Annotated in this window: 54 protein-coding genes, 1 pseudogene and 1 riboswitch (2 of these 56 running past the window's edge); of the genes and pseudogenes, 28 read left to right on the top strand and 27 right to left on the bottom strand. The window is 68.7% G+C overall.

The genetic code is table 11. The features are described from left to right. The 4 genes from xdhB to E0H45_RS12735 all read right to left on the bottom strand — a co-directional run. Positions 1-420: the 5' end (the start) of a xanthine dehydrogenase molybdopterin binding subunit gene (gene xdhB, locus E0H45_RS12720; protein WP_131337273.1), read on the bottom strand. Its footprint begins 1,920 nt before the window's first position; only the first 420 of its 2,340 coding nucleotides appear in the window; its start codon is at positions 418-420; its stop codon lies beyond the left edge, outside the window. After that, positions 417-1,853, bottom strand: a complete 1,437-nt coding sequence (locus tag E0H45_RS12725) for a xanthine dehydrogenase small subunit (protein WP_131337275.1) — start codon at positions 1,851-1,853, stop codon at positions 417-419. The genes xdhB and E0H45_RS12725 overlap by 4 nt, the downstream gene beginning before the upstream one ends. Then, positions 1,850-3,775 carry a 2-oxo-4-hydroxy-4-carboxy-5-ureidoimidazoline decarboxylase gene (gene uraD / locus E0H45_RS12730; protein ID WP_131337276.1) on the bottom strand — a complete coding sequence of 642 codons (1,926 nt, stop codon included), beginning with the start codon at positions 3,773-3,775 and terminating at the stop codon, positions 1,850-1,852. The genes E0H45_RS12725 and uraD overlap by 4 nt, the downstream gene beginning before the upstream one ends. 139 nt (positions 3,776-3,914) lie before the next feature. Further along, positions 3,915-5,459, bottom strand: a complete 1,545-nt coding sequence (locus E0H45_RS12735) for a PucR family transcriptional regulator (protein ID WP_131337277.1) — start codon at positions 5,457-5,459, stop codon at positions 3,915-3,917. A gap of 162 nt (positions 5,460-5,621) precedes the next feature. On the opposite strand from E0H45_RS12735, the gene E0H45_RS12740 reads away from it, so the two are divergent. From E0H45_RS12740 to E0H45_RS12765, 6 genes are read left to right on the top strand one after another with little or no spacing between them, the layout of a single operon-like run. Then, the gene (locus E0H45_RS12740; protein ID WP_131337278.1) at positions 5,622-6,434 is read left to right on the top strand and encodes a hydroxypyruvate isomerase family protein; all 813 of its coding nucleotides are present in this window, start codon (positions 5,622-5,624) and stop codon (positions 6,432-6,434) included. 19 nt (positions 6,435-6,453) lie between these two features. Further along, entirely contained in the window at positions 6,454-7,338 is an 885-nt protein-coding gene (locus E0H45_RS12745; RefSeq protein WP_131337279.1) for a 2-hydroxy-3-oxopropionate reductase, read from the top strand. After that, entirely contained in the window at positions 7,338-9,113 is a 1,776-nt protein-coding gene (gene gcl, locus E0H45_RS12750; protein ID WP_131337281.1) for a glyoxylate carboligase, read from the top strand. The genes E0H45_RS12745 and gcl overlap by 1 nt, the downstream gene beginning before the upstream one ends. Further along, a complete protein-coding gene (locus E0H45_RS12755; protein ID WP_131337283.1) occupies positions 9,113-10,264 on the top strand; it encodes a glycerate kinase in 1,152 nt (383 codons plus the stop codon). The genes gcl and E0H45_RS12755 overlap by 1 nt, the downstream gene beginning before the upstream one ends. Continuing rightward, positions 10,261-11,601, top strand: a complete 1,341-nt coding sequence (gene allB / locus E0H45_RS12760) for an allantoinase AllB (RefSeq protein WP_131337285.1) — start codon at positions 10,261-10,263, stop codon at positions 11,599-11,601. The genes E0H45_RS12755 and allB overlap by 4 nt, the downstream gene beginning before the upstream one ends. Next, positions 11,598-12,413, top strand: a complete 816-nt coding sequence (locus E0H45_RS12765) for a bifunctional allantoicase/(S)-ureidoglycine aminohydrolase (protein ID WP_131337287.1) — start codon at positions 11,598-11,600, stop codon at positions 12,411-12,413. The genes allB and E0H45_RS12765 overlap by 4 nt, the downstream gene beginning before the upstream one ends. Here E0H45_RS12765 and E0H45_RS12770 read toward each other — a convergent pair. Both E0H45_RS12770 and E0H45_RS12775 read right to left on the bottom strand, forming a co-directional pair. Next, a complete protein-coding gene (locus E0H45_RS12770) occupies positions 12,403-12,828 on the bottom strand; it encodes a GNAT family N-acetyltransferase (RefSeq protein ID WP_131337289.1) in 426 nt (141 codons plus the stop codon). The genes E0H45_RS12765 and E0H45_RS12770 overlap by 11 nt on opposite strands. Before the next feature lie 143 nt (positions 12,829-12,971). Continuing rightward, the gene (locus tag E0H45_RS12775) at positions 12,972-13,511 is read right to left on the bottom strand and encodes a GNAT family N-acetyltransferase (RefSeq protein WP_131337291.1); all 540 of its coding nucleotides are present in this window, start codon (positions 13,509-13,511) and stop codon (positions 12,972-12,974) included. Between the two features lie 80 nt (positions 13,512-13,591). On the opposite strand from E0H45_RS12775, the gene E0H45_RS12780 reads away from it, so the two are divergent. Further along, positions 13,592-14,359 (top strand): SDR family NAD(P)-dependent oxidoreductase, encoded by a 768-nt coding sequence (locus E0H45_RS12780; RefSeq protein ID WP_131337293.1) that lies wholly within the window; start codon positions 13,592-13,594, stop codon positions 14,357-14,359. Here E0H45_RS12780 and E0H45_RS12785 read toward each other — a convergent pair. The 3 genes from E0H45_RS12785 to E0H45_RS12795 all read right to left on the bottom strand — a co-directional run bounded on the left by E0H45_RS12785 (position 14,349) and on the right by E0H45_RS12795 (position 17,053). Further along, positions 14,349-15,131: an FkbM family methyltransferase gene (locus E0H45_RS12785; RefSeq protein ID WP_238154937.1), complete on the bottom strand. Its 783-nt coding sequence runs from the start codon at positions 15,129-15,131 to the stop codon at positions 14,349-14,351. The genes E0H45_RS12780 and E0H45_RS12785 overlap by 11 nt on opposite strands. A gap of 183 nt (positions 15,132-15,314) precedes the next feature. Further along, entirely contained in the window at positions 15,315-16,109 is a 795-nt protein-coding gene (locus E0H45_RS12790; RefSeq protein WP_131337295.1) for an ABC transporter permease, read from the bottom strand. Continuing rightward, entirely contained in the window at positions 16,106-17,053 is a 948-nt protein-coding gene (locus tag E0H45_RS12795; RefSeq protein WP_202872270.1) for an ATP-binding cassette domain-containing protein, read from the bottom strand. Before E0H45_RS12795 ends, E0H45_RS12790 begins: the two co-directional genes overlap by 4 nt. Before the next feature lie 95 nt (positions 17,054-17,148). Between E0H45_RS12795 and E0H45_RS12800 the strand changes: the two genes are divergently transcribed. Further along, positions 17,149-17,922 (top strand): TetR/AcrR family transcriptional regulator, encoded by a 774-nt coding sequence (locus tag E0H45_RS12800; RefSeq protein ID WP_131337297.1) that lies wholly within the window; start codon positions 17,149-17,151, stop codon positions 17,920-17,922. Here the strand turns inward: E0H45_RS12800 and E0H45_RS12805 are convergent. The 3 genes from E0H45_RS12805 to E0H45_RS12815 all read right to left on the bottom strand — a co-directional run bounded on the left by E0H45_RS12805 (position 17,908) and on the right by E0H45_RS12815 (position 20,732). Further along, positions 17,908-18,510: an FMN reductase gene (locus E0H45_RS12805; protein ID WP_131337299.1), complete on the bottom strand. Its 603-nt coding sequence runs from the start codon at positions 18,508-18,510 to the stop codon at positions 17,908-17,910. The genes E0H45_RS12800 and E0H45_RS12805 overlap by 15 nt on opposite strands. Then, positions 18,507-19,646 carry an LLM class flavin-dependent oxidoreductase gene (locus tag E0H45_RS12810; RefSeq protein WP_131337301.1) on the bottom strand — a complete coding sequence of 380 codons (1,140 nt, stop codon included), beginning with the start codon at positions 19,644-19,646 and terminating at the stop codon, positions 18,507-18,509. The genes E0H45_RS12805 and E0H45_RS12810 overlap by 4 nt, the downstream gene beginning before the upstream one ends. Before the next feature lie 210 nt (positions 19,647-19,856). After that, the gene (locus tag E0H45_RS12815) at positions 19,857-20,732 is read right to left on the bottom strand and encodes an aldo/keto reductase (protein WP_131337303.1); all 876 of its coding nucleotides are present in this window, start codon (positions 20,730-20,732) and stop codon (positions 19,857-19,859) included. 118 nt (positions 20,733-20,850) lie between these two features. On the opposite strand from E0H45_RS12815, the gene E0H45_RS12820 reads away from it, so the two are divergent. Together E0H45_RS12820 and E0H45_RS12825 are read left to right on the top strand one after the other, a co-directional pair. After that, a complete protein-coding gene (locus E0H45_RS12820) occupies positions 20,851-22,407 on the top strand; it encodes an alkaline phosphatase D family protein (protein WP_131337305.1) in 1,557 nt (518 codons plus the stop codon). Then, positions 22,407-23,216 carry a polysaccharide lyase family protein gene (locus tag E0H45_RS12825; protein ID WP_131337307.1) on the top strand — a complete coding sequence of 270 codons (810 nt, stop codon included), beginning with the start codon at positions 22,407-22,409 and terminating at the stop codon, positions 23,214-23,216. Before E0H45_RS12820 ends, E0H45_RS12825 begins: the two co-directional genes overlap by 1 nt. Positions 23,217-23,218: 2 nt before the next feature. Here the strand turns inward: E0H45_RS12825 and E0H45_RS12830 are convergent, their stop codons facing one another. Continuing rightward, entirely contained in the window at positions 23,219-24,061 is an 843-nt protein-coding gene (locus E0H45_RS12830) for a helix-turn-helix transcriptional regulator (protein ID WP_131337309.1), read from the bottom strand. A gap of 86 nt (positions 24,062-24,147) precedes the next feature. Here E0H45_RS12830 and E0H45_RS12835 point away from each other — a divergent pair, with 86 nt between their 5' ends. Then, entirely contained in the window at positions 24,148-24,894 is a 747-nt protein-coding gene (locus E0H45_RS12835) for an SDR family NAD(P)-dependent oxidoreductase (protein WP_131337311.1), read from the top strand. A gap of 9 nt (positions 24,895-24,903) precedes the next feature. Here the strand turns inward: E0H45_RS12835 and E0H45_RS12840 are convergent, their stop codons facing one another. Beyond that, positions 24,904-26,484 (bottom strand): alkaline phosphatase D family protein, encoded by a 1,581-nt coding sequence (locus E0H45_RS12840; RefSeq protein WP_131337313.1) that lies wholly within the window; start codon positions 26,482-26,484, stop codon positions 24,904-24,906. A gap of 172 nt (positions 26,485-26,656) precedes the next feature. On the opposite strand from E0H45_RS12840, the gene E0H45_RS12845 reads away from it, so the two are divergent. Genes E0H45_RS12845 through E0H45_RS12855 form a run of 3 tightly spaced genes read left to right on the top strand, consistent with a single transcriptional unit; the run spans position 26,657 to position 28,204 of the window. Beyond that, on the top strand, positions 26,657-26,887 hold the full coding sequence (locus tag E0H45_RS12845) for an antitoxin VbhA family protein (protein WP_131295164.1): 231 nt from the start codon (positions 26,657-26,659) through the stop codon (positions 26,885-26,887). Then, positions 26,884-27,702, top strand: coding sequence for a Fic/DOC family protein (locus E0H45_RS12850; protein ID WP_131337315.1), 819 nt, complete (start codon positions 26,884-26,886; stop codon positions 27,700-27,702). The genes E0H45_RS12845 and E0H45_RS12850 overlap by 4 nt, the downstream gene beginning before the upstream one ends. A 19-nt stretch (positions 27,703-27,721) precedes the next feature. Further along, the gene (locus E0H45_RS12855) at positions 27,722-28,204 is read left to right on the top strand and encodes a GNAT family N-acetyltransferase (RefSeq protein WP_131337317.1); all 483 of its coding nucleotides are present in this window, start codon (positions 27,722-27,724) and stop codon (positions 28,202-28,204) included. Here E0H45_RS12855 and E0H45_RS42850 read toward each other — a convergent pair. From E0H45_RS42850 to E0H45_RS12890, 7 genes are all read right to left on the bottom strand, one after another. After that, the gene (locus tag E0H45_RS42850) at positions 28,185-29,255 is read right to left on the bottom strand and encodes a hypothetical protein (RefSeq protein ID WP_202872271.1); all 1,071 of its coding nucleotides are present in this window, start codon (positions 29,253-29,255) and stop codon (positions 28,185-28,187) included. The genes E0H45_RS12855 and E0H45_RS42850 overlap by 20 nt on opposite strands. 68 nt (positions 29,256-29,323) lie before the next feature. Next, positions 29,324-30,763, bottom strand: a complete 1,440-nt coding sequence (locus tag E0H45_RS12865; RefSeq protein ID WP_131337319.1) for a diguanylate cyclase domain-containing protein — start codon at positions 30,761-30,763, stop codon at positions 29,324-29,326. An 81-nt stretch (positions 30,764-30,844) separates the two neighbouring features. Then, positions 30,845-31,600 (bottom strand): sugar phosphate isomerase/epimerase family protein, encoded by a 756-nt coding sequence (locus E0H45_RS12870; RefSeq protein WP_131337321.1) that lies wholly within the window; start codon positions 31,598-31,600, stop codon positions 30,845-30,847. A gap of 15 nt (positions 31,601-31,615) precedes the next feature. Then, positions 31,616-32,431, bottom strand: a complete 816-nt coding sequence (locus E0H45_RS12875; protein ID WP_131337323.1) for a sugar phosphate isomerase/epimerase family protein — start codon at positions 32,429-32,431, stop codon at positions 31,616-31,618. Next, positions 32,428-33,597, bottom strand: coding sequence for a dihydrodipicolinate synthase family protein (locus tag E0H45_RS12880; RefSeq protein WP_202872272.1), 1,170 nt, complete (start codon positions 33,595-33,597; stop codon positions 32,428-32,430). The genes E0H45_RS12875 and E0H45_RS12880 overlap by 4 nt, the downstream gene beginning before the upstream one ends. Next, positions 33,597-34,757 carry a Gfo/Idh/MocA family protein gene (locus E0H45_RS12885; RefSeq protein WP_131337325.1) on the bottom strand — a complete coding sequence of 387 codons (1,161 nt, stop codon included), beginning with the start codon at positions 34,755-34,757 and terminating at the stop codon, positions 33,597-33,599. Before E0H45_RS12885 ends, E0H45_RS12880 begins: the two co-directional genes overlap by 1 nt. Beyond that, the gene (locus E0H45_RS12890; protein WP_131337327.1) at positions 34,754-35,503 is read right to left on the bottom strand and encodes a cupin domain-containing protein; all 750 of its coding nucleotides are present in this window, start codon (positions 35,501-35,503) and stop codon (positions 34,754-34,756) included. Before E0H45_RS12890 ends, E0H45_RS12885 begins: the two co-directional genes overlap by 4 nt. A gap of 200 nt (positions 35,504-35,703) precedes the next feature. Between E0H45_RS12890 and E0H45_RS12895 the strand changes: the two genes are divergently transcribed. Continuing rightward, a complete protein-coding gene (locus tag E0H45_RS12895; protein WP_131337329.1) occupies positions 35,704-36,558 on the top strand; it encodes a hypothetical protein in 855 nt (284 codons plus the stop codon). On the opposite strand, the gene E0H45_RS12900 is transcribed toward E0H45_RS12895, so the two are convergent. Further along, the gene (locus tag E0H45_RS12900) at positions 36,545-37,948 is read right to left on the bottom strand and encodes an FGGY family carbohydrate kinase (RefSeq protein WP_131337331.1); all 1,404 of its coding nucleotides are present in this window, start codon (positions 37,946-37,948) and stop codon (positions 36,545-36,547) included. The two genes, E0H45_RS12895 and E0H45_RS12900, sit on opposite strands and share 14 nt — an antisense overlap. 116 nt (positions 37,949-38,064) lie before the next feature. Here E0H45_RS12900 and E0H45_RS12905 point away from each other — a divergent pair, with 116 nt between their 5' ends. The 7 genes from E0H45_RS12905 to E0H45_RS12935 are packed head-to-tail and all read left to right on the top strand — an operon-like array spanning position 38,065 to position 44,905. Then, on the top strand, positions 38,065-38,958 hold the full coding sequence (locus E0H45_RS12905) for a nucleoside hydrolase (protein WP_131337333.1): 894 nt from the start codon (positions 38,065-38,067) through the stop codon (positions 38,956-38,958). After that, on the top strand, positions 38,955-40,247 hold the full coding sequence (locus E0H45_RS12910) for an ABC transporter substrate-binding protein (protein WP_131337335.1): 1,293 nt from the start codon (positions 38,955-38,957) through the stop codon (positions 40,245-40,247). Before E0H45_RS12905 ends, E0H45_RS12910 begins: the two co-directional genes overlap by 4 nt. 2 nt (positions 40,248-40,249) lie before the next feature. Next, positions 40,250-41,149, top strand: a complete 900-nt coding sequence (locus tag E0H45_RS12915) for a carbohydrate ABC transporter permease (protein ID WP_131337337.1) — start codon at positions 40,250-40,252, stop codon at positions 41,147-41,149. Then, positions 41,146-42,033: a carbohydrate ABC transporter permease gene (locus tag E0H45_RS12920; protein ID WP_131337339.1), complete on the top strand. Its 888-nt coding sequence runs from the start codon at positions 41,146-41,148 to the stop codon at positions 42,031-42,033. Before E0H45_RS12915 ends, E0H45_RS12920 begins: the two co-directional genes overlap by 4 nt. Positions 42,034-42,051: 18 nt before the next feature. Next, positions 42,052-43,047, top strand: a complete 996-nt coding sequence (locus tag E0H45_RS12925; protein ID WP_131337341.1) for a sugar phosphate isomerase/epimerase family protein — start codon at positions 42,052-42,054, stop codon at positions 43,045-43,047. Continuing rightward, positions 43,044-43,943, top strand: a complete 900-nt coding sequence (locus E0H45_RS12930; RefSeq protein WP_131337343.1) for a transketolase — start codon at positions 43,044-43,046, stop codon at positions 43,941-43,943. The genes E0H45_RS12925 and E0H45_RS12930 overlap by 4 nt, the downstream gene beginning before the upstream one ends. A gap of 2 nt (positions 43,944-43,945) precedes the next feature. Next, positions 43,946-44,905 carry a transketolase family protein gene (locus E0H45_RS12935; RefSeq protein WP_131337784.1) on the top strand — a complete coding sequence of 320 codons (960 nt, stop codon included), beginning with the start codon at positions 43,946-43,948 and terminating at the stop codon, positions 44,903-44,905. Here E0H45_RS12935 and ribB read toward each other — a convergent pair. Further along, a pseudogene (ribB, locus tag E0H45_RS12940) lies at positions 44,898-45,494 on the bottom strand (3,4-dihydroxy-2-butanone-4-phosphate synthase); the annotation flags it as partial. The gene E0H45_RS12935 and the pseudogene ribB sit on opposite strands and share 8 nt — an antisense overlap. A gap of 96 nt (positions 45,495-45,590) precedes the next feature. Continuing rightward, a riboswitch (FMN riboswitch) is annotated at positions 45,591-45,724 on the bottom strand. 47 nt (positions 45,725-45,771) lie between these two features. On the opposite strand from ribB, the gene E0H45_RS12945 reads away from it, so the two are divergent. From E0H45_RS12945 to E0H45_RS12955, 3 genes are read left to right on the top strand one after another with little or no spacing between them, the layout of a single operon-like run. Further along, positions 45,772-47,265, top strand: coding sequence for a glycoside hydrolase family 140 protein (locus E0H45_RS12945; protein WP_131337347.1), 1,494 nt, complete (start codon positions 45,772-45,774; stop codon positions 47,263-47,265). A 33-nt stretch (positions 47,266-47,298) separates the two neighbouring features. Next, complete coding sequence (locus tag E0H45_RS12950; RefSeq protein WP_202871043.1) at positions 47,299-48,276, top strand: sugar-binding transcriptional regulator; 978 nt, start codon at positions 47,299-47,301, stop codon at positions 48,274-48,276. Beyond that, positions 48,266-49,612, top strand: coding sequence for a threonine/serine exporter family protein (locus tag E0H45_RS12955; protein WP_131337349.1), 1,347 nt, complete (start codon positions 48,266-48,268; stop codon positions 49,610-49,612). Before E0H45_RS12950 ends, E0H45_RS12955 begins: the two co-directional genes overlap by 11 nt. Here the strand turns inward: E0H45_RS12955 and E0H45_RS12960 are convergent. After that, positions 49,609-51,135, bottom strand: a complete 1,527-nt coding sequence (locus E0H45_RS12960; protein WP_131337351.1) for a DUF4185 domain-containing protein — start codon at positions 51,133-51,135, stop codon at positions 49,609-49,611. The genes E0H45_RS12955 and E0H45_RS12960 overlap by 4 nt on opposite strands. A 469-nt stretch (positions 51,136-51,604) precedes the next feature. On the opposite strand from E0H45_RS12960, the gene E0H45_RS12965 reads away from it, so the two are divergent. From E0H45_RS12965 to E0H45_RS12975, 3 genes are read left to right on the top strand one after another with little or no spacing between them, the layout of a single operon-like run. Further along, the gene (locus E0H45_RS12965) at positions 51,605-52,003 is read left to right on the top strand and encodes a cyclic nucleotide-binding domain-containing protein (RefSeq protein ID WP_131337353.1); all 399 of its coding nucleotides are present in this window, start codon (positions 51,605-51,607) and stop codon (positions 52,001-52,003) included. Continuing rightward, entirely contained in the window at positions 51,993-52,970 is a 978-nt protein-coding gene (locus E0H45_RS12970) for an adenylate/guanylate cyclase domain-containing protein (protein ID WP_131337355.1), read from the top strand. Before E0H45_RS12965 ends, E0H45_RS12970 begins: the two co-directional genes overlap by 11 nt. A gap of 15 nt (positions 52,971-52,985) precedes the next feature. After that, positions 52,986-53,708: a GNAT family N-acetyltransferase gene (locus E0H45_RS12975; protein ID WP_238154938.1), complete on the top strand. Its 723-nt coding sequence runs from the start codon at positions 52,986-52,988 to the stop codon at positions 53,706-53,708. Here E0H45_RS12975 and E0H45_RS12980 read toward each other — a convergent pair. From E0H45_RS12980 to E0H45_RS12990, 3 genes are all read right to left on the bottom strand, one after another. After that, positions 53,694-54,449, bottom strand: a complete 756-nt coding sequence (locus E0H45_RS12980; RefSeq protein ID WP_131337357.1) for a hypothetical protein — start codon at positions 54,447-54,449, stop codon at positions 53,694-53,696. The two genes, E0H45_RS12975 and E0H45_RS12980, sit on opposite strands and share 15 nt — an antisense overlap. 64 nt (positions 54,450-54,513) lie before the next feature. Continuing rightward, positions 54,514-55,716, bottom strand: coding sequence for an HAAS signaling domain-containing protein (locus E0H45_RS12985; RefSeq protein WP_131337359.1), 1,203 nt, complete (start codon positions 55,714-55,716; stop codon positions 54,514-54,516). Next, positions 55,713-55,998: the 3' portion of a PadR family transcriptional regulator gene (locus tag E0H45_RS12990; protein WP_131295191.1), read on the bottom strand. It continues 41 nt past the right edge of the window; the window shows 286 of its 327 coding nt (coding positions 42-327); its start codon lies off the right edge, out of view; the stop codon is at positions 55,713-55,715. Before E0H45_RS12990 ends, E0H45_RS12985 begins: the two co-directional genes overlap by 4 nt.

Raw genomic sequence — 55,998 nt, forward strand, 5'->3', positions numbered from 1 at the left:
CTCGCGCACACTCACCAACGACGGCAGCGGCTCGTACTCGACCTCCACCGCCAACGACCCGAGCCGCGCGGCTTCCAACGTCTCCCCGAGCACCCAGCACACCGCATGCCCGTTGAACATGACCTCACCCGGGAACAGCGGCTCGTCGTGCTTCACGCCGGCGTCGTTCACCCCCGGTACGTCGTCCGCCGTCAACACGCGCACCACACCGGGCACGTCGTACGCCGGCTTCACCCGGAGCGCGGTCACGCGCGCGTGGGCGTGCGGCGACTGCACCGGCCAAGCGTGCAGTACGTCGCGGGTGCGCATCACCAGATCGTCCGTGTACAAGGCGGCCCCGGTCACGTGCAGCGCGGCGCTCTCGTGCGGCATCGGTACGCCGACGACCGCAGCAGCAGGCCGTTCCGACAACGAGCTCATGCGCCGACCCCCTGAAAATAGAAACGCAGCAACGATTGGCCGAGCATCGCCGAGCGGTACGACGAGCTGGCGCGGTGATCGTCCATCGGCGTACCCTCCGCGGCCATCACCCCCGCCGCGATCCGCACGGTCTCCTCGGTCCATGGACGCCGGACCAACGCGGCCTCGGTCTCCCGGGCGCGCAACGGGGTCGCCGCGACGCCGCCGAGCCCGATGCGGGCCTCGCGGACCACGCCGTCCGTCACGTCGACGGCGTACCCGATCGCGACGCTGGAGATGTCGTCGAAGCGCCGCTTGGCGATCTTGTGGAACGCGGTCATCGGTGCCAACGGCAACGGGATCACGATCGTCCGGATCAGTTCGTCCGGATCTTTGACAGTCTGTCGGTAACCGGTGAAGTACTCCGCCAGCGGTACGACGCGCTCGCCCCGCCGGGACGCGAGGACGAGCGATGCGTCGAGCGCGAGCAGAGCCGGCGGAGCGTCGCCGATCGGTGAGCCGGTGCCGAGGTTCCCGCCGATCGTCGCGCCGTTGCGGATCAACCGCGAGGCGAACTGGGGCATCAGCTGAGCGAGCAACGGGACGCGACCCGCGAGTCGCCGCTCGATCTCGGTCAGGGTCAGCGCCGCACCCAACCGGACCTCGTCAACGCCGAAGGAGAACTCGCGGAGCTCCTCCAGTCGGTCGATCGCAATCGTCAGCGACGGGCGGGAGCCGAAGATGTTCACCTGCACACCGAGGTCGGTCGACCCGGCCACGAGCTGCGCGTCCGGCTGCTCCGCGATCAACTCCAACACTCCGTCAAGCGAAGCGGGCCGGACGAACTCGCCCTCGGTGGACACCATTCCCGTCGCCACGGGGGCGGGCGGGGCCGCGTCCTGGCGGGCGGCAAATGTGTCGTTCTCGGCGGGGGCATCGAGCGCGTACGCCGCGTCCCGGATCGGCCGGTAGCCCGTGCACCGGCACAGGTTCCCGCTCAACGAGTGCAAGTCGAATCCGTTCGGCCCGTGCTCGTGATCGCCCTCGCCACATGCACGGCCTGGCCGGTAGTACTCCGCCGCCATGCTGCAGATGAAGCCCGGCGTGCAGTACCCGCACTGGGAGCCACCGCGGACCGCCATCTCCTGCTGGACCGGGTGCAGCTCGGCCGGAGAACCCAGGCCCTCCGACGTGACCAGCTCCTGGCCGTCCAGCGACGCGACCGGCAGCAGGCACGCATTCACCGCGGTCCACTCGGTCTGCGAGTCGGTGCCGGGGCGGGCGACCATCACCGAGCAGGCGCCACACTCGCCTTCCGCACAACCCTCCTTGGCGCCGGTCAGGCCGCGGTCCCGCAGCCAGTCGAGCACGGTGGTGTGGACAGAGATGTCGCCAAGAGCGGTGAGCTCACCGTTCACGGTCAAAGCAGGGGCGCGGAGGGCTTGCGTAGTCATCGGTTCGTGCTCCATCGGGTGCGTGCACTGTGGATCGGGTTGGCGTCGGAGACGAAGTCGTCGAACCGGTAGCCGGCGATCTTCGCGATCTCGAGCAGCGCGGCCGCGTGCTCCTGGTTCTCGCAGTTGCCCAGTCGCTCACGACCCTGCTCGACGATCCGCTCGTACGACTCAGCGTCGCGCACCGAGATCACCAGCGGGAAGCCGAAACGCTCCTCGTACGCCGAAGTGATCGCGGTCAGCTCGTCCCGCTCCGGGTCGCCGAGGAACGTCAGGCCCTTGTCCGACTGGTCCCGAAGCGACGCCTCTCCGCTGAGACCGTCGGCGACGAACTGCGATCCGAGCTGCGGGTACGCCTGGATCAGTTCCACCTGCTCGTCGCGCGAACCGGAGAACAGCGCCTCCTGGAACGAGCGCCGGAGCGCGTGGGTGTCGGCGTACGGCCGCATCTCCCAGGCCCGCTCGACGGCCCAGCGCGGACCCTGGAACAGGGCGCCGAACGTCTCGACGAACTCCTCGCGGGTCATCTCGTTCACCTGGTCCAGCCGCACCGTGTCACCGGGCTGACCCGCCACCGCCGGGCCGAAGCTCTTGCCGACGTGGTGGAACAGGATGTTCAGGCCGATCGCGGTCAGGCTGCCGAGCGTGATGCCGCTGCCGAAGATGATCTCGGCCCAGTCCGGCACCGCCTGCGCGACCTGCGGCTGCGCGGTCACGTACATCGCCAGACCGACGCTGGTCGCCACGATCACGACGTTGCGGTGGTCGTGGAAGTCGACCTTCGCGAGCGTCTGGAACCCGACCACGGCCACGGTCGCGAACATCGCCAGCGCCGCGCCGCCGAGCACCGGGTGCGGTACGCCGGCCACGATCGCACCGGCCTTCGGCACCAGCCCGATCAGGATCATGATCGCGCCCGCGGTCGCGACCACCCACCGGCTGCGGATCCGGGTCAGCCGGACCAGGCCGACGTTCTCGGCGAAGCAGGTGTAGGGGAACGAGTTGAAGACGCCGCCGATCGTGGTCGCCAGGCCGTCGGCCCGCAGCGCCCGGGCGATGTCGTCGCGGCCGATCCGCTTCTCGACGATCTCACCGGTCGCGAACACGTCGCCGGTGGTCTCCACCGCGGTGATCAGCATGACCACGACCATCGAGATGATCGCCGCGACCGAGAACTTGGGCCAGCCGAAGTAGAACGGTGTCGTCACGCCGGCCCAGGCCGCGTCGCCGACCGCGCCGAAGTGCGCGTCGCCCAACGCCCAGGCCACCACGGTCCCGACGACCAGACCGACCAGGACCGCGATGGTCGCCATGAAGCCCTTGAAGACGCGCTGGATCAGGACGATCAGCGCGAGCGTGCCGAGCGCGTACGCCATGTTCTTGCCGCTGGTCGGCGCCGCCGTCGGGCCGGCGCCGCCGACCGCGTCCCCGGCCGCGACCGGCAGCAGCGCCAAACCGATGATCGTGATCACCGAGCCGGTCACCACTGGCGGGAAGAACCGGATCAGCTTGCTGAAGAACGGTGCGATGAAGAACGTGGCCAGCCCGGCGACCAGAACGGCGCCGTAGATCACCAGCAAACCGTCGGTCCCGCCACCGGCCGCGAGGCCGATCGCGATCATCGGCGAGACCGCGGTGAACGTCACGCCCTGCAGCAGCGGCAGCCGTACGCCGACCTTCCAGAACCCGACCGACTGGATGATCGAGGCGATGCCGCAGGTGAAGAGGTCGGCGTTGATCAGGTGGATGAGCTGCTCGGTGGTGAGTCCGATCGCACTGGCGAGCAGGATCGGTACGATCACCGCCCCGGCGTAGAACGCCAGTACGTGCTGAGCGCCGTACACCGCCAGCTTCACAGGTGGCAGCACCTGGTCGACAGGATGGCGGTTGGTATGGCGGCTCGGTCGCAGGACTGCCTTCATCGGGACACGCTCCTCGGCTGCGTGGGGCGGCGGGGATTTGACCTGCACCCGAGCATCGACTCAGTGAGCTGTGGATTGCACCCCGTGAACCTCCGAAGATGAACGGCCGGAGAACGCTCCGTTTTGTGTGATCACACAACTAGAGCGATTTGCAGGCGAGGAACACGTCCACCCGGTCCTCGAGGGTCGACAGATCGCGTCCAGTTAGTTGCTCAACGCGTTCGATCCGGTAGCGAACGGTGTTCACGTGCAGATGCAGGTACTCCGCCGTACGCGTCCAGGAGCACGAGCAGGCGAGGAACGCCTGCAGCGTCATGAGCAGGTCGGCATGGGTACGGCGGTCGTGGTCGAGGACCGCTCCGAGGACGCGGTTGCTGTAGGTGCGCCGTACGTCGTCGGGGAGCGTGCCGAGGAGGAGGACGTGCGAGGCGACCTCGTCCGACGTCACCACCGAGACCGGCGCCCGCGCCGCCCTGGCCGCCCGCTGCGCGAACCGGGCCTCCTCGAGCGCGCCGGCGAGCGCGTCGATCGACGTCTCCCCGCTGATCCCGACCGTCAGGCGGGACCGATTGAGGCCCGGAGCGAGACGTCCGAAAGCCCGTCGCAGGTGCTCGGGAAGCTCGGGGGTGAAGGGCAGGAACGCGACGAGCAGATCGTCTCGGCCAGGGGCGACAACGGCCGGCCCGACCGTGAGGGCGACGTCCTCGAGCAGGCTCAGCGCGACCTCGCCGGGGCCGTCCTCCCGCAGTTCGGCGACCGCGACGACCATCGGCCGCTCCGAGTGCGCGCCCGCCTGCCGGAGCCGCGCGGCGACCTCGGCCTGTGGCGCGCCCGACTCGACCAGGGCGAGGGCGTCGGCGACCAACGGGCGCAAGGCGCGGCGGCCCTCGTCGCGGCGGGCGCGGTCCAGAGCGGCGATCGCGCTCAGCTCGTGCACCGCCTCGACGTGATCGCGGGACCAGGTCGCGTGGTCGCCGTCGATGACCAGCACCCACGCGGTCAGCCGGTTGCCGAACCCCGATCCGACCGGGAACAGGCTGTACGGCGAGCCTCCCGCCTCCTTCGGCGCAACCGCCACGGCCGGCATCCGATCAGCGGTGAGGAATCGTCGCGTCACAGCGTCGACGGTCTCGGCGTCGAGCTCGCTCGGACCCGGTACGACGTGGCGCCCGGTCGGGGTCAGCACGCGGCAGTCGTGCCCGATCTCGGCGGAGATCCGCGCCGCGAGTTCGTCGAGACTGCGCCCGGCCGCGATCGACGACAGCAGCTGCCGCTGACGCACCAGGCTCGCAGACAACCGCGCGCCCGTTTCGGCCGATCCCGCCGCCGCGACGTACTCCGTCACATCCGCGAACGCGACCTCGATCGGCACCTCGACCAGCGTCACGTCATGCCGCCGGCACGCCTCCAGGAGATCAGCCGGTACGTCGCCGAGCTGCGCCTTCCCCGCCAGGATCGTGGTCGCTCCGCGGCCGGCCATCGAGGCCACGAACATCTCGCTGTCGGCGGCCTGCCGCCGCCAGACCAGCCCGGTCAGCACCACTTCGCCGCCGCTCAGGTACCGCCCCGGCTCCAGCAGGTCGGTGGTCACGAGCCGCCCGATCGGCCGGTCGAGCGTCCCGCCCGCCGAGTGCATCAACCGCAACCCGAGCTCCGGCGCATCCAGCAACTCAGCCAGCAACACGACGTACCTCCGGCCCGAATCCCTTTAGAGGAACGTACAACGCGCGCGTACGCGGAGGACAGCCCTTCATCTCCGCCGGCGCCTTGACGACCATCGGCTCCGAGTTTATGGTCATTTCACAGAGCAGAAGTTAAATTCCACAATGCGGAAGATGGAGTCGGGATGAGTCACCAGCTGAAGTACACGGTGAACTGTTCTTTGCTCTTCACCGAGTTGCCTCTGCTCGAGCGGCCGGCGGCTGCTCGGCGGGCGGGGTTCAGCGCGGTGGAGTTCTGGTGGCCGTTCGTCGAGGCCGTCCCGCCGGAGCGGCAGGTCGACGCGTTCGTGAACGCGATCACCGACGCCGGTGTGCAGCTCACCGGCCTGAACTTCTTCGCCGGTGACATGCCGGGCGGCGACCGCGGCCTGGTGTCCTGGCCGAAGCGGTCGAGCGAGTTCCGCGACAACGTCGACGTCACCGTCGGCATCGGTGAGCGGCTCGGTACCCAGGGTTTCAACGCCCTGTACGGGAACCGTGTCGACGGCAGCAGCGAGCAGGAGCAGGACGACCTCGCCGTCGAGAACCTCGCCCTCGCCGCCCAGGCCGCCGCGCGGATCGGCGCCACCGTCCTCGTCGAGCCGGTCAGCGGCGCCGAGCGCTACCCGCTCAAGGTCGCGTCCGACGCGCTCGCGGTGATCGATCGCGTCCAGGCGGCGTACGACGTACCGAATGTCGGGCTGCTCGCGGACCTGTACCACCTCGCGGTCAACGGCGACGACGTCGACCGGGTGATCGCCGAGCACGCCGACCGGGTCGCCCACGTGCAGATCGCCGACAACCCGGGCCGCAACGAGCCCGGCACCGGCACGCTCCCGCTCGACCAGCAGCTCACCGCCCTCGAGGGATGCGGTTACGCCGGCTGGGTCGGACTCGAGTACAAGCCGTCCACCACCTCAGAAGCAAGCTTCGGCTGGCTGCCGTACGAGCGCCGCTGACTTCCCCTAGGAGACGAACATGACGAATATCGCCTTCATCGGCCTCGGCATCATGGGCAACCCGATGGCCGTCCACCTCGCCAACGCCGGCCACACAGTCGCCGGCCTCGACCGTACGCCGGAGCGCGCGGAAGCCCTGATCGCCGCCGGCGGCCGGGCCGCGACCTCGATCGGTGACGCGGTCAAGGGCGTCGACGTGATCTGCGTGATGGTGCCGGACTCGCCCGACGTCCAGGACGTCCTCGAAGGTGAGAACGGGGTCTTCCAGAACGCCGAGACCGGCGCGCTGATCATCGACTTCTCCAGCATCCGGCCGGACGTCACGCAGCAGCTCGCCGAGCAGGCCCGCGCCCTCGGCTTCCGGCTGCTCGACGCCCCGGTCTCCGGTGGCGAGGCCGGTGCCAAGAACGCCGCGCTGTCCATCATGGTCGGCGGCTCGGGGGACGACTTCGCCGAGGCCAAGCCACTCTTCGACGTGGTCGGCAAGACCGTTGTGCACGTCGGCCCGAGTGGCTCCGGCCAGACGGTCAAGGCCGCCAACCAGCTGATCGTCGCCGCGAACATCCAGGCCGTCTCCGAGGCGGTCGTCTTCCTGGAGGCGTACGGCGTCGACACGAAGGCCGCTCTCGAGGTCCTGGGCGGCGGCCTGGCCGGATCCACCGTGCTGAACCAGAAGAAGGAGAACATGCTGTCGCGCTCCTTCGAGCCCGGGTTCCGGATCGACCTGCACCACAAGGACATGGGGATCGTCACCGCGGCCGCGCGCGAGGCGGGCGTCGTCGTACCGCTGGGTGCCCTGGTGGCGCAGCTGGTCGCCTCGGCCCGTGCGAACGGCGACGGCGGCCTCGACCACTCCGCGCTGCTCCGCGGCGTTGAGCGCTTGTCCGGCAAGGCGGTCAGCTGATGGCCCGCATGCGCGCGGTCGATGCCGCCGTACTGATCCTGGAGAAGGAAGGGTCGACGCAGGCGTTCGGGCTGCCCGGCGCCGCGATCAACCCGTTCTACAGCGCGATCCGCGCCCACGGCGGCATCAAGCATGTGCTCGCCCGGCACGTCGAGGCCGCGTCGCACATGGCCGAGGGGTACACCCGGGCCAAGGCCGGCAACATCGGCGTCTGCATCGGTACGTCGGGACCGGCCGGAACCGACATGATCACCGGGCTGTACTCCGCCTCCGCGGACTCCATCCCGATCCTGTGCATCACCGGCCAGGCGCCGGTCGCGAAGCTGCACAAGGAGGACTTCCAGGCCGTCGACATCTCCTCGATCGCGAAGCCGGTCGCCAAGTGGGCGGTCACGGTGATGGAGGCCGCGCAGGTCCCGGGCACCTTCCAGAAGGCGTTCCAGGTGATGCGCGAAGGCCGGCCGGGTCCGGTGCTGATCGATCTGCCGATCGACGTACAGCTCACCGAGATCGACTTCGACATCGACACCTACGAGCCGCTTCCGGTCTCGCGTCCTGCGGCCACCCGGGCGCAGGCGGAGAAGGTGCTGTCCTTCTTGGCGGACTCCGAGCGGCCGCTGATCGTCGCCGGTGGCGGCATCATCAACGCCGACGCGGCCGACCTGCTCGTCGAGTTCGCGGAGCTCACCGGCGTTCCCGTCGTACCGACACTGATGGGCTGGGGCGCGATCGCGGACGACCACCCGTTGAGCGCGGGCATGGTCGGACTGCAGACCTCGCACCGGTACGGGAACGCGACGATGCTGGCCTCCGACCTGGTCCTCGGGATCGGCAACCGGTGGGCCAATCGGCACACCGGCGGGCTGGATGTCTATCGCGGTGAGCGGAAGTTCATCCACGTGGATATCGAGCCGACGCAGATCGGGCGGGTGTTCGCGCCCGACTACGGAGTCGTGTCCGATGCGCGGGCCGCCCTCGAGGTCTTCGTCGAGGTGGCCCGCGAATGGGCCGCGGCCGGAAGGCTGACGGACCGTACGGCGTGGGCCGCGGAGTGCCGCGAACGCCGTACGACGCTGCAACGCAAGACGCACTTCGACGCGGTGCCGATCAAGCCGCAGCGTGTGTACGAGGAGATGAACCGGGCCTTCGGGCCGGACGTCCGCTACGTCAGCACGATCGGGCTGTCGCAGATCCAGGCGGCGCAGATGCTGCACGTGTACCGTCCGCGGCACTGGATCAACGCCGGCCAGGCCGGACCGCTCGGCTGGACCGTCCCGGCGACGCTGGGCGTCGCGGTCGCGGATCCGGACAGCACGGTGGTGGCGTTGTCGGGCGACTACGACTTCCAGTTCCTGATCGAGGAGCTGGCGGTCGGGGCGCAGTTCAACATCCCGTACATCCACGTGGTGGTGAACAACTCGTACCTCGGCCTGATCCGCCAGGCGCAGCGGAACTTCGACATGGACTACTGCGTGCAGCTGTCCTTCGAGAACATCAACAGCCCCGAGGTCAACGGGTACGGCGTCGACCACGTCAAGGTCGTGGAAGGCCTGGGCTGCAAGGCGCTGCGGGTCTCCGAGCCGGACGGGATCCTGCCGGCGCTGGAACAGGCGAAGAAGCTGATGGTCGAGCACCAGGTCCCGATCGTCGTCGAGGTCATCCTCGAGCGGGTCACGAACGTGTCGATGGGGGTCGAGATCGACAACGTCATCGAGTTCGAGGACCTGGCGATCTCGCCGGAGGACGCGCCCACCGCCCTCGCGTTGCTGGACTGATGAACGCGCAGGTCTCCGCGGGGCTCCGGGTGGTCGTTGCCTCGGACAAGTTCAAGGGCACCTTGACGAGCGCCGAGGTCGCGGACGCGGTCGGCGCCGGGGTACGACGAGTCTGCCCCGACGCGACCGTGGTCTCCGTACCGGTGGCCGACGGCGGCGACGGCACCCTCAGCGCCGCCGTCGCTGCCGGCTACACCCACGTCCCGATCGTCGCCTCCGGCCCCACCGGCGAGCCGGTCCCGAGCGGGTATGCGAGGTTGGGCGACACCGCAGTAGTCGAGCTCGCGGACGTTTCGGGTCTCGTCCGCCTCCCCGACGGCATCCCAGCTCCCCTGACGGCGACGTCGTACGGCACCGGCGAACTGATCGCGGCAGCCCTCGACGCCGGCTGCACCCGCATCATCCTCGCCATCGGCGGCAGCGCCTCCACCGACGGCGGCGTCGGACTGATCGCCGGCCTGACGCACTCACCGGGGCCGATCACGCCCCCTGGGGACTGGGAACAGGCTATTGCTAGTTCCCAGACCCTGGCGCTTGTCGCAGCGAAGCTCGACGGTGTGCGGGTGGTGGTGGCGTGCGATGTGGACAATCCGTTGACGGGGGCGCGGGGGGCAGCGGCTGTCTACGGGCCGCAGAAGGGGGCGAGTCCGCAGCAGGTCGCGGAGCTGGATGCCCGGCTCACCCGGTGGGCTGATCTTGTCGCCGAGCAAACCGGCAGCGACCTGCGCGACGTTCCTGGCGCGGGGGCCGCCGGCGGGGTCGGGTTTGCGGCGCTAGCACTGCTAGCCGCCGAACTCCGCCCGGGGATCGACCTGGTCCTGGACCTCGTCCGCTTCCGCGACCAACTAACCGGCGCCGACCTCGTCATCACCGGCGAAGGCGCCCTCGACGAGCAGACCCTCCACGGCAAAGCAGTCGCCGGAGTAGCCGCGGCGGCCGATGGCATCCCAACCGTCGCTGTCTGCGGCGTCAACCGCCTGGAACCGCAACAACTCCGGAGGATCGGACTGTCGGCGGCCTACGCGCTCACCGACGTGGAACCCGATGTACGGCGGTGCCTCGCCGAGCCACGTCCGTTGCTCGAAGAGCTCGGCCAACGGATCGTGGTGGATCACCTTACGATGGCACGAACGGCGAAAGGGATCGCATGAGCGCTCTGGATCTCGTGGTTCGGGCCCGCCGGGTTGTGCGGGCCGACGGGGAGCAGCCGGCCGCGGTCGGCGTGCGGGACGGGCGGATCGTCGCGATCTCGCCGTACGACGTGGAGCTCGACGCCGCGACGGAACTGCGGCTCGGTGACGACGAAGTACTGCTGCCCGGCCTCGTCGACTCCCACGTGCACGTCAACGATCCTGGCCGCACCGACTGGGAAGGCTTCACCTCCGCGACCAAGGCCGCGGCAGCAGGCGGCGTCACCACGATCGTCGACATGCCGCTGAACAGCATCCCGCCGACCTGCGACGTCCCGGCGCTCACCCTCAAACGCAAGACCGCCGAGACCCAGTCGTACGTCGATGTCGGCTTCTGGGGTGGCGCGATCCCGGGTAATGTCCCCGACCTCCGCCCGCTGCACGACGCCGGCGTGTTCGGCTACAAATGCTTCCTCCTGCACTCGGGCGTCGACGAGTTCCCCCCACTGGACGCCGACCAGCTCGCGGCCGCGATGCACGAACTCAGCACCTTCGACGGTCTGCTGATCGTGCACGCCGAGGACGCTCACCGCATCGACGAGGCGACCGCACCGAACGGTGCGAGCTACGAAGCGTTCCTCAACTCCCGCCCGCGCGTGGCCGAGAACGAGGCGGTCGCCCACGTCATCGACCTCGCCCGTGAGACCGGCTGTCGCGTACACATCCTGCACGTGTCGAGCGCCGACATCCTCCCGCTGCTCACGAAGGCCCGCAACGACGGCGTACGGATCAGCGCGGAGACCTGCCCGCACTACCTGAGCTTCACCGCCGAGGACATTCCCGACGGCGCCACGCAGTACAAGTGCTGCCCGCCGATCCGCGAGGCCGCGAACCGCGAACTGCTCTGGGAGGGGCTGCGCGACGGCACGATCGACCAGGTCGTGTCCGACCACTCGCCGTCCACGATCGACCTGAAGCACCTCGACACCGGCGACTTCGGCACCGCCTGGGGCGGGATCGCGTCGCTGCAGCTCGGCCTGCCCGCCGTCTGGACCGAGGCCCGCGGCCGCGGCTTCACCCTGTCCGACGTCGTCCGCTGGATGGCCGCCGCCCCAGCCGCGCAGACCGGCCTGGCGACGAAGGGCGGGATCGAGGTCGGGTACGACGCCGACTTCTGCGTCCTCGCCCCCGACGAGACCTTCACCGTCGACGCGCAGCAGCTCCAGCACAAGAACGCCATCACGCCGTACGACGGACGCACGCTGACCGGTGTCGTCCGGAGCACCTGGCTCCGCGGCGAACCCGTCGACATCGCCGCCGACCCACGCGGCCGCCTGCTGACCCGAGGAGAACGATGAGCTACTACGCGCCGAAGGGCGGACTACCCGCGCAGACCGACCTCACCACCGACCGCGCGGTCTTCACCGAGGCGTACGCCGTCCTGCCGCGCGGCACCATGCGCGACATCGTCACCAGCCGGCTGCCGTTCTGGGACGACACCCGGTTGTGGGTGATCGCGCGGCCGCTGTCCGGGTTCGCGGAGACGTTCTCGCAGTACATCGTCGAGGTCGGGCCGGGCGGCGGGAGCGACAAGCCGGAGACGGACCCGGCCGCCGAGGCCGTGCTGTTCGTTGTCTCCGGCAACCTTGTGCTGACGGTCGCCGGGGAGAAGCACACGCTGGTCGAGGGCGGGTACGCGTACCTGCCGCCGGGCGGCGACTGGACGGTGCGGAACACCAGCGACGCGGTCGCGACGTTCCACCTGGTGCGGAAGGCGTACGAGCGGATCGACGGGATCGACGTACCGCCGGCGCTCGTCACCAACGAGGCGGACGTCGAGGGCCGGGAGATGCCCGGCACCGAGGGTCGCTGGAAGACGCAGCGGTTCGTGGACCCGGACGACGTACGGCATGACATGCACGTCAACATCGTGTCGTTCGAGCCAGGCGGGGTGATCCCGTTCCCGGAGACGCACGTGATGGAGCACGGGCTGTACGTGCTCGAGGGCAAGGCCGTCTACCTGCTGAACAAGGACTGGGTGGAGGTGCAGGAAGGCGACTTCATGTGGCTCCGCGCTTTCTGCCCCCAGGCCTGCTACGCCGGCGGCCCCGGCCGCTTCCGCTACCTCCTCTACAAGGACGTGAACCGCCACCCGAAGCTCACGCTCTGAGTTCCTTCCGAAAGAAGATCCGGCTCCGTCCACCGCTGATCGGGATCCGGCCGAACTCTGTCCAGCCGTGCCGCGCGTAGAACTCGGGCGCCTGGAACTGGATCGTGTACACGACGCCGCTCACGCACCCGCGCCGACCCGCCTCGGCTTCGGCCTCCGCGAGAATCCTGGTGCCGAGGCCGGAGCCGCGGAGCTTCTCGGGTAGGTAGAGCAGATCGACGAACCACAGCCCGAGCGAGGTCCGCCCGGTGAGCCCGCCGAGCGTCTCGCCGGTGTCTGGGTCTTTGACCAGGACCGCAAGTGGTTGCCGATCCTGCACGCCGGCGGCGGCGAAGTTGAACTCGTCCAGCCCGTCCGACACGAACGCCTCGTCCGCGGCCGTCGGCTCGTCAGTCAGAACGACATCGAACGTCATACCTCCGGACGCTAACCGCAGCCACCGACAGATATGTGCGGACGAACGGGTAGTGCACCCGTGAGACGCCGTACGCGCGGACGCGAACACGCTCAGCTGCACTACGAGTCGCTGGACACTACCCGTCCTACTGCACGCGTTGGTCAGTCGGTGATGCGGACTGTGCGCTGGGGCTGGGGGAGGGGGTCGGTGATCAGGCGGGCGTGGCGTTCTACGTCGTAGCGGGTGCCGTCGTAGGCGAGGCGTTCGCGTTCGACGCCTTCGGAGAGGAAACCGGCGCCGGCGGCGACCGCGCAGGAGGCCGGGTTGTTGAGGCGGTGGCCGAGTTCGAGGCGGTACAGGCCGGCGTCGTGGTGGGCCCAGCCCGCGAGCGCGCGCAGCGAGTCCCGCGCGACACCCTGGCCGCGGACGTCGGCGAGCGTCCAGTACCAGGTCCAGCCGACCCGGTGCCGGTCGATGTTCGTCACCCCCACGCACCCGATCGGATGATCGTCCGCGTCCGCCACGGCGTACACGTGCCCGTTGTCCAGGTCCGCGACGCGCCCGATCCAGTCGACGGCGGACGCCCGGTCCACGATCCCGCCCTGATTCACCATCTCCGGATCGTCATGGGCGACCACCAGCCGCAGCGCATCACCAGTCCGCCACCGCCGGAGCCCCAGCTCCCCGAGCGCGTATCCCATCCCTCGAAAATACCCCTGCCCGGCTCCCGCCATCCGGCCGTCCGGCGCGTTCACACCGGCGCCGGGAGAGGATAGGCCGTATGGCATATCTGGATTTCAGGGATCAGGTTGTGGTGGTGACCGGGGCCAGCAGCGGAATCGGGGCCGCGGCGGCGGTGGGTTTCGCGGAGACCGGGGCGACGGTCGCGCTGCATTACCACCGCAACGAAGAGGGCGCGAAGCACACCGTGGGTGCCGTGCAGACGGCCGGCGGTACGGCGTCCTTGCACCAGGCGGATCTCGCCGACCCGAACGCCGCAAACGCATTCGTCGACGAGGTGCTCGCGCAGCACGGGCGGATCGACGTACTCGTGAACAACGCCGGTGACCTGGTCAACCGGTCCGCGATCGCCGACGTACCGGACGAGGAGTTCCACCGGATCCTGGACGTCAACCTGACCTCGGTGTTCGCGCTCTCCCGGCGGATCGTCCCGGTGTTCCGGGCGCAGGGCGGCGGCTCGATCATCAACGTCACCTCGATCGCCGCGCGCACCGGCGGAGCGGGCGGGTCGGTGGTCTACGCGACGTCGAAGGGCGCAGTCAGCACGTTCACCCGCGGACTCGCGAAGGAGCTCGCGCCGGAAGGTATCCGGGTGAACGCGATCGCCCCAGGCGTGATCAAGACCCCGTTCCACGACCGCCACACCGGCGACGCCCAGATGCAGGCCATGCTCACCGCCATCCCGATGGGCCGCACCGGCACCCCGCACGAGTGCGTCGGCACCATCCTCTTCCTGGCCTCCGACCGGATGTCGTCCTACGTCACCGGCCAGATCATCGAGGTCAACGGCGGCCAACTCACCCCGTGAGCTCCGGCCTGAACACCGCGTTCCGGTCCAGCACCTCGCCAGTCGGCAGGTAACCACACTCGTCCAGTACGGCGTGCAGCCGCGCGCTCGAATCGCTGCGCTTGTCCTCCACGAGCAAGGCGCGCGGCTGCAACCGCTTCAGCGTCCTGGTCGCACCGGTGAGCGCAGCGCTCTCAGATCCTTCGATGTCGAGCTTGACCACATCCAGCCGGTCGAGCTCGTGCTCCCTCGCCCAGTCGTCGAGCCGAACCACGGACACCTCCTGCACCACGTCGCCATCGCCGTACAGCGAACGCACGCCCGCGTCCGCCTCGTCGTACCGGCTGTCTGTCCGCAGCGTCGCCAGTTCCGGTCGCTCGCCCAACGCAGCCGGCACAACCTCCAGCGGTACGTCGTTACGCGCCGCACCGGCGCCCAACTTCGCCACCATGTCGGCGGCCGGCTCGAACGCGATCACCCGCCCGCCACCGAGCTCCTTCAACCGTTTCCCTGCGGTGAACGCATGTACTCCGATGTTCGCCCCCGCGTCGAGTACGACATCCCCATGCCGCAGCTCGTGCAGGAGGAACCGTCGTACCGCGGGCTCGTAGCGGCCCGCGTAGTACAGAACGGCTTGCAGGTTGTCTCGCAGATCCAACTGCCACCGCAAACCCTGCCGCCGTACGTCAACTGTCGCCGCCCACCTCGGCGAGATCTTCACCAGCGCCGGGTTCCGATCCGCCAGCCGCGGCGAGACCCGCATCGCAACGCGATGCACCCCGCCGTCACTCACGCCCTCGAACCACCCCGCCACGCGCGCAGTACGACGAGCGGCACCGGGACCGAACGCATGTTCAGCACCATGCGCCAGGCTCCAGGCCACTCGCCGTACAGCTCCGTCCCGGACGTCCACCCTCACCCGTTACCCACGATCGCGTGACTCACTCGGTCCAGCCGAAAGTTCACGCGCTGTGACTCACCTGGACAGGGTGCGGAACCGATGCGCCGAGAGCGGCAGGAAGACTGCTGTCAGCAGCACAGGAGCCATGACTGCCGCGAGCCCGGCGTGGGTGCCGATCCAGGTCGCGGTGGCTGACGGGTCGGGGTTGCCGAACAGTGCGCGGGACGCGGTGGCGGTGGCGGACAGGGGGTTCCACTGGGCGACCGTGCCCAGCCAGTCCGGCATCGTCGACGTCGCGACGAACGCGCTGGACAGGAACCCGACCGGCCAGACCAGCACCTGCACCATCGTCACGCTCTGCGCGTTCTTCACCGTCAGACCGATGAAGATCCCGACCCACAGCAACGCGAACCGCAGCAGCAACAGCAGCCCGAACGCCGCCACTGCCGACGGCAACCCCTCGTGCCACCGCCAGCCGAGCGCCAGCCCGGTCGCGGCCAGTACGACGAGCGTCACCACCGAGTCGAGCATGTCCGCGATACATCGCCCGAGCACCACCGCCGCCGAACTCATCGGCAGCGACCGGAACCGGTCCGTCACCCCCTTCGAGACGTCGGTCGTGACCGCGGTCATCGTGCCCTCTAGCCCGAAGAGCATCGACAGCGCGAAGATCCCCGGCACGAGCAGTTCGTAGTACGACGAACCGTCGGGGAACTCCATCGCCCCGCCGAGCAGCCCGCCGAACATCAGCAGCATCAGCACCGGGAAGAACCACGTGAACAACACCAGTCCCGGCTGCATCCGCCAGTGCATCAACGTCCGCCGCGCGATCGTCCAACTGTCCGCGAGCGCCCATCCGAGGCCGGTCATGCGGCGGCTCCGGTCAGGTGCAGGAAGACCTCGTCCAGTGTCGGCCGCCGCAATGTGAGGTCCTCCGGTTCGATCCTTGCCTCGTGCAACGAGTTCGCCATCGCCACCAGCGCCTTCGTACGGTCCTTCACCGGCACGCTCACCCGGACGTCGTGCACCCGGATCTCCCCGTCCGCGAACGGCCCGGCCAGCTCCACGACCCGCGGTACGTCGGCCGGATCCGCGAGGACCAGATCCAGCCAGTCCGACCCCAACTGCGTCTTCAACTCGTCCGGTGTCCCTTCCGCGACGACCCTCCCGTCCTTCAGCATCGAGATCCGGTTCGCCAGCTGATCCGCCTCCTCCAGGTACTGCGTCGTCAACAACACCGTCGTACCGCCGTCGACCAGCTGCCGTACGGCGGACCACACCTCGATCCGCCCGGCCGGGTCGAGCCCCGTCGTCGGCTCGTCCACGAACAGGACCCGCGGCGCCACGATCAAACTCGCGGCCAGATCGAGCCGCCGCCGCATCCCGCCGGAGTACTTGCTCACCGCCTGACCGGCCGCCTCCGTCAGGCTGAACCGCTCCAGCAGCTCGTCCGCCCTGCTCACAGCCTTGGCCCGCCCCAGATGGTTGAGCCGCCCGAACAGCACCAGGTTCTGCCGCCCGGTGAGTACCTCGTCCACCGCGGCGTACTGCCCGACCAGGCCGATCCGCCGCCGCACCTCGCCACCCTGCTGTCGGACGTCGTGCCCTGCGATCGTCGCCGTACCGGAATCCATCTCCAGCAGCGTGGACAGGATCCGCACCGCTGTCGTCTTGCCGGCGCCGTTCGGGCCGAGCAGGCCCGTCACCGTGCCGGCCGTGACCTCCAGGTCGAAGCCGTTCAGCCCCGCACCCTCCGTGCCGCCCTGGTAGTTCTTCCGAACGCCGGCGGCCTCGATCACTCGCTCCGTCGTCACTTCCCACCTCTCGGGTCGTTGAGCCGTAGAGTGTACCGTACATTGTACGGCTCAGGTACGATGCGTTCAACGACGAGCGGTGGAGGAAGGTTCCGGTGGCGGGAAGGAAGGCGGCGGCACCCGATCCGGCGCGCAGTCTGGCGCTGCTCTGGGGGAGTCACACCAAACCCGGCCGCTCCGGCCTGACGGTGCGCGCGATCGTCGACGCGGCGATCGCACTCGCGGACGTGTCCGGGCTCGACGCGCTCTCGATGCGGACCGTCGCCGAGCGGCTGAAGGTCGGCACGATGTCGCTCTACACGCACGTCCCCGGCAAGGGCGAGCTCACCGACCTGATGTTCGACCAGGTGTACGGCGACCTGTATGCGGACCCCGACGAGCCTTCGAATCAGCCCGGCGGCTGGCGCGGCGCGCTCGAGTTCATCGCCCTCCGCAACTGGGACGTGCTGACCGCGCACCCGTGGATCCACGAGGTCCCGACGATGCGGACCGCGCTCGGCCCGAACATCACGCGCAAGTACGAGACCGAGCTACGCCCCCTGGACGGCCTCGGCCTGACCGACGTCGAGATGGACTCGGCCCTGACGCTCGTCCTCACCCACGTCCAGGGCACTGCCCGCGCCGGCGCCGAACAACTCCGCACCCAACGCGACTCCGGTCTCTCGGACGAGGAGTGGTGGCGTCAGATCTCCCCGACGCTCACCACGGTTATGTCCGGCACCCACTTCCCCACAGCCGGTCGCGTGGGCACCTCGGTTGGCGAACACTTCCAGTCCGCCATGGACCCCGCCCACGCCCTGACCTTCGGCCTGACCACAATCCTGGACGGCCTGACCCCGCTGATCACATCTCGTTCAGCTGTTCAGTAGGTCCTCGAACGGGGTCGGGTTCTCGAACGGGTCGGCCTGCGTGGGGGTTTCGTTGTGGAGGGCTGCCACCAGTTCGGTCGCGGCTTGGGCGATCCGGGGGCGGAGGCCGGCGGCGTTCGGGCCCCAGTCGGTGGAGGCGGCGTACACGGCTGTCGAAACCGGGAGCGCCTTGAGGTAGGCGAACAGCGGCCGGAGGGCGAACTCCAGGACCAGCGAGTGGCGTTCGGTGCCGCCGGTTGCGGCGAGCAGGACGGGCTTGCCGGCCAGGGCCTGGTCGTCGAGTACGTCGAAGAACATCTTGAACAGGCCGGAGTACGACGCGCTGAACGTCGGACTGACCACGATCAGCGCATCGGCGCCGGCCACCGTCTCGAGCACCTCGCGCAACGAGGACGACGGGAAGCCGGTCAGCAGGTTGTTGGTGAGGTCGTGGGCGTGATCGCGGACTTCGATCAGCTCGATCCGCGATCCGATGCCGCGTCCGGACAACTCGTCCCGCACGGCTTCCGCCAACTGGTCGGCGAGCAGCCGGGACGACGACGGCGTCGTCAGCCCAGCCGTCACTACCGCGATGACCTTGTCCTTCATCGGCTCGACTCCTCCACCGCCGCGACCGTCGGCGGCTCCTCGATCGTCTCCAGGTCGCGTGCCCGCTCGGCCGCGGCCTTCAGGGAAGCATGCGTCGGCGCGTCCGGAACATGCGCCGGCTTCAGCGCCGCGAACTCCTTCCGCAGTACCGGGACCACTTCTTCGCCGAGGATGTCCAACTGCTCCAGCACGGTCTTCAACGGCAGCCCGGCGTGGTCGATCAGGAACAACTGCCGCTGGTAGTCACCGAAGTGTTCCCGGAACGACAGCGTCCGCTCGATCACTTCCTGCGGGCTCCCGACCGTCAATGGCGTCTCCCGGCTGAAGTCCTCCAGCGAGGGCCCATGTCCGTACACCGGTGCGTTGTCGAAGTACGGCCGGAACTCGCGCACCGCGTCCTGCGAGTTCTTGCGCATGAAGATCTGCCCGCCGAGCCCGACGATCGCCTGGTCCGCGGCGCCGTGCCCGTAGTGCTCGAAGCGCTGCCGGTACAGCTCGATCATCCGCTTGGTGTGCGTGATCGGCCAGAAGATGTTGTTGTGGAAGAACCCGTCACCGTAGTACGCCGCCTGCTCGGCGATCTCGGGTGACCGGATCGAGCCGTGCCAGACGAACGGCGGTACGTCGTCGAGCGGCCGGGGCGTCGACGTGAACGCCTGCAACGGCGTACGGAACTTGCCTTCCCAGTCCACGACCTCCTCGCGCCACAACCGGCGGAGCAACGCGTAGTTCTCGACGGCGAGCTGGATCCCGTTGCGGATGTCCTGCCCGAACCACGGGTACACCGGGCCGGTGTTGCCGCGCCCCATCATCAGGTCCACCCGGCCGTCGGCCAGGTGCTGCAGCATCGCGTAGTCCTCGGCGATCTTCACCGGGTCGTTGGTCGTGATCAGGGTCGTCGAGGTGGACAGGATGATCTTCGACGTCTGCGCGGCGATGAACCCGAGCTGGGTCGTCGGCGACGACGGCACGAACGGCGGGTTGTGGTGCTCGCCCTGCGCGAACACGTCCAGCCCGACCTCTTCGGCCTTCAGCGCGATCCGGACCATCGCCTTGATCCGCTCGCCCTCGCTGACCGTGGTTCCCGTCGTCGGGTCCGTGGTCACGTCCCCAACGCTGAACACCCCGAACTGCATCCGTCCTCCTCGATATGTAGTTCACTATTAAACTACTGATACTTGGGATAACGCCAATCCTCGGCGAGTCATTCCGGAGGAGCGGACGTGTGCCACTCACCAAACACCAACGCCGACCCCGCGCCACGCTCGAGCGCGGCGGGATCGGCGTTGGTCCCCGCAGTTGGTGAGTGGCTGAGGTCCGCCCTCACATCGAGTGTTCCTGGCGGATCAGGCGGCGTCGAGTGTCGCGACCTGGTCGGCGGTCAGCTGCAGGTCCAGGGCGGCGTACGAGTCGCGGATGGTCTCGGGGCGGCTGGAGCCGGGGATCGGGATCACGTACGGCGACTTGGCGAGCATCCAGGCCAGCGTCAGGCGCTGCGGCGAGACGCCGAGCTCTTCGGCCAGGGTGTGGAACGCGGGGTGCTTCGCGCCGAGCTCGCCGGCGCGCGAGATGCCACCGAGCGGCGACCACGGGAGGAACGCGATGCCGAGAGAGTCGCACAGCTCGAGCTCGGGCTCGCTGGACCGGAACGCCGGCGAGAACTGGTTCTGCACCGAGACGAGCCGGCCGCCGAGAATCTCCTGAGCCTGCTTGATCTGCGCGGGGTTCGCGTTCGAGATGCCCGCCATCCGGATCTTGCCGGCGTCGAGCAGGTCGCGGATGGCGCCGACCGAGTCCTCGTACGGCGTCTTGGGGTCGGGCCGGTGGAACTGGTACAGCCCGATCGCCTCGACGCCGAGCCGCTTCAGCGACGCCTCGGCCGCCTCGGCAATGTGCTTCGGGGACCCGTCCAGCGTCCAGCTCCCGTCGCCGGGCCGGAGGTGGCCGCCCTTCGTCGCCACCAGGACGTCCGAGGTGTCGCCGCCGTACGACGCCAGCGCCTTCGCGATCAGGCTCTCGTTGTGGCCGTCGTCGGTCGCGGTCAGGTGGTACGCGTCGGCGGTGTCGATCAGCGTGATCCCGGCGTCCAGTGCGGCGTGGATGGTCGCGATCGAGCGGGCCTCGTCGGGCCGGCCCTCGATCGACATCGGCATCGCGCCGAGCCCGATCGCGGATACCTCGACGTCACCGATCCGGCGGGTCTTGTTCGTGTCAGCTGCCATACGTCCAACCTCCCGCGCGCCGATCCCGAATTCCAACAGGAATCTCCGCAGGGATTCAGTACTCCGAGTGGTCAATGTGGTCAAGGGCTTACAAATCGAAGAGTTGTTACGTAAGAATATGGCGGAACTCGCCCGAGGAACGGAGCCGCCAGTGCCGTCCCGTCGTACCTTTCTCCAGCTCACCGGCCTGAGCGCGGCCTCGGTCACGCTCGGCATCGCCGCGCCGGCCACGGCCGACGCCACCCCGGTCCGCCCGATCCCGGACGGCGCCTTCGCCCTCGGCGTCGCGTCCGGCGACCCGCGACCTGACGGCTTCGTGCTGTGGACCCGGCTCGCCCCCACTCCGCTGGCCGTCGACGGCCATGGCGGCATGCCGGCCGGCGAGGTGCCGGTGCAGTGGGAAGTCGCCGAGGACAGTCGCTTCCGGAACGTCGTACGGCGAGGGCTCGCGATCGCCTCGCCCGACCTGGCGCACGCCGTCCACCCGGAGGTTCGTGGTCTCCGGCCAGGACGCGAGTACTTCTACCGCTTCCGCGTCGGCACCCAGGTCAGTCCGGTCGGTCGCACCAAGACGCTGCCGACGTACGGCGAGCAGTTCACCTTCGCGACCGCGTCCTGTCAGGCGTGGTACCACGGCTACTTCGCCGCGCATCGCGACATCGCGCGGCGGGCCCCGGACGCGGTGTTCTTCCTCGGCGACTACATCTACGAGTACGGGATCGTCGCCGGTGACAACCTCTGGCGCGCGGGCGTCACGGTTGGACCGGAGCATGGTGTCGAGATCGAGACCCTGGAGCAATACCGCTTGCGCTACAGCCTCTTCAAGACCGACCCCCATCTCCAGGCGGCGCACGCGGTCGCGCCCTGGTTCCTGGTCTGGGACGACCATGAGGTGCAGAACAACTACGGTGCCGCCAACTCGCTGTACGGCGTACCGCCTGAGCTCTTCGTCCATCGGCGCGCCGTCGCCTATCGCGCGTACTACGAGAACGCACCGCTCGCCCTCGACAGCCTCCCGCAAGGTCCGGACGGCCGCATCTACCGCCGGTACGACATCGGCTCCCTGGCCAGGGTCCACCTCCTCGACACGCGCCAGTACCGCGACCCGCTACCCGTCGACGAGGCCGATCGTGTCTCCGAGCAGCGCACGATCATGGGCAAGGAGCAGGAAACCTGGCTGTACGACGGACTTCGCGGCTCGCGCGCGCCGTGGAACATCGTCGCGGGCGGCGTCGTACTCAGTGCCGTGACCGACGACCGCACCGAGCAATGGGACGGCTATCCGGCCAACCGCCGCCGCGTACTCGAGGCGATGGGCGGAGCCGGGACGTCGGTGATGCTCACCGGCGACATCCACCGCCACGTCGCGTCGGAGCTCAAACTCGACTTCGCCGACCTTGCCTCGCGGACCGTCGGTGTCGAACTGGTGTGCTCGTCGGTGGGCTCGAACGGCGACGGCACCGACACCGACGCGTACGAGAAGGACTGGCTGCAGCACCCGTACATGAAGCTCTACAACGCCCGTCGCGGCTACGTGCACAGCACGATGACCCGCTCCGAGCTGACCACCGAGTTCGTGAACTTCCCGTACATCCAGGCCGACGCGAACGCCCAGCCGAACGTCGTCGCCCGCTTCCGCACGCCCGTTGCCGACCCCCGCCTGGAGGCACTGTGATGCGTCGACCACCAGCAATCACCGGCCTGCACGGTGCCGGCGGCATCAGAATCGTGACGCTCGACTGGAAGCCGGTCTCGTGGGCGACCGTCGTCGACCACTACGCCGTGTACGCCGACGGCGCCCTGATCGGCAAGACCGTCTACCCGCACTTCGTGCATCGCGGCCTGGACTTCACCGGCGTCACGAGGTCCTACTCGGTCGTCACGGTCGATGCCGCAGGCAACCGATCCGCCCACTCGAGCTCGGCGGCGGTCGCGAATCTGACGTCGGTCACGATCTCCGGTACGCCGGTGGCGACGGTCGGCAGGTTCGACGGCAAGGGCTCCGAGCTCGCCCTCTCACCGAAGGGATACGCCGAGTATCCGACCCGCTTCCCGTCGGACGTCGACTACACGTTCGGTACGTCGACCCCGGCGGCGGACTGGTCCTACTTGCTGCCCGGTCCCGCGGACAAGTGGGCCGGCACGAAGAACCACCGCGCCACGTTCCGCTTCGACCTTCCCGCCGTACCCGAGCAGGATCTCGACCTCGCGCTCTGGTTGATCGACAGCCACGCCAGCCTCGCGGCCTCGGCGCTCCTGACGATCAACGGCACCGAGGCCGGCCGGCTCACCTTCGCCAACGGCGCCACCAAGGGCTCGACCATTGCTGACAGCACCTACCCGGGGTCGCCGCTCAAACCGTCGTACCTGGAACGACCGTTGCCGAAGGCCCTCTTCCGTCAAGGACAGAACACCCTTGAACTCTTCAAGGACCAAGGCTCCTGGATCGCGTACGACGCCCTGGGGGTGTTCGCCCGACGCTGAGGTCAGCCAGGCAGGTCGAGGCGCTGGGTGCCGACCACGGACAGCAGCTTGAGCGCCTCCTCCGACGGGGAACCGGGCGTCGCGGTGTAGATGATCACCTGCTGGTCGCAGTCCGGGATCGCGAGCGCGTCGCAGTTCACCGTCACCAGTCCGACCACCGGATGCTGGAACGACTTGCACAGCGTCGGCTCGGCCGCGATCTCCCTGGCCTCCCACAGTTCGGCGAACGCCGCACTCCCGGCCAGCAGGTCGGCGATCAGCTCCCGGATCTCCGGGTCGTCGGGGTACCGGGCCGCGGTCGACCGCAGTTGGTTGACCGAGCTCCGGGCGAAGCGTCGGCCGTCGACCACGGAGTACACGTGCTGTTGGTTGTCGAGGAACGCCCGTCGGATCAGGTTCCGGTCGCGGCGGGAGCGGACGGAGAAGTCCTCCATCAGTGCGGTGGCCAGGTGGTTCCAGGCGATCACCTCGTAGGAGGCCGACAGGACGATCGCGGCCGCGTTCGGCAGCCGGTCGAGGAGGTCGAGAATGCTCTGCCGCACCTCTCGCGGCGGTCCGGTCGGCCGCACCGGCGGCACCCCGGCCAGGTGGTGCAGATAGTTGCGCTCGGCCTCGGTCATCCGCAGGGCCCGGGACAGCCCGGCCAGCACCTCGCTCGACGGATGCGGCGCCCGGGCCTGCTCGAGCCGGGTGTAGTACTCGGTCGAGATGTACGCCAGTTGCGCGACCTCCTCGCGGCGGAGACCCGGCGTACGGCGTCGCCGCCCGGCGGGCAGGCCGACGTCCGACGGGTTCACCCGCTCCCGTCGGCTGCGCAGGAATGCCGCCAGTTCCGCCTTGTCCACGGCATCCAGTCTGCCTGGCTGCGTTAGGTTAACCAGGTACTACCGATGCCTGGTTACCGATCCCTGCAGCGCCAAGGCTCGAAGACATGGACAAACTGCTCGAGAACAAAGTGATCTTCATCGTCGGAGCCGGTCGCGGGATCGGCGCCGCGGCCGCCCGGTTGTTCGTCGCCGAAGGCGCTCAGGTGATGCTCGCCGCCCGCACCGAGTCGCAGCTGGAGTCCCTTGCGAAGGAGCTCGACGCGGCGTACACGGTCTGCGACCTGGGTGATCCTGATTCCGTGGGCGCGGCCGTCGACCGGACGGTCGCGGAGTACGGACGCCTGGATGCCGCCTTCAACAACGGCGCGATCGGTCAGCCGCCGGGCCCGATGGACGGACTCAGCCAGGAAGCGTTCGACCAGGTCTACGCCGTGAACCTCAGAGGAGTGTGGTCCGCGATCGTGGCCGAGGTCGGTGCGATCCGCGCCACCGTGGGGCAGGGCAGCATCGTCACCACCTCGAGTGTCGGCAGCTTCGCCGGCAACCCGGCGCTCCCGGCGTACGGCGCGATGAAGCGGGCCGCGAACAGTCTGACCGAGTCCGCGGCGATCACGTACGGACCCGAGAACATCCGGGTCAACGCGATCGCGCCCGGCACGACGATGACCGAGATGCTGCAGGACTGGGATCGTGCGACACCTGGTGTCATCGACGCGCTGAACGCCCGGACCCCGCTCGGTCGAGGGGCCGACCCCAGTGAGGTCGCCGAGGCCGCCGCCTGGCTGCTCAGCGACCGGGCGTCGTACGTGACCGGTGCTGTGCTGCGGGTGGACGGCGGCCTCGGCGTTTGATCAGGTGTTTCAGGCGGAGTGGACGTGCGGGCGGCGGTCCTCGACGACGTACGTCGCCCGCGTGCTGATCGGTGCACCCGGCGTCTCGACGTGCGGCACGACGCGGAAGTCGTTACGCCACTGGTGCTGGTCGACCGTGACGCGCGAGTAGCCGCGCTGCGAGTTGAAGAACTTCAGGTGCGGGTTCGCGGCCAGGAACTGCTGACCCTGGTCCGTCGTGTCGGCGCCGTTGCCGCCGCTGGTGATCGACGTACCGACGAACTCGGTGCCGACCGACGCCGAGTCCGGGTTCGCGAAGTCACGCTTCAGTTCGAGTGCGTAGTTCTGGTGCCGGTCGCCGGTGATCACCACCAGGTTGCGGACGCCGCTGTCCTGTGCGGCCGCCAGCACCTTGTTGCGCTCGGCAACATAACCGTCCCACGGGTCCAGCCAGACGTGCGTCTCCGGACCCGGCGTCCAGTCGGTCTGGCCCATCGGGGTCTGGTTGCCGATCACCTGCCAGCGCGCCTTCGATCGGCGGAAACCGTCCAGCAGCCAGGCGCGCTGCTTGCCGCCGAGCATCGTATTGTCCGGATTGAACCGGTCGTCGCAGGTCGACGAGTCGCCGTCGCCGCACGGCTGGTCGCTGCGGTACTGGCGGGTGTCGAGGATCGTGAAGTCCGCGAGCCGGCCGTACGGGAGCCGGCGGTGGTAGCGGATGTCGGGCCCGGACGGCATCTGCTCGTGCCGCACCGGCAGGTTCTCGTACATCGCCTGGAACGCCTGTGCGCGACGGGCGCGGAACACGGCCGGGTCCTGGTCCGGCTCGGTGTCGATCTGGGAGATGTCGCCGGCCCAGTTGTTCTCCACTTCGTGGTCGTCGAATGTGTGGATCCACGGGTGTGCGGCGTGCGCGGCCTGCAGCGGAGCCTCGGTCTTGTACAGCGAGTACTGCAGCCGGTACCGCGCGAGGTCGAACGTCTCGGTGTGGAACCGCGGGTCGGTGGTCACTCCGCGCTTGTTCGTCTTCACGCCGGACTCGTACAGGTAGTCGCCGAGGTGCACGACGAGATCGAGGTCCTCTTGAGCCATGTGGTCGTACGCCGTGAAGTACCCGTCCTGCCAGGCGTTGCACGATGCGAACGCGAACCGCAGTTCGCGCGGGTTCGCCAGCGGGTGCGGGGCGGTCCGGGTCCGGCCGGTCGGCGAGACCTCGTGACCGGTGCGGAAGCGGTAGTAGTACACGTGGTCAGGCAGCAGGCCGCGGATCTCGGGGTGGACGCTGTGCCCGAGTTCGGGGGTTGCGACGACGCTCGAGCGCCGTACGACGTGGCGGAAGTTCTCGTCGTACGCGACCTCGTACTCGACCCGGACCGGGCGCGCGGGCATGCCGCCCTTCCCGTCGACGGCGTACGGAGCGGTGGCGAGACGCGTCCACAGCACGACCCCGTCGTACTGCGGATCGCCCGAGGCGACCCCGAGTGTGAACGGGTTGCCGGTGCCGGACGGGGACGCGTACGTGGTCGAGGCGTCCCAGGCCCCGGTGCCGAGCAGTACGGCGCCTGCGCCCGCACCCCCGTACCCGAGGAAGCGACGGCGGGACACGGACATGGTTCCTCCAGATGACGGGCGGTCGGAAAGCGTTGTCAGTGTTCAGTCGCTGGGTGGCGGTGGCCTGACGCGGAGGTTAACGGCCCAGTTCGGTAAATTAACGAGAGTGGACGGTAGGAGCCGGGGCTTCGCTAGGCTGGCCGGAATTGCCGACTACACGGGGAGCTGACAGATGCCGTACGAACCGTGCCGCTACGCGCGCCGGTGGCCGGACCTTTTCGACCAACTCGACGACGAGCAGAAGCAGCGGGTCAGTGACGCGCTGGCGAACAACCGTCTGGAGGGCTGGGAGCCCGGCCGGGACGACGTCGCCGATCTGATCGATCGCGAACTGGGCCGGATCGACACCGCCGAGTACATCCGCCGGACCCTGTCGAAGGTGACCGGCGGCGGGCCGGCGTGACCGAGGAGGTCTCGCCGGAGGAAGCTGCGGAGGCCGCCGAACGGAAGCAGCGCTGGGACGCCTACCTCTGGGAACCGGGCAGCTGTCTGAAGAACAAGCTCGACATCAAGAACCCGATCGAGCTGCACTTCGCCGAGTACAGTCTGCGGGCCGTCCGGCAGGGCGAGATGGACCGTGGTGAGGTCGACATTCCGCGCACGTACGACAAGGCGCACCTGCAGGCGATCCACAAACACATGTTCCAGGACGTGTACGACTGGGCCGGGAAGTTCCGGGACGTGAACATGTCCAAGCAGGGCAACCCGTTCGTGCCGCCCGAGCGCCTGGACAAGTGGACCGAGAAGGTCAGCAACAAGGTCAACGAGAAGGACTGGTCGACGATGTCGCGCGAGGAGTTCGTGCAGAGCATCGCCGAGGTGTACAGCTACCAGAACCTCACGCACCCGTTCCGGGAAGGAAACGGTGCGACCGCCAAGCAGTTCATCAGCCACGTGTCCGAGATGTCGCCGTACCGCCTCGACTTCGACAAGGTCGAGCGGGACGAGTGGAACGCGGCGTCGAGTGCGGCGTACCCGGCGGATCTGGAGAAGAGCACCGACCCGGACCCGCGCAAGATGTACGCCGTCTTCGACAAACTGACCGTCGAACGCGGCGCGGTCCTACGGGCCGACCCGGAACTCGCGGCCGCCCTCCAACTCCAGAACTCGACGTACGCCGGAGTCGAGGAGTCGGAGCACATCGACATCGACGACAAACGCCCAGGCACCCACGCCGTCGAGCTGGAAGCCGAGGCGGAGAACGAGCACCAGAACTGACCGGTGCAGGATAGGCCGTATGCAGACCGACGAACGGATTCGCCGTGCCCGGCCAGAGGACATCCCGGCGATCGTGGAACTGGTGTACGCGCTCGCGGAGTACGAGCGTGCTCCCGAGGAGTGCCACCTCACCGCCGACCAGCTGCAGACCGCCCTCTTCGGCGACACCCCCGCCGCGTTCTGCCACGTAGCCGAACACGAGGGCCAGGTCGCCGGCTGCGCGATCTGGTTCCTCAACTTCTCCACCTGGCGCGGCGTCCACGGCATCTACCTCGAAGACCTCTTCGTCCGCCCCGAAACCCGCGGCACCGGCCTCGGCAAAGCCCTCCTCACCGCCCTCGCCCAGGAATGCGTCCGCAACAACTACGAACGCCTCGAATGGTCCGTCCTCAACTGGAACACCCCCGCCCTCGACTTCTACCAATCCCTAGGCGCCAAACCCCAGGACGAATGGACCACCTACCGCCTGACCGACGGCGCCCTCAAGAACCTGGGTTCGTAAGGAACCTCTCCCGCAGCTCGCTCAGGAACTGGGCCTTGTCCGTGAATGCCCCGAGCCCGAGCCAGGTCGCCCCGATCGCGGCCCAGAGCGGATCCCCGTCGTACGCCGCGGTGACCACCATCGAGGCGTTCTCGAAGGGATCGAGTTGGTCGTCCCACCGATCCGGCCTGCTCACGAGGCGCAGGGTCGCCCGCAACTCCGTGCCCGGCGGGACCGGGGGTTGCGGACCGTTGAGCGCATCGAACAGTTCGTCCCCACGGTCCATCCGCTCGAGGATCCCGGCGATCCTCTCGAGCCGATCGAACCCAGCCTCCACACAAGCCCTCCGCGCGACCCAGCGGGCGATCGCGCGGAGGGTCTCAGGACCGGTCCGCTCGAAGGCATCCACCAACGGCCGGTCGACCGCCGACAGTTCCCGAGCGAACCGGATGCTCTCTATCCGATCACTCGGCAAGGCACCGCCCCACGCCGCCGCGTGCTCTGCGAGTCTTTGCTCCTCGGCCTGCCGGGCCTTCTCCGCCTTCAGCTCGGCCAACTGGGCCGGCGTCGGCTGCTGACGGGCGAACTTGTGCCAGTACGCCGCCTGCTTGCTGGTCTCCTTCACCACCCGATCCGGCGCAGGCCGCGCCGGCCAGAACTGCAGTAGGTACCGGTCGACCAGCGGCTCGTCGTCCATCGGCGGCCCGGCCTGGTGACCCGCGTCCATGTTCCAAGCGGAGTACCGAACGCGGTAGTCCACCTGCGGCTCCAGCTCCAGCGGCCACGGTCCACCGCTTCCTCCCCAGGCAACCAACGCCGCGTCACCGATCGGCCGGTACGCCGCCTCGACGACGTCCTCCGCGCTGTACTCGACCGAGGGCATCGTGTCGTGTACTTCGACCGTAAAGCCGACCTTCCCGGTGTGCAGCCCGGTGATCAGGAACAACTTCCCCGCCACCGCCGCCCCACACAACCCATTCCGCTGCCCAGCGAAGCATTCGCCAAGGTCGGCGTAGTTGTCCGCACTCTCCACATAGATCTGCGCGTACGCGACCCATGCCGGTCCCGTCATAACCGTCCGCATGATGCTCCCCCAGGTCCTACGACTGGGTCCTTTCAATCACATCCCACCGGACAGCGCTAGGGGCGGCGGTTCTTGGCGGTGTACATGGCTTGGTCGGCCTCGTGGAGGAGGGCGTCCAGGTCGGTGGTGATGGGGGTGATGGGGACGGTGCCGACGCTGGTGGTTACTTGGACGGCGATGTTGGGGAGGGGGCGGCTGACGGCGGTTTCGAGGCGGGTGATGAGGGTGGTGAGGTCGTCGCCGGTGATGTCTTCGGCCAGTACGGCGAACTCGTCGCCACCGAGCCGCGCAACGGTGTCGCCGTGGCGGACCGCCGTACTGAGGCGGGTTGCGATCTCGCGGAGGGCGCGGTCGCCGGCCTCGTGGCCGTAGCCGTCGTTGACCAGCTTGAAGTGGTTGAGGTCGCAGAACAGCAGGGCTCCCGGGCGGCCGGTGGCGCGGGTCTGCTCGAGGACCTTCGTGAAGCGGTGCTGCAGGAGCCGGCGGTTCGGCAGGCCGGTGAGTGGGTCGTGTGCGGCGTGGTGGCGGAGTTCGCGCTCGGCGTCCTTGCGGGCGGTCACGTCGTCGATCTGCACCAGCAGGATCCGCGGCAGCCCGGCGCCTTGCGTGACGAGCGCCGCCGTACCGGCGAGCCAGATCGCGTTGCCGGTCGGCTGCGTGAACACCCGCTCGAACCGGTACGTACCGTTGCTGGCGGCAACCTCTTCCAGCTCGACCCGGGTCTGGTCCGGCTCCTCGTCCCGCAGGAAGCTCACCAGCCGCGTCCCGAGCAGCTGGTCCGGGGCGTAGCCGGTGATCCGGCAGAACGCGTCGTTCACCCGCAGGATCCGGCCCAGCTCCGGCCCGTCGAACGCGACCGTCGCCATCCCGTTCCCGGCGCCCTCGAAGACCAGCCGGAACGTCGCCTCGCTCGCCTCCAGCCGGGTCTTCTCGGCCAGCAGCCGATCGGTCAGCCGCGCCTTGTCGATCGCCAGCCCGGCCTGGGTCGCGAAGATCTCCAGCAGCTCCCGATGGATCGGACCCGGCCGGCGCTGGTCCTCGGGCAGGTCGACCGACAGCATCCCGACCAGGTCGCCGTCGGACGAGTACAGCGGCGCGAACAAGGCGTCCAGCGGGTGCCACGCGTCCGGTGCGTCGGACACCGGTACGTCGGGCACCCAGCCGGTCACCTCACCCTCCGGGAGCCGCTCGTGCGGCACGAACCGGAGCTTGCCCCACGCGTCCGCGATCGCGAACTCGGCGTCGAACAGGTCCGCCGCGCTCACCTTTCCGAGGAGCGCCGCCCGGGCCTCCGGCGACCCGGCGACGGCGATCACCTCGAACTTCCCGTCCGGGTGCCGCAGGTTCAGTACGGCGATGCCGAAACCGAGCCCGTTCACCACACCGTCGACGACCGCCTGCAGCGTCTCGGCAAGGCTGCGCCCAGCGCCCATCCGCGCACTCACCTCGTACAGGCGACGGACGGCAGACAGCCGGACAGCGGGCTCGTTCTGCACCCGTTGAGAATAGGCCGATTTCACCAGGCGTGAGCAGACGTATCCACAGCTGACCCGGTTAAGCGTTTGTTGTCACAGGATTCAGTACCGGAGTTCGGTCAGTCCGCGGTAGCTGCGCTCGGCCGACTTCCAGGCGTCCGTGGGCTTGTCGTGCTCGACCAGGTACTGCTCCACGCCACCCGACTCGGAGTGCGCGAACATGGCGCCGAAGTCGAGCTTCCCGGCCCCGACGTCCTCCCAGGACCCGTCCTCGGCCATGTCCTTGACGTGCAGCGCCGGGAACCGGCCGGGGTGCTCCTGGAACAGCTTCGCCGGGTCGTGCCCGCCGTCGACCGCCCAGTACAGGTCCAGCTCGAACCCGAGCAGCTCCGGGTCCACGCCCAGCAGGATGTCGTACAGCACCTGCCCGTCGACCTCGTCGAAGTCCCGGCCGTGATTGTGGAACAGCAGCTTCAGCCCGGCGTCCCGCGCCGCCTTCCCGGCCTCGGTGAACGCGGCCGCGGCGGTCTTGAAGCCCTCGACCGAGTGCAGTTCGGAAGGAATCGACGGTACGACGGCCCACTGCGCCCCGAGCGTCTGTACGTCGGCCAGCGCGCCGGCCCAGTCGTCGCTCAGCCGCTTGTACCCGACGTGCTCCAGCACGATCGACAGCCCGGCGTCGTCCGCGAACCCACGGATGTCCGCGGCGCTGTGGTCGAACCGCCCACTCACCCCCACTGTGCGGTACCCGATCCCGGCGAGCCGCTTCAGCGTCCCCGAGTAGTCGTCGGCCAGCACATCGCGCATCGTGTAGAGGTGCATGCCGATTCCGTCGGCAGGAATGGTCCGGTCAGTCATACAGGTAGCTCCTTGTCAGAGAACGTGTTCCTGATACCTCGCCAGCGCCAGGTCGAAGACCTCCTGTCCCGGCGCGTCCCACAGTTGCTGATTGAAGATCTCGACCTCGATCGGTCCGTCGTACCCGGCCGCGTCGCAGGCCTCGCGCAGCCGGCGCAGCTCGATCGAACCGTCGCCCATCAGGCCGCGCCCGAGCAGCGTGTCCGCAGGTAGCGGGACCACCCAGTCGCTGACCTGGTACGACACGATCCGCTCGCCGGCCCGCTCGATCTGCCGGTACACGTCCGCGTCCCACCACAGGTGGTACGCGTCGACGATCACGCCGACCTGCGAGGCTGGGAACTGCTCCGCGAGGTCGAGCGCGCCGCCCAGCGACGACACCACGCACCGGTCCGAGCAGAACATCGGGTGCAGCGCCTCGACCGCCAGCGTGACACCGCGTTCTTCGGCGTACGGCGCCAGCTCGGCGAGCCCGTCGCGCACCATGCCGCGGGCACCGTCGAGGTCACGTGATCCGGCCGGCAGCCCACCGCTGACCAGCACGAGGACCGACGTACCGACCGTCGCGGCCTCGTCGATCGCGCGCCGGTTGTCCTCGATCTTCGCCTTCCGCTCGGCCGGGTCGGTCGCGGTGAAGAATCCGCTGCGGCACAACGAGGAGACCTTGAGACCTGCGTCTGCGACAAGACGAGCAGCCTTGTCGACGCCGTACTCCTGGATCGGCTCGCGCCACAGCCCGATCCATTCCAGACCGGCCTTCGCGCTCGCTCCGACGACGTCCTCGAGCGGCCAGTACTTCGTGGTCGCCTGGTTGAGGCTGTACCTGTTCACGCGTCGATCCCGCTCACGCGCAACAGTTGCCGGAACCGGTCGACGGCCAGCTCGGGGTTCGTCAGTACGCCGGCCTGGTCCGCGAGCCGGAACGTGTCCGCCAGATGCGGCAGCGACCGTCCGGTCTGCAGACCACCGACCATCGTGAACCCGGGCTGGAACCCGTTCAGCCAGGCCAGGAAGGCGATGCCGGTCTTGTAGTAGTACGTCGGTGCGGAGAAGATCTGCCGGGCCAACGGGACCGTCGGCGCGAACACCTTTTCGTAGGTCTCCAGGTCACCGTCGTCCAGCGCCTTGAGAGCAGCCGCTGCCGCCGGTGCGATCGCGGCGAAGATTCCGAGCAGTGCGTCGCTGTGCCGTTCGCCGTCGCCGCGGATCAGTTCGGGGTAGTTGAAATCGTCCCCGGTGTAGAGCCGGACGCCCTCGGGGAGGCGGTTGCGCAGAGCAACTTCCTTCGAGGCGTCGAGGAGCGAGATCTTGATGCCGTCGACCTTTGACACGTTGTCGTTGATCAGCTCGACGACGGTGTCCGCGGCCGCGTCCACCGAGGCGCTTCCCCAGTAGCCGTCGAGTGCGGGGTCGAACATCGATCCCAGCCAGTGCAGGACGACCGGGCGGGTCGACTGCGTGAGCAGGCGGTCGTACACCTTGCGGTAGTCGTCGGGGGACTCCGCTGCCGCACACAACGCGCGGCTGGCCATCATGATCGGCTGCGCGCCGGCGTCCTCGGCGACGGCGAGCTGCTCCTCGTAGGCGGCGATGACCGCGTCGAGGGGATGGGTGCCGTCGGTGGCGAGTTGGTCCGTGCCCACGCCGACCGCGATCCGGCCGTCGGGTGCTTCGGCCGCCGAGCGGCGGATCAACTCCTGGGTGGCCTTCCAATCGAGGCCCATCCCGCGTTGCGCGGTGTCCATCGCCTCCGCGACCGACAATCCGAGCGACCACAGGTGCCGCCGGAACTCCAGCGTGTGCTCCCAGTCGATCACCGCGGGCGCGCCCGGCGAGTTGTCGCCCAAGGGGTCGGCGACAACATGCGCGGCCGCGAACGCCAGCCGCGAGCGCGCCGGCGAATAGGTGCCCTGAGCAACCGGCTGACCGACGAGGGGATACCTCTCCAGTCCGCCGCCCTCGGCCGGATCGGACGGGAGGCGGAGCTCCAGCGTCATCAGTGGATCCCGAGGTCGAGGGTGGGCACTTCGAGCTTGCGGCCCTCGTGCCAGGACTTGAGGCCGAGCTCGGCCAGCTGGACGCCCTTGGCGGCCTCGACGAAGTCCCAGGTGAACGGGGCGTCGTCGACCACGTGCCGCAGGAACATCTCCCACTGCACCTTGAACCCGTTGTCCATCGGCTCGTTGTCCGGCACCGTCGCCCACTGGTCGCGGAACTTCTCGGTGACCGGGAGGTCCGGGTTCCACACCGGCTTCGGCGTCGCGGACCGGTGCTGGGCGCGGCAGTTCCGCAGGCCGGCGACCGCCGACCCCTCGGTCCCGTCGACGTGGAACTCGACCAGCTCGTCGCGGAACACCCGCGTGGCCCAGGACGAGTTCAGCTGCGCGACGATCCCGCCCTCGAGCTCGAACACGCCGTACGCCGCGTCGTCCGCGGTGGCGGCGTACTCGTCGCCGTTCTCGTCGACCCGGGTCGGGATGTGTGTCGCGCCCTGGCAGTACACGGACTTGACCTCGCCGAACATCTGGTCGAGCACGTACCGCCAGTGGCAGAACATGTCCAGGATGATGCCGCCGCCCTCTTCGGACTTGTAGTTCCAGGACGGCCGCTGCGCCTCCTGCCAGTCGCCCTCGAAGACCCAGTAGCCGAACTCGCCGCGGACCGAGAGGATCCGGCCGAAGAACCCGCCGTCGACCAGCCGCTTCAGCTTCCGCAGGCCGGGCAGCGACAGCTTGTCCATCACCACGCCGTTCTTCAGGCCGGAGTCGAGGACCAGCTTGGCCAGGTCGACGGCCGCGTCCAGGCTCTCGGCGATCGGCTTCTCGCAGTAGATCGCCTTGCCGGCCTCGACCGCGGCCCGGACGCCCTTCTCGCGGAGCTGGGTGAGCTGCGAGTCGAAGTAGATCTCCACGTCCGGCGCGGCCAGCGCCTCGGCCAGGTCGGTGGTGTACCGCTCCAGGCCGTACTGCTCGGCGATCCGGCGCAGCTTCAGCTCGTTGCGGCCGACCAGGATCGGTTCGGGGATGATCATCGTGCCGTCGGCAGCGGGGATTCCGCCCTGCTCCCGGATCGCCACGATGGAACGCTCGAGGTGCTGGCGCAGGCCCATCCGGCCGGTGACGCCGTTCATCACGATGCCGATGCGTCGCTCGTTCACAGTCTTGCCTCTCGCGCTCGAGTGTCATAAACGTCGAGGCGGCCGCACATACCGTGCCGGCCGAACTCGGTGGGGGTGGGGAGTCGGTGGAGTTCGGCGGACTGCAGATGCGGCGCGGTGCCGGCCGCCAGCGCGTCGAGCGCGGCGCCGGTCTCGTCCGCGAGCCGGCGGGCGCCCTCTTCCCAGCGCTTGCGCCAGTCCGCGAGCTGCGGCTGCACGATCCGGATCGCGGCCGCGAAGAAGTCGTCCAGCGCCGCGGGTCCTTCCGCTTCGTACCGTTCCCGCAGTACGGCGTACCCCTGCAGCGCGAGGTCGCGCCGGGCCATCGCGGACGGCGTACGGTCCTCGCCCTCGCCGGTCAGGGTGGTTGCCCGCAGGTACGCCGCGCGGTCGGTGAGGTGCTCGGGCGGCAACGTCAGGACGGCGTCGCCGGCCTCGGGGAGTCCGGAGTTGGACATCAGGGTGAGGATCTGCAGACCGCCGTCGTTGACGAGCCGGTGGATCGTGCCCGGGTCGAACCAGATGACGGTGCCGGCTTGCAACGGGGTCTCGGCGTAACCCTTCGTGTTCAGGGTCTGTACGGCGCCGGTGCCGGCGACCACGTAGTACCCCTCGGAGCAGGCCAGGTGCACATGCGGCGCACCGCCGACCAGGCCGTCGGGAGCCTCGATGTCGTACACCGTCAGCTTCGAGATGCCGATACCGCCCGGCAGCGCCACGGCCGGTCCGGGCTCGAACTCACACATGCGCGCCTCCCTCCGAGCCTGGGAAAGGGCTTTCCGCAGCCTGTGACCGTAACCATAGGTGGGCGAAAACCTCCCGTCAACCTGTAACGGAAAGCGATCTCCAACACCTCGGTGGAACGGCTGTGAGGTTGGCTACGTCGTAGCCCGTCAACAAGACATACGCCCTCCGGCCACGGTGCCGGACTCTTGCGGAGGTGGTCATGGCCCAAAGGATCAGTAGACGGCAGGCTCTGTTGCTCGGGGGTGGCGCGCTGGCCGGCGCGGCTACGCTCGGTTCGGTAGCCGCGGCCCAGTCGGCATCAGCGGCTCGGCCGGCGGAGGAGGCGTCGAGAGCTGCGGCCGGGACCGGGTGGTTTCGGCTGCCGGTGATCACGGCCAATATCGGACGCAAGCACCTCGACGCTCGGGAGGCGGCGATCCGGGCGGTCCGTGGTGGCGACCCGGGCAACCGGCCGTTCGTCGGCTGGCAGGAGATCGGTGAGGGCGACTCGGGTGAGGTGCCGATGATCACGCGGCACTTCGGGGGCAAGTACCGGAACGCGTTCCTGCGCGACCCCAAGTCGTTCCGGGTCCCGATCTCGGTCCCGGAGCCGTGGAAGATCGTGAACTCGAAGCAGACGTTCGTCCACGGCGGTATCGCCAACGTGACTCCGCCGCGCTTCATCAACGAGGTGGTCGTCGAGCACACCGCGCACCCGGGCCTGAAGTTCGCGCTGATCAACTCGCACTACATCGCCGGCGCCTACAACGGCAACAACAACCCGAACCTCCGCGACGAGTGGCAGCTGCACAAGAAGCTGCACCGCGAGCGCGTGATCGCCCACCACGCCAACGGTCACCTGGTGATCTGGACCGCGGACACCAACAACCCCGGCTACGACCAGGCGACCGGCCAGGGCGCCGAGCAGAAGGTGTTTGCCAAGGGCATCGACAGGATCAACTGGTTGCCCGGCGACGGTACGGTCCGCCTCGACCTGGTCGGGACCAAGGCGATCCCGATGAGCGTCGACGGCCACGACGCCCGGCTGGCCGTGTTCCGGATCAAGCTGGCCTGACGCGCACCGAGGCGACTGCCTGGGCCCACTCGGCTCGACGCCGGCCACGATCGCCGGCGTCGGGACCGGGCTCGAACGTCCGGAAGGACCGTTTGCCGGCCCAGTCGGTCGTCTCACCGAGTGTCGTCCAGGCCAGCTCGGCCACCCCCAGGGCGGAGATCTCCGGTACGTCGGCAGCCTCGACCGGATGACCGAGCAGATCCGCCTGCGTCTGCATGAGAAGACCGGACACCGTCGCGCCGCCGTCCGCGCGGAGACTGCTGAGCGTGCCGGGGATGGTGTCCGTGATGTCGCAGATCTGGTGAGCGACCGCATCGACAGCCGCCCGCGCAATGTGCGCCCGTGTGGTCGAACTGCTCATCCCGGTCAGCGCCGCCCGCGCTTCGCGGTCCCAGTGTGGCGCCCCGAGGCCAGCGAAGGCCGGCACCAGTACGACGCCCTCCGCTGAGGAGAAGGTCGCCGCGAGCGCCGTCAACGCGCCGACATCCGGCAGACCGAGGAGATCCGCCGTCCAGGCGAGCGCGGCCCCGGACGACACGATGTTTCCTTCGAGCGCGTACACGGGTCGATCGGTCAACCAGGCGAGCGTGCACCCGCTCGCCACGAAGCCCGCGACCGGCGTCATCACCGACGAGCCGGTCCCGTACGTCGCCTTCGCCATCCCCGCCTGCGTGCAGCCCTGCCCGTACATCGCCGCATGTGAGTCCGCCAGCACAGCCACGATCGGGATCCCGTCGGCCAGCCCCGGTACGCCGTTCGTGACTCCGAAGCCGGCGTTCGACGGCCGTACGTCGGGAAGCGCCGCCCGGGGTACGTTGAACGCCTCGAGCAGTTCCGCCGACCAGTCGAGCTCGACCGTGTCGTAGAGCAATGTCCGGGAGGCGTTCCCGGCCTCGGTCAGGTGCTCCTGGCAACCGGTCAGTCGATGGATCAACCAGGCGTCGACGGTGCCGACGTACGCGTCGGATCGATCGAGGAGCCAGCGCATTTTGGGTGCGGAGAACATCGCGTCCACGCGCAGTCCGGTCCGTCGGCGGACCAGATCGTCGACTGCCGAGGGGAGCTTGGCGCACCACTCGGCGGTCCGAACGTCCTGCCAGCCGAGGACGGGTCCGACCGGCTCACCCGCCCGGTTCCAGCCGACGACGGACTCCCGTTGGGTCGAGAGCGCCAGTCCGACGACCTCGACCGCAGCAGAGGCCAAGCAGGTGGATATTGCGGTTAGGACGCTCTGCCACAGGTCGTCGGCGTCTTGCTCGACCCAGCCCGGGCGTGGCGTGGAGAGTCCGACCGGGGCGGAGCCGGTTGCGAGGACCTGGCCGTCGGCGGTGACCAGGGCGGCTTTGGAGTTGGTCGTTCCCTGGTCGACCGCGAGTACCGCCTGGACCATCGCCCCTCCAAGTTTCAACCGAGCTCTTGACGTGACTCTAGCCGCGTGGTGACACTCATGGCGACAGGCTATGCACTACTGAATATCTATTCGTACCAAGAGTCGGAGGAGAGCGCGTGAGGCCGAGTAGACGCCGGGTGATCATCAACACCGATGCCAAGAACGAGGCGGACGACCAGTTCGCGATCGTGCACGGGCTGCTGTCGCCGACCTTCGACGTCCGCGGCCTGATCCCCGCGCACTTCGGCACCCGCCGGTCGGACCGCAGCATGGAGGAGTCCCGCGAGGAGATCGACCTGCTGCTGGACCTGATGGACCTGACCGGCCAGGTCACCGTCGCGAACGGCGCCGCCACCGGCATCCCTGACGAGCAGACCCCGCTCGACTCGCCCGGCGCCCGGCTGATCATCGAGGAGTCCAAGCTGGCCTCCGAAGGCGATCCGCTGTTCGTGTCGTTCCTCGGCCCGATCACCGACATGGCGTCGGCGATCCTGCTCGACCCGGAGCTCGTGCACCGAAACGTGATCGTGGTCTGGATCGGCGGGCGTGGCTACAACGGCTACGCGGCCGACCACCGGATGGAGTTCAACCTGTCCAACGACATCCACGCCGCCAACGTGGTGTTCGGGTCCGGAATCACGGTCTGGCAGGTCCCGAGCGACGTCTACACGAAGGTCTCGGTCAGCTACGCGGAGCTCGAGGAGAAGATCGGCGACGCGGGCCCGCTCGGCAAGTACCTCATCGAGCAGCTGATCGAGTGGAACGCGACGTACCACGGCGAGCCGATCGAGTCCCGCTCCCTCGGCGACTCGCCTGCCATCTCCCTGATGCTCTACCCGCACAGTGGCAACTTCCGGACCCGTCCGGCGCCGCGCTTCGGTGTCGACGGCTGGTACCTGCCCGGCACCGACAACCCCATCCAGGTCTGCGAGCAGGTCGACGTCCGCTTCCTGCTGGAGGACATGTTCGCCAAGATCCGCCGCTTCGCCCGCCAAAGGAGCACGCAATGAGCAACGTCACCCGCCGGGGTTTCCTTGGTCTCACGTCCGCCGCCGCACTCGGCGCCGGTCTGTCCGCCTGCACCGGCGGCGGTACGTCGACCGGCGCGGGAGCCACCCAGGCAGCGTCGAACAACCTGCGATTGTTCACCTACGAGGACGACTCGACGATCGGTCTGCTCAAGGCGCAGGTGAAGAAGTTCGACGAGCAGAACGGAACGACGACCACGGTCGACAGCCTGCCCGGTTCGGGCGCCGCCGTGTATCCGGACAAGCTGCGCACCGAGCTGCTCGGCGGTAAGGGTCCGGACGTCTGGCGGATCTGGGGCGGTCAGATCGGGGCGCCGTTCGCGAAGGCCAAGCAGTCACTCGACCTGTCGCCGTACTACTCCAAGTACGGCTGGGACTCGAAGATCAACACCACGGCGATCGGCGGGATGACGTTCGAGGGCGTGAAGTCCGGAGTGCCGTTCATCTCGCTCGGGATCGGTGCCTGGTACAACAAGTCGCTGTTCGCGAAGGCTGGGGTCAGTGCGGCACCCACGACGTACGCAGAGCTCGAGGCTGTGAACGACAAACTGGTGGCTGTCGGCGTCACGCCGTGCGGGCTCGGTGGGAAGTACGGCTGGGACATCATGCGACTGTTCGAGTACCTGCTCGAGCACACCGCCGGCCCGGAGCTGCACGACAAGCTGCTGACCGGCGCCGAGAGCTGGGACCGGCCCGAGGTGGTCGAGGCGTTCACGCTGTTCAAGAAGTGGCAGGACAAGAAGTGGTTGCCGCAGGGCGCTCTCGCTCTCGACCCGTCCGACGTCGAACCGTGGTACGTCCAGGGCAAGACGGCGTACACGATCACCGGGCCGTGGACCGAGGCCGGCGCGATCCTCGCGGCCAAGAAGAGCTCGTCGGCGTTCGGCAACTTCGAACTGCCCACGGACAAGACGCCGGCGCGGCACTCCGGCTTCGTCGAGGGCTACATGATCAACGCTCGTACTGGCAACGCCGACAAGGCCGCCGCGCTGATCGACTTCATCGTCCAGCCCGCGACACAGAAGGCGATGAACGTCACCGCCTCCACGGTCAAGGGCGCGGAGCCCGACCCGAAGACGCTGCCGCTCGCGGCCGAGTGGGCGCAGAAGTACGGCGGCAACCCGTTCTACACGATCCAGGACCAGGCGTTCCCGAAGAAGCAGGCCGACCAGTACTTCAGCGTGCAGAGCGATCTGCTGCAGGGATCGGTCAAGCCTGACGCGGCGGCGAAGAAGATGCAGGAGATCGTCTCCGCCTGGGCGAAGAGCTGAGCATGGCAACGACAGTCGCGCTCACCAAACCAAAACGCGGCGGCCGCTGGTCACCGTGGTTGTTCGCCCTGCCCGCGCTCATCGTGTACGTCGGGTTCCTGGTGTATCCGGCGGTGTCGTCGCTGTGGTTCAGCCTGACCAACTGGGACGGCCTGAGCGCGACGTACAAGTTCGTCGGCCTGGACAACTACCTCAAGATGCCCAGTGACCCGGTCGTCGTGACCGCGGTGAAGAACAACCTGATCTGGACCGTGGTCACGATCGCCGTGCCGACCGTTATCGGTCTGCTGCTGGCGATCGCGTTGAACGGGAAGGTGCACGGCAAGCCGGTCCTCCGGCTGATCTTCTACACGCCCGCCGTCCTGCCGCTCGTTTCGATCGCGAGCATCTGGGGCTGGCTCTACAACCCGCAGTACGGCGCGATCAACTCGTTCCTGCGGCTGATCGGCCTGGACGGTCTGGCACAGGCCTGGCTCGGGCAGGACTCGACCGCTTTGTGGGCCGTGATGGTGCCGGCGATCTGGTTGCGGACCGGCTTCCCGATGCTGCTCTACCTGGCCGCGCTGCAGAGCATCCCGAACGAGCTGTACGAGGCGGCGACCGTCGACGGCGCGACGAAATGGCAGCAGTTCTGGAACGTGACGATGCCGAGCCTGCGGCCGGCGCACTACATCGTGCTGGCGCTGTCGCTGATCGACTCGTTCAAGGTCTTCGACATGATCTACGCGATGACGTACGGCGGCCCGGGTACGTCGACGCAGGTGATGGGGACGTGGATGTACTTCAACGTCTTCCAGTACTACCAGGCCGGCTACGGCACCGCGATCGCCGTCGTGATCACGCTCGTCGCGATCGCGGTCGGCATCCCGTACGTACGCTCGCAGACGAAGGAGGCGTCATGACCTTGACTGCACCTGTTCAGGTTGACGTTCCGCTCGAGTCCGTCGAGCCCGCGAAGACGCCGAGGACCAAGCGTGGTCTGGTGATGACGCTGGTCCTGGCGGTGATAGCGCTCTTCTGGATCTCGCCGCTGGCACTGCTGGTGATCACCGCGGTCCGCCCGCTGGCCGACTTCATCGGGAACGGGCCGCTGTCCTGGCCGGATCAGCTGACCTGGGCGAACTTCAAGGACGCGTGGGGGATCGGCAACTTCGCCACGACGTACAAGAACAGCGCGATCCTGGCCCTGATCAAGGTGCCGCTCGGTGTGCTGGTGTCGGCGATGCTCGGGTTCGCGCTGGCCAAGCTGCGGATGAAGTTCCGCCGGACGGTGATGTTCACGGTGTTCCTCGGGCTGACCATCCCGATCTACATCACGATCGTCCCGGTCTTCATCATGATGCGCTCGGCCGGTGCGACCGACAGCATCTTCGGGCTGATCGGGCCCTACCTGGCGTTCGGCATCCCGTTCGAGGTGCTGGTGCTGCAGTCCTTCTTCCGGCAGCTCCCGGACGAGATCATCGAGGCCGCGCGGGTGGACGGCGCCGGCGACTGGCGGGTGTTCTTCACGATGATCCTGCCGCTGTCGGTCCCGGCCCTGGTCACGGTGGCGATCCTGGACGCGGTCGCGACCTGGAACGAGTTCCTGTTCGCGCTGATCCTGCTCAACTCGGACGCGCACAAGACCATCCCGGTCGGGCTGCTGAACTTCCAGGGCCAGTTCGCCAACAACAACACCGGTCTCGCGGCGGGCATCCTGATTGCCGTGGTGCCGATCCTCATCGCCTACACGCTGCTGCAGCGCTGGATCGTCGGCGGACTCACTGCCGGCTCGCTCAAGGGTTGATCACATATGGAGGAACACATGACTGACATGCCGGTCTTCGGCGCAGGTATCTGGCACTTCGCGACGTACAAGGACCGCTATGCCACCGACGGGTACGGCGATCCCGTCGGACTGCTCGAGCAGATCGACCGCGCCGGTGCGGTCGGCGACCTGTCCGTCGTCGACCTGAACTGGCCGTTCGCCGGGTACGACGGGACGCTCGACGAGGTGAAGGCCGCGCTGCAGCGGAACAACCTGAAGGCGATCGCGATCACGCCGGAGATCTACACCCGCGACTTCGTCAAGGGCTCGCTGACGAACCCGGACCCCGCCGTCCGCAAGCAGGCGCTGGAGCTGTTACACCAGGCAACCGAACTCGCCAAGGACCTGGGCTGCTCGTACGTGAAGCTGTGGCCGGGGCAGGACGGCTGGGACTACCCGTTCCAGGTCAACTACCACGACATCTGGAACCTCGCGCTGGACGGGCTCAAGGAGCTGGTGAGCGCGCATCCGGACATCAACTTCGTGATCGAGTACAAGCCGCGCGAGCCGCGGGTGAAGATCATCTTCCCGAACGTCGCCCGGACGCTGCTCGGCATCGAGAAGATCGGCCTGCCCAACCTGGGCATCCTGCTCGACTTCGGCCACTCGCTGTACGGCCAGGAGACGCCGGCCGACGCGGCGCAGCTGGCGATCGACTACGGCCGGTTGTTCGCGATCGACGTCAACGACAACCTGCGCGGCTGGGACGACGACATGGTGGTCGGCTCGGTGCACCTGGTGGAGACGTTCGAGTTCTTCCACACGCTGCGCAAGAACAACTGGGAGGGCGTCTGGCAGCTCGACCAGTTCCCGTTCCGCGAGGACAGCGTCCAGGCCGCGAAGCAGGCAATCACCTTCCTCAAGGCGATCCACCACGCGCTCGACGTACTGGACGACGAAGCCCTCGCCGCCGCACAGGCATCGCACGACGCGCTCGCCGCGCAGAAGCTGGTCCAGAAGGTGCTGCTGAGTTCGATGGCGGAACTGGCATGACGCTGACCGTCGAACACACCACGATGCCGGTGCTCGGACGGCTGCCGGTGCACAGCAGTCGCGCCGAGCAGATCGCACACATCGCCGAGGCCGCGAAGCAGATCCGGATCCAGGACCTCAAGCTGGTCCACCACGCCGGCGCCGGGCACATCGGTGGCGACTTCTCCGCGATCGACATCCTGGCCACGCTGTACGGCGCTGTGCTCGACATCTCGCCCGCGACGGTGAACGACCCCGAGCGGGACCGTTTCATCCTGAGCAAGGGGCATGTCGCGGGAGCGCTCTACACCACGCTGGCGGCGTTCGGGTTCCTGCCGGTCGAGGACCTCGCGACGTTCCTCAAGCCGCTGTCCGCGCTGAACGGGCACCCGAACCGCAACAAGGTCGCCGGCGTCGAGGCCAACACCGGTCCGCTCGGGCACGGCCTGCCGGTCGCGGTCGGTCATGCCCTGTCGGCGAAGCTCGACGTCTCGTTGCGCCGTACCTATGTGCTGGTCGGCGACGGCGAGCTGCAGGAGGGCTCGAACTGGGAGGCGATGATGGCGGCCTCGCAGTACCAGCTGGACCGGCTGACCGTGATCGTCGACCGGAACCGGCTGCAGCAGGGCGCGACCACCAAGGAGACCAACGACCTCGACCCGTTGCCGGAGAAGGCAGCCGCGTTCGGGTTCGCGGTCGTCGAGGTGAACGGTCACGACCACGGCGAGCTGCTCGACGTGCTGTCCGCCGTACCGTTCCGGCCGGGCAAGCCGACGTTCGTGATCGCCCACACCCACAAGGGCCACCCGATCTCGTTCATGAGCAACAACGTCGCCTGGCACCACCGGGTGCCGGATGCGGCGGAGTACCAGCAGGCGCTGACCGAGTTGGCGCGCTACGACAGGGGGCGGCTGTGACCATGGTGCACACGTCGATCGCGGACCAGCCGCGGTACGACTGCCGGGACGCGTACGTCGAGACGCTCGCCGAGCTGGCCGAGGCCGACCACCGGATCGTTGGCGTGGTCAACGACTCGGTCGGGTCGAGCAAGCTGAACAGCTTCCGCAAGGCGTTCCCGGACCGGCTGATCAACGTCGGCATCGCCGAGCAGGACATGGTCGGGGTCGCGTCCGGGCTGGCCAACGGCGGCCGGATCCCGTTCGTCTCGGCGGCGTCCTGCTTCCTCACCGGCCGTGCGCTCGAGCAGATCAAGGCCGACGTCGCGTACTCGAACACCAACGTGAAGCTCTGCGGCATGAGCCCCGGCGTCGCGTACGGCGAACTCGGCCCGACGCACCACTCGGTCGAGGACATCGCCTGGCTGCGCGCGATCGCCAATATGAGGATCATCGTTCCGGCCGACCCGATCGAGACGGCGGCGGCGTTGCGCTGGGCGGCGGCGTCGGACGGGCCGGTGTTCATCCGGGTCAGCCGGATGAGCGTTCCGAAGGTCTACGCCGAGGACTACGAGTTCGAGCTGGGCAAGGCGATCACGGTTCGCGACGGGAGCGATGTGACGCTGATCAGCAACGGGACCGTGCTGTGGCGGGCACTGGCCGCTGCCGAACGGCTCGCGGAGGAAGGGATCTCGGCACGGGTGCTGTCGATGCCGACGGTGAAACCGCTGGACACCGACGCCGTGGTCGCGGCCGCGCGGGAGACGGCCGGCATCGTGACCGCCGAGGAAGCGGTGTCCGGTGGCGGTCTCGGCGGTGCGGTCGCCGAGACCGTCGTACAGCATCATCCGGCGCGGGTGTCGATCCTCGGGTTCCCCGAGTTCGCGCCCACGGGGTCGGCCGGCTACCTGCTGAACCGGTACGGCCTGTCCCCCGAGGGCATCGCCGACGCCGCGCGCAAGCTGGTCACGACAGGTACGTGACGAGATCGGCGATCGAGATCATCGCGAAGCCATGAGCGTCGGCGAACGCGCGCAGGTCCGCGCCGGTCATCAGCGTGCCGTCGTCGTTCATCAGTTCGCCGATCACGCCGACCGGTGGCAGTCCGGCCAGCCGGACGAGTTCGACAGTGGCCTCGGTGTGACCGGGCCGCTGCCGGACACCGCCGTCGACGGCGCGCAACGGCAGGATGTGGCCGGGCCGGATCAGGTCCGCGGGCTGCGCCGAGGGATCGGCCAGCACGCGGACGGTCCAGGCCCGGTCCGCGGCGGAGATGCCGGTCCCGACACCGGTCGCCGCATCCACCGACACGGTGTACGCCGTCCGCAGGCTGTCCTGGTTGTTCGGCACCATCAGCGGCAGCTCGAGCCGGTCCAGGATCTCCGGCGCCGCCGGCGCACAGACGTAGCCGCTGGTGTGACGGACGAGCAGGGCCATCAACTCGGGCGTCGCGAGGCTCGCGGCGAAGGTCAGATCGCCTTCGTTCTCGCGGTCCTCGTCGTCGACGACCACGACCGGCCGTCCGGCGGCGAGCTCAGCCACGGCATGTTCGATGGTGTCCAGGCTGGTCACGGTGTTCACGATCGTTGTCCTCTCGGCAATGCATTCGTGAGCACTCCGGGGCAACGACAAGCCTCACGCACCCTGGAATCAGGGGACGTGAAACTGCCACGTGCATCTTCCCATCCGGACTTTCACCGTCGGTCCCGGAGTTCCACCGGGTCAACCGCTCCTTCTCACGAAGTCACGGGTCGCGGACTGTCACCGCCGGCTCGGAATTTCACCGACCCCAGAGCACGTGTGTTCTTCTCACAATCAGCTTAACGGCAACCAGCACTCCGGGAGTGTCATGTCCATCTCATCCGTCTGGCAGGAAGTCGAACTCACGCTGTCCGCTGCCGAGGAGTGGGTGGAGTTCACCCACGAGAGCGGTCTCGTCCTCCGGCGCCCGGTGTTCTGGGACGGCGCGGACGTGCACCGCGTCCGTTTCGCGCCGCCGGAGGCGGGCCGCTGGCGCTGGACCCACGGCGCGGAGGGCGCTGGCGAGAGCGGTGAGTTCGAGGTGCGTCCGGCGGACGCTGACGAGGCGAACCCGTTCTACCGGCACGGGTTCTGGCGGATGTCGCCCGGTGGCCGCAGCCTGGTGCACGCCGACGGGACTCCCGCGATCCTCGTCGCCGACACCGCGTGGGCGCTGCCGTGGCGGGCGACTCCTGACCAGGTCCGCGAGTACGCCGCCGACCGGCAGGCGAAGGGCTTCAATGCGGTCCTGCTGATGAGCGTCCAACCGGACATGCATGCCGTCGGGCCGCGCGACCGGACCCAGGACGAGGGGTTCGCGGTCGGCTTCGAGGATCTCGCTGACGGTCACCTGAACCGGATGAACGTCGAGTACTTCCAGTACCTCGACGAGCTGCTCGCCATCTTGGTCGAGCACGGCCTGGTCCCGGTCCTGCAGCCGGTGTTCCAAGGCTTCGGCTGGAAGGGCCTCGACGTCGCGGGCACCGTCGTACCGCCATCGGAGTACGCCGCCTATTGCCGCTATCTCGTCGCGCGGTACGGCGCTCGGCCGGCGATCTACCTGGTCGGCGGCGACGGCTCCGGTGCGGAACCGCAGACCGCGGCCGGTGGTGCCGAGGTGCAGGCGGTGGATTGCTACGAGCAGCCGACCGGGATCCACTACCGGCCGCACATCCGCGCGAGAGCGCATCAGGACGCGGACTGGCTGGACTTCCAGTGGTGTCAGACCGGGCACCTCGGCGAACACGTGCCGGAGCGGGTCGCGGACATGTGGCGGAACGAGCCCATGAAGGCGGTTGCGAACGGCGAACCGACGTACGAGCACACCGGCCGGACCGGCGTAGCCGAGGGCTGGTGGCAGGGCCACGAGGCGTGGAGCAACCTGTGCGCGGGTGGCACGATGGGCGTCGTCTACGGCGCGGGCAGCCTGTGGCAGTGGCGGCTGCACGCGGAGGAGCCGGGGCACTCCGAGTTCTTCCTCGCGCCGGGGGCGGGTTGGCGCGAGGCGATCGACTTCGAAGGGTCGACGTACGTCGGACTGCTCGGGAAGATCGTGGACGGGTTGCCGACCACCGACATGGTTCCGGACTGGACCCGGACGATCTCGGGACGCGCGCTGAGCGGGGCCGACGGGATGCTGCTCGTATACCGCGAGAACGGCGGGCCGGTGATGGTGTTCGACGACACCGTCCCGCTCACCTACACGATCGTCGACCCCCGCGACGGCTCGGTTGTCGCAACCGGCAAACGCGACACTCCGACCTCCCCGATCCCCGATCCTGGGGGAGCGCCTCGGGTCTACCTCTGTCTGCCTGACCTATAGTCCTTAGTCCCGAACGTTGCGAGGGGGGTCGAGGTGAACGCGAACCGCGCGGTGCGCCAGCCGGGGCTGGACGAGCTGCGGCTGCTCGCGAAGGTGGCGCGGATGTACCACGAGAAGGGCATCCGCCAGCCGCAGATCGCCGCCGAGCTGAACCTGTCCCAGGCGCGCGTTTCCCGGATGCTGAAACAGGCCGTCGAGGTCGGCATCGTGCACACCGTGGTGACCATGCCGAGCGGCGTGCACAGCGACCTCGAGGACGAGTTGCAGGGCCGGTACGGGTTGCGGGACGCGGTCGTCGTCGACACCCTCGGCGTGGGGGACGACGTACTGCCCGCGCTCGGCTCGGGCGCGGCGGCGTACCTGGACATGACGCTCACCGGCGGGCACGTGGTCGGGATCTCGTCCTGGAGCGAGACGCTGATCAGCGCGGTCGACCGGATGCCGCGCAAGAGCGTGCCGGTGGTGGACAAGGTGGTCCAGATCGTCGGCGGGCTGGGTGACGCCGCGGTGCAGATGCAGGCCACCCGGCTGACCGCGCGGTTCGCCGAGCTGACCGGTGGGATGCCGGTCTACCTGCCGGCTCCCGGGCTGGTCGGGACGCCCGCCGTACGCCGGGCGATGATGAACGACGTGTCCGTTCGGGACGTTCTGGGCACCTGGGGACAGCTCACCGACGCCCTGGTCGGGATCGGCAGCCTCGAGCCCTCGCCGCTGCTGCAGCGCAGTGGGAACGCGGTCGCGGAGGCCGACCAGGACGAGCTGCGCCGGCTCGGTGCCGTCGGGGACGTGTGTTTCCGGTTCTTCGACGAAGAGGGAAAGCTTGTGCGCTCGACGTTCGACCAGCGGGTCATCGGGGTGACCGCGAAGGAGTTGCTGGCGGTGCCGCGCCGGATCGGGGTGGCCGGCGGTGACCGCAAGTACTCCGCGATCCGCGCGGCCCTGCTCGGCGGCTGGGTCAACATCCTGATCACCGACCTCGCGATGGCGCATCGCTTACTAGATGGAGCCTGACGAGCAGCGGGAGGTCTACGCCACCATCGACCTGGCCTTGCGGGTCGGTGAAGTGCTGCTGTCCAGCGGCGCCGGTACGGCGGACGCGACCGCGACGATCCTCGGTGTCACCGCGGCCGGCGGACTGCGCGGCTGCGAGGTCGACATCACGTTCACCTCGATGGCGGTCTCGTACCAGGCCGCGCCGGACGTCGCGCCCGAGACGCACATCCGGCTGGTCCGCTACCGGTCCCAGGACTTCTCCCGGCTGACCGACGTCGACCGGCTGGTACGACACCTCGCCCGCGGCGACGTGACCCGCGAGGAGGCCTCGCGCGAGCTCGCCCGGCTGACGTCGGCCGGTCCGCCGTACCCGCGGTGGAGTGCGGTGCTCGCCTGGGGTGTGATGGCCGGTGGCGCGACGCTGCTGCTCGGCGGCGGCTGGCTGATCACGTTGCTGGCGGTGCTGACCGCGATCGTGATCGACCTGAACAACCGGTGGTTCAGCCGGCAGCGGCTGCCCGCGTTCTACCAGCAGGTCGCCGGAGCGTTCGTGGCGACCGCGGTCGCGCTGGTCCTGTACGCCGTCCACGCGCCGGTGAAACCGTCCCTGGTCGTTGCCGCCGGCATCATCATGCTGCTGGCCGGGATCGCCCTCACCGGTGCCGTGCAGGACGCGATCACCGGGTACTACGTGACTGCCGCGGCCCGGAGTCTGGAGGCGATGCTGCTCACCGGCGGGATCATCGCCGGTGTCTCACTGGGGCTCGCGCTGGGGCTGAAGTTCGGTCTCAACGTCGGGATCGAACCCCAGACGATCCAGCTGGCGAACCTCCCGATCATGGTGGTCTCCGGCTCGGTGATGGCGGTCGCGTTCGCCTACGCGTCGTACGCGCCCCTCCGGGCATTGCTGCCGGTCGCCGTGATGGGGGCGTTGGCCTCGCTGATCTTCACCTTGATGACCAGAGCCTCTTTCGGGCCGGCTTGGTCCACTGCCGCCGCGGCCTTCGTCGTCGGCCTGGGCGGCTACTCCAGCGGTCGACGGACCGGCGTACCGCCGCTGGTCGTGGTCGTCGCCGGCTCGATCCCGCTGCTGCCGGGGCTGACGATCTACAAGGGCCTCTACGAGCTGATGGCCGTCGGTCAGCTGATCGGCATCGTCAGCCTCACGACTGCGGTCGCGATCGGCGTCGCACTCGCCTCGGGCCTGATCCTCGGCGAGTACGTCGCCCAGCCCATCCGCCGCGAGGCGCGCCGTCTCGAGGACCGCCTGGCCGGTCCCCGCCTCGTCGGCCCCCGCCGCCCGATACGACGTCGTACCGCACGAACCACCCGCCGCCGGCGTCGCGCGAGTTAGCGGATCTCCTCCAGCGCCACGTCGTCCAGTTGCAGCCACACGTCCTGGCCGTGACCGAAGAATCCGCCGTACAGCTGGATCAACGACTCCCGTCCGGAGTCGAAGTCGACGCTGACCTTCGTGTACTGCGGGTACGCGCCGCCGGTCTGTTGCGCGATCGTGCGTCCGCGCACCGTGCGAACGCCGAGCATCGTCTCGGAGTTGTTGTCCGCCGTCCGGATCCAGGCGGACAAGCGGTACCGGTGATTCGGGCGTACGGCGACCGTCTGCTGGAGTTGGTGGGTGCCGATCGAGTCACGGACGAACGCGTTGTTGGTGCCGGTGTGACCGAGGTTGGTGCGGTCGATGCCGCCGGTGCCGCTCAGTTGCCAGGGCGCGGACGGCGTACCGCTGGTTTGGCTCTCGAAGCCGGGATCCGTGACCAGGTTGGTGACCTGGCCGTCGTCGGTGAGTTTGGTGCGCATCAGGAAAACGTTGTACGGATCCCACTGGGACATCGTGAAGTACAGATCCGCTCCTGACGACCAGGGATGCATGAACGATCCGTACAGGCCCGGGTACTCGGTGCCTTTGACAACGACCTGTTCGCCGCTCCACGGACCGGTGAGGTCCTTCGCCGAGCGCAGGACGATCGCGGCGCGGTGCTCGTCGAGGTACATCATCAACCACATGCCGGTGTACGCGTTCCACTGCACCGACACCTCGCCGATCGGGCCGACCGCGATCGGTACGGCGGCCGACTCCTGCGGCGACCAGGTCCGGCCGTCCCAGTATCGCCAGGCCTTCTTCTGCAGTACCTGCTGCTCGGGAACCCTGGCCAGGTGCGCGCTGCCGAAGCGGCCGTTCGGCGTACCGATCATGTAGACGTAACCCTTGTCCTTGACCAGGGCAACCATTTGGAAGTTGTCGTCCCAGGCCTTGGTGTTCTGCCAGCGGGCGCCGGCGTCCTTGGTCCAGGTCTCGCCGTTGTCGTCGGAGTACGCGAAGCCGGAGTAGTTCGTGAACCAGCTGCCGGCCGGACCCCAGTAGTTGACCGACATGTACTGCACGTACTGGCGCTTCCCGACCGCGATCCCCGCGGTCGGGATCACCGTGTGCTCGTCGCGGTCGATCTTCTTGCAGGGCAGGAACTCCTTGGCATGACCGGGCCGGTCCTCGGCCGCCGAGTCGAGCGTCATGCCGTCGGCCAGGTCGCGGTCCTTGCTGCGGAGGAGCAGGTTGCACCGCCAGTCGATCGTCGCCTGGTCGCCGGCGCCGCCACCCGGCCCGGTCCAGCCGCTGCCGTAGCTGTCGCCGAACGCGGTGAGGATCTCGCCCGCGCCGTTGTCCCAGAGGATGCCGAGATCGGTCGACTTCAGGGCGAAGCGCGCCTCGGTGTCGTTGATCGACTCCGGACCGGTGAGCTTGGCGATCCGCTCGACGGGCGACGGCACGGCCGTTGCCTGGGCGGGTGCGGACTGGTCGGCAGGCACGACGGCCGCTCCGATCAGGGCAGGCAGGACGAGCAACCATCGTTTCCGCATCGGGGTCTCCTCGGGCGGTTGCAGAGAGCTGTTCGAGAAATCGATTGCCGTCGACCGTAACCGCGTCCTGTCCGGACGGTCAACGGGTGGCGGGGCCTAGCACCTGAACTGCCGGCTCAGTCCCACGAGCTCACCGGGCGCGCTCAGCGGCCGATCGTGTGCAAGCTCGACAGGTAGAGCACCAGCGAGACACCGTAAGCACGACCACAATCACGCGCAGGTGCACTACCCAGCCAACCGACACCTCCTGTCGAAAATGCACACCCGCCGTTCACCGCACCACCCCGAACTCGTCAAACCACCCACACATCAGTCACAAGGGCCGGGTGGCGTGTGGTTACCGCCGCCAGTTCTCCTGGTCTCGGCGCGTTCCGGCCCGCGTTTCGGACCTCAGGGTGACCATGGTGTCGACGAGCCGTTAGAGTTACTGACTGGAAACATCGGCTGACCGCCGACGAGGAGGATCGACGTGGCACTGGGTAGGACGTCCCCACGGGACCTGCCGCTGTTCGCGGATCTGTCCGGACGCGACATCAGGGACATCTTCCGCGCCGGCGAGGAGGTCTCGGTACCGGCCGGCTGGTCGCTGATCCTGGAGCAGACACCCCCGGACGCGGCGTACCTGATTCTCAGCGGTACGGCGGCGGTCCGCGAGAAGGGCCAGGAGATCGCCGAGCTCGGCCCGGGCGACATCGCCGGCGAGGTCGCGGTCCGGAAGAACACGTTGCGAACGGCAACCGTGACGGCGAAGTCGCGGCTGCAGCTGCTGCACTTCACCCGGGAGAAGTTCGACGACCTCACCCGCCGGTTGCCGGCGTTCCGGGACGCCATCGACGCCACCATCGCCGAGCGCCGCGGTGGCCGCTGACCCTGGGGCGCCGGATCTGGCCGGGTTGACCCGGGAGTTCGAACGGACGCTGCTGGGGGGCGAGCGGAAGTTCACGCGGATCCAGGTGTCCGAGCGAGCCGGGATCTCGAGCCAGCGCGCCGAGCGGATGTGGCACGCGCTCGGGTTCGCGACCGTGCCGGACGACGAGGTGGCCTTCACCGACGACGACGTCGAGGCGTTGCGGCTGGTCGCGGCGCTCGAGGACGACGGGTTCATCGAGGCCGACATGGAGTCGTCGCTGGCCCGCAAGCTCGGGCAGACGCAGTCCCGGCTGGCGTCGTGGCAGTCGGCGATGTTCCTGGAGTTCCTCGGTGGGTCCAAGCTGTCCGCGGACGAGTCGATCGAGGTCGCGGGACTGTTGCTGCCGGCCATGGAGCGGCTGCAGACGTACGTCTGGCGCCGGCACCTCGCCGCGGCGGCCGGGCGGGCGGTGGCGGGGTCCGACGAGCTGGCGCGTGGCGTGCGGGCGGTCGGGTTCGCGGACATCGTCAGCTACACGCGCCTGACGCGACGGTTGACCGAGGCCGAGCTCGGGGAGCTGATCGAGCGGTTCGAGGGCACGGCCGCCGACGTGGTCGCGCTGAACGGCGGCCGGGTGATCAAGTCGATGGGCGACGAGGTGCTGTTCGTGGCTGACACCGCCGCGCAGGGTGCCGCGGTCGCGCTCGCGCTGCAGGACGCGGTGAACGCCGACGAGGACCTTCCGGAGCTGCGGATCGGGCTCGCGTACGGCACGATCCTGATCCGGCTCGGCGACGTGTACGGCGAGGTGGTCAACCTGGCCGCCCGTCTCACCACGGAATGCAAACCCGGCCGGGTCCTCGCCGACCGCGAACTCGCCACCGCCCTCGACGGTCACGCGTCGTACGCCGTCCACCGCCTCCGCCGGGTCGCCGTCCGCGGCTACCGCCATCTGGTCCCGTACGCGATCCAGCGCGCGGACTGAACTACGGTTTGGTCTGTGCGTGAGATCGAGACATCGGCTCAGCTGGAGCTGGTGAGTGCGGGCGACCCGATGATCGGATGGGCGGCTCAGGGGTTCGCCGCCGGCGTGCGCGCCTGGTGTGCGGGATCCGCGGTGGCGGTCGCGTCACCGGACGTGTCGAAGCATGATCGGCTCGCGGTGATCGGCCCGGTCGACGACGCGGCGCGGTTGACCGCCGACGTGCTCGCCGAGGTCGGTCCGTCGTACCGGCCGTTCGGCGACGAGGCGCTGATTCGTGAGCTGGCGGAGCGGGTGCCGGGGCTGAAGTTCTCGGCATCCTTCGGGTGGATGGATGCTCACGAGGTGCCGGACCTCACGACGACGGCTGCCTGGCTGGCCGGGGACGACGGGCTCGAGGAGTTGCTGACTGAGGCGTCGCCCTCGTCGTACGCGTGGCCCGGGCATCCCGGCGTACGGCGATGGGCGGCGGTGACGGGTGAGCGTGGTGAGCTGTTGAGTATCGCCGCGGATGCGTGGAGTGCGCCCGAGATCGGGTTCCTCGCGGGTGTCGCGACGCATCCTGTTGCCCGGGGCAAGGGGCTGTCGCGGCAGGTGTGCGCGTTCGTGACCGCCGAGTTGGTGAAGCGCCACGGGCGAGTCGGACTGATGGTCGATGCCGACAATGCCGCCGCGATCGCGGTGTACGAACGGCTGGGCTACACCTATCGCCGGGTCGCGGCGGCGTCAGTGCGTTCCTAGAGCCGTCCTCTCGTCGTCGTTGGCCGGGCGGATCCACAGCACGCCCGGAGCCTCGGACGCCACCATCCTGGGCAGGATCGTCCGCAGCAGGTCGATCGGCGACGTCTGCGGCTGCGCCTGACGGGCCTCGCCGTACTGCTCGAGCACCCGGGCCAGGTCGAGTGCCAGGCGGTTGGTGTGCAGGCTCGGATCGGTTGCGCCGACGACCGCGTCGACCAGGCCGTCACCGTTCCAGGACGCGAGGCTGACGCGCCGGTCCGGGTGCTGCATCAGCACGTCCATCGCCAGATCGGCGAAGGCGCCCGTGTCCATGCCGTCCACACCCTCGTCGGGGAACCAGTCGTGCCGCAGGTGCAGCACACCCGGCTGCTCCTTGTCGGCGCACTCGTCGAGCAATCGCCCGACCGAACTCATCGGGTACGACACCGCATCCGGGCCGAGGGCAACGAACCGCTGCGCCAGCAGGTACAGCGAGATGACGGTGTACGGCGCGAACAGCGTGACCTCAGCGTGCTCGCTGTGCACGGCGATCGGGCCGTCCTTGCTTTTGTGGTACGACTGCAGGCCCTCCATCAGGGCCTTCTCCTGCTGCTCGGTGAGCTGGGACTCCCACTCCCATCTGCGCTGCACCGCGAAGTCCTCGTCGGTGTCCAGATCGTCGTCAGGGCCGGTCGACGCCCACCACAGCACCAGACCGACAATGACTATGGCGATGGCGGCGATGACACCGAGAATCCACACGGGCGGGTTACCTCACAGAGCAGGGGCGGTCAGCGAAGCCAGTCACCCTAGTCCGCGCGTCGGGTCACCTGGTCGGCTGCACGGTGAGCGTCACGCCCGGGGTCGGCGTAGCGGAGGGCTTGACGGCGCTCGGTGTGGAGGACGTCGTCCGGGTGGCCGGGGCCGGCGGTGGGACGAACGGCGCCTTCGTGGTCTCCTTGCAATTGTCCGGGCCGACGTCACCGTTCTCGTCGGGGACGACCACGGCCTGCGGGAACAGGTTGCTGGTGGTGTCCCGTGACTCCTGCCCGTAGCTGGTCGCGCAGTCCTGCAGCTCCATGCTGATCGGGTTGCCGTCCTGGTCGTACAGCCGGACCGCGACCTGCTTGCCCTGGGCATCGAACGGGTAGATGTTCGAGACCGTGGAGCCGTTCACCACCACTCCCTTGGCGGGTGGCTCGTAGCCCCGGGTGGTGCCGCGGTAGTCGTTGTAGTTGTCCAGGAACCCGAACGACGCACCGACGTACGCCGCGGCCAGGAACGCCGGGACCGCGACCGCCGCGACGACGTTGAGCGGTACGACGTACCACAGCCACCGCCGGTCCTGCTGGGTCCGGCGACCGATCCAGATCGAGACCGCCGCGCCGGCGACGGCGCCGACCACGGTCACCGAGGCGGCGCCGAACAGCGCGAAGAACCCGCCCGCGCCGATCATGCCGCGCGCGACCCACCAGACCGGTTGGCCGATCGTCACCAGTTCGTACCGGACGTTCGGCGGGACCTGGTCGATCCAGCCGCGGATCGCCGTCGCCCATTGCGCGCCCCGCGGGGTGTCCAGGACGATCCGCGGGTCGTTGCCGTGCAACGCCCGTACGCCGAGGAACGCCGCGACGAACAGGATGCCGAGCCCGAGCAGCCCGAAGAACGCCGTCTCGTCGTGCGACCACGCGAAGATGCTGACGGCAACGAAGAACGGGCCGACCGTGCCGGCGATCAGGCCCCAGCGCAGCGCCTTCCAGCCGGACGTGAGGTAGTCCTGGCTGACCGGCTCGGTGCGTGCCGGATAACCCGCCGCGGTGCGCAGTTCGTCGGCGTACTGCCGCGGCGTACCCAGGCGCACCTGCAAGTCGCTCAAGGTCGGCTCGGCGTCGAACTCGCCCGCTACCTCGGTGAGGTGGTCGGTGACGTCCTGGAGCACGTCCTCCAGCTCACCCGGCGGCAGGTCGCTGAGCTCGGCTCGCACCTGCGTCAGGTAGATCGCGACCGCTCCGGTCAGAGTGCTGTTCACGCGGCCTCCTCCTCCAGAAGCACCGACATCGTGTCGGCGAAGTGGTTCCAGGTCTTGGTCGACCGGGCCAGGAGCTCATGGCCGGTCTTGTTCAGCCCGTAGTACTTGCGGTGCGGGCCTTCCTCGCTCGGTTGCACGTACGACGTCAGCGCGCCGGCCTGGAACAGCCGGCGGAGCGTCCCGTACACGGAGGCGTCCGCGACGTCCTCGAGTCCCGCGGCGCGCAGCCGGCGGAGTACGTCGTACCCGTAGCCGTCGGCGTCCCGCAGCACGGCCAGCACT

Origin of the sequence: Kribbella soli (assembly GCF_004331345.1) — a bacterium.
In the GTDB taxonomy this organism is placed as follows: Bacteria; Actinomycetota; Actinomycetes; order Propionibacteriales; family Kribbellaceae; genus Kribbella; species Kribbella soli.

Excerpts from the sequence above, each read along its gene's own strand:
- E0H45_RS12725 (WP_131337275.1), bottom strand. The coding sequence starts at position 1,853 with ATGACTACGCAAGCCCTCCGCGCCCCTGCTTTGACCGTGAACGGTGAG.
- uraD (WP_131337276.1), bottom strand. The coding sequence starts at position 3,775 with ATGAAGGCAGTCCTGCGACCGAGCCGCCATACCAACCGCCATCCTGTC.
- E0H45_RS12740 (WP_131337278.1), top strand. The coding sequence starts at position 5,622 with ATGAGTCACCAGCTGAAGTACACGGTGAACTGTTCTTTGCTCTTCACC.
- E0H45_RS12745 (WP_131337279.1), top strand. The coding sequence starts at position 6,454 with ATGACGAATATCGCCTTCATCGGCCTCGGCATCATGGGCAACCCGATG.
- gcl (WP_131337281.1), top strand. The coding sequence starts at position 7,338 with ATGGCCCGCATGCGCGCGGTCGATGCCGCCGTACTGATCCTGGAGAAG.
- E0H45_RS12755 (WP_131337283.1), top strand. The coding sequence starts at position 9,113 with ATGAACGCGCAGGTCTCCGCGGGGCTCCGGGTGGTCGTTGCCTCGGAC.
- allB (WP_131337285.1), top strand. The coding sequence starts at position 10,261 with ATGAGCGCTCTGGATCTCGTGGTTCGGGCCCGCCGGGTTGTGCGGGCC.
- E0H45_RS12765 (WP_131337287.1), top strand. The coding sequence starts at position 11,598 with ATGAGCTACTACGCGCCGAAGGGCGGACTACCCGCGCAGACCGACCTC.
- E0H45_RS12770 (WP_131337289.1), bottom strand. The coding sequence starts at position 12,828 with ATGACGTTCGATGTCGTTCTGACTGACGAGCCGACGGCCGCGGACGAG.
- E0H45_RS12775 (WP_131337291.1), bottom strand. The coding sequence starts at position 13,511 with ATGGGATACGCGCTCGGGGAGCTGGGGCTCCGGCGGTGGCGGACTGGT.
- E0H45_RS12780 (WP_131337293.1), top strand. The coding sequence starts at position 13,592 with ATGGCATATCTGGATTTCAGGGATCAGGTTGTGGTGGTGACCGGGGCC.
- E0H45_RS12790 (WP_131337295.1), bottom strand. The coding sequence starts at position 16,109 with ATGACCGGCCTCGGATGGGCGCTCGCGGACAGTTGGACGATCGCGCGG.
- E0H45_RS12805 (WP_131337299.1), bottom strand. The coding sequence starts at position 18,510 with ATGAAGGACAAGGTCATCGCGGTAGTGACGGCTGGGCTGACGACGCCG.
- E0H45_RS12810 (WP_131337301.1), bottom strand. The coding sequence starts at position 19,646 with ATGCAGTTCGGGGTGTTCAGCGTTGGGGACGTGACCACGGACCCGACG.
- E0H45_RS12815 (WP_131337303.1), bottom strand. The coding sequence starts at position 20,732 with ATGGCAGCTGACACGAACAAGACCCGCCGGATCGGTGACGTCGAGGTA.
- E0H45_RS12820 (WP_131337305.1), top strand. The coding sequence starts at position 20,851 with ATGGCGGAACTCGCCCGAGGAACGGAGCCGCCAGTGCCGTCCCGTCGT.
- E0H45_RS12825 (WP_131337307.1), top strand. The coding sequence starts at position 22,407 with ATGCGTCGACCACCAGCAATCACCGGCCTGCACGGTGCCGGCGGCATC.
- E0H45_RS12835 (WP_131337311.1), top strand. The coding sequence starts at position 24,148 with ATGGACAAACTGCTCGAGAACAAAGTGATCTTCATCGTCGGAGCCGGT.
- E0H45_RS12840 (WP_131337313.1), bottom strand. The coding sequence starts at position 26,484 with ATGTCCGTGTCCCGCCGTCGCTTCCTCGGGTACGGGGGTGCGGGCGCA.
- E0H45_RS12845 (WP_131295164.1), top strand. The coding sequence starts at position 26,657 with ATGCCGTACGAACCGTGCCGCTACGCGCGCCGGTGGCCGGACCTTTTC.
- E0H45_RS12855 (WP_131337317.1), top strand. The coding sequence starts at position 27,722 with ATGCAGACCGACGAACGGATTCGCCGTGCCCGGCCAGAGGACATCCCG.
- E0H45_RS42850 (WP_202872271.1), bottom strand. The coding sequence starts at position 29,255 with ATGACGGGACCGGCATGGGTCGCGTACGCGCAGATCTATGTGGAGAGT.
- E0H45_RS12870 (WP_131337321.1), bottom strand. The coding sequence starts at position 31,600 with ATGACTGACCGGACCATTCCTGCCGACGGAATCGGCATGCACCTCTAC.
- E0H45_RS12880 (WP_202872272.1), bottom strand. The coding sequence starts at position 33,597 with ATGACGCTGGAGCTCCGCCTCCCGTCCGATCCGGCCGAGGGCGGCGGA.
- E0H45_RS12890 (WP_131337327.1), bottom strand. The coding sequence starts at position 35,503 with ATGTGTGAGTTCGAGCCCGGACCGGCCGTGGCGCTGCCGGGCGGTATC.
- E0H45_RS12895 (WP_131337329.1), top strand. The coding sequence starts at position 35,704 with ATGGCCCAAAGGATCAGTAGACGGCAGGCTCTGTTGCTCGGGGGTGGC.
- E0H45_RS12900 (WP_131337331.1), bottom strand. The coding sequence starts at position 37,948 with ATGGTCCAGGCGGTACTCGCGGTCGACCAGGGAACGACCAACTCCAAA.
- E0H45_RS12910 (WP_131337335.1), top strand. The coding sequence starts at position 38,955 with ATGAGCAACGTCACCCGCCGGGGTTTCCTTGGTCTCACGTCCGCCGCC.
- E0H45_RS12915 (WP_131337337.1), top strand. The coding sequence starts at position 40,250 with ATGGCAACGACAGTCGCGCTCACCAAACCAAAACGCGGCGGCCGCTGG.
- E0H45_RS12920 (WP_131337339.1), top strand. The coding sequence starts at position 41,146 with ATGACCTTGACTGCACCTGTTCAGGTTGACGTTCCGCTCGAGTCCGTC.
- E0H45_RS12925 (WP_131337341.1), top strand. The coding sequence starts at position 42,052 with ATGACTGACATGCCGGTCTTCGGCGCAGGTATCTGGCACTTCGCGACG.
- E0H45_RS12930 (WP_131337343.1), top strand. The coding sequence starts at position 43,044 with ATGACGCTGACCGTCGAACACACCACGATGCCGGTGCTCGGACGGCTG.
- E0H45_RS12935 (WP_131337784.1), top strand. The coding sequence starts at position 43,946 with ATGGTGCACACGTCGATCGCGGACCAGCCGCGGTACGACTGCCGGGAC.
- E0H45_RS12945 (WP_131337347.1), top strand. The coding sequence starts at position 45,772 with ATGTCCATCTCATCCGTCTGGCAGGAAGTCGAACTCACGCTGTCCGCT.
- E0H45_RS12955 (WP_131337349.1), top strand. The coding sequence starts at position 48,266 with ATGGAGCCTGACGAGCAGCGGGAGGTCTACGCCACCATCGACCTGGCC.
- E0H45_RS12960 (WP_131337351.1), bottom strand. The coding sequence starts at position 51,135 with ATGCGGAAACGATGGTTGCTCGTCCTGCCTGCCCTGATCGGAGCGGCC.